Source organism: Umezawaea sp. NPDC059074, assembly GCF_042738955.1.
Taxonomy (GTDB): Bacteria; Actinomycetota; Actinomycetes; order Mycobacteriales; family Pseudonocardiaceae; genus Umezawaea.
Window position 1 is genome coordinate 1 of record NZ_JBHYHC010000063.1, and the last position, 50,917, is coordinate 50,917.

At 69.4% G+C, this 50,917-nt stretch carries 46 protein-coding genes, 2 tRNA genes and 1 pseudogene; 18 read left to right on the top strand and 31 right to left on the bottom strand.

Going from position 1 to position 50,917, the window contains the following annotated elements; translation table 11 throughout:
• Positions 1-99: 99 nt before the first annotated feature.
• On the bottom strand, positions 100-744 hold the full coding sequence (locus ACFWW9_RS26290; RefSeq protein ID WP_390383289.1) for an aminodeoxychorismate/anthranilate synthase component II: 645 nt from the start codon (positions 742-744) through the stop codon (positions 100-102).
• Between the two features lie 65 nt (positions 745-809).
• Between ACFWW9_RS26290 and ACFWW9_RS26295 the strand changes: the two genes are divergently transcribed.
• Complete coding sequence (locus ACFWW9_RS26295) at positions 810-2,153, top strand: FAD-dependent oxidoreductase (protein WP_390383292.1); 1,344 nt, start codon at positions 810-812, stop codon at positions 2,151-2,153.
• A gap of 48 nt (positions 2,154-2,201) precedes the next feature.
• Here ACFWW9_RS26295 and ACFWW9_RS26300 read toward each other — a convergent pair whose 3' ends face one another.
• A complete protein-coding gene (locus ACFWW9_RS26300) occupies positions 2,202-2,360 on the bottom strand; it encodes a hypothetical protein (protein WP_390383295.1) in 159 nt (52 codons plus the stop codon).
• Positions 2,360-3,289 carry a class E sortase gene (locus ACFWW9_RS26305; protein WP_390383298.1) on the bottom strand — a complete coding sequence of 310 codons (930 nt, stop codon included), beginning with the start codon at positions 3,287-3,289 and terminating at the stop codon, positions 2,360-2,362. The genes ACFWW9_RS26300 and ACFWW9_RS26305 overlap by 1 nt, the downstream gene beginning before the upstream one ends.
• 347 nt (positions 3,290-3,636) lie before the next feature.
• Here ACFWW9_RS26305 and crgA point away from each other — a divergent pair, with 347 nt between their 5' ends.
• The gene (crgA, locus tag ACFWW9_RS26310) at positions 3,637-3,903 is read left to right on the top strand and encodes a cell division protein CrgA (RefSeq protein ID WP_390383301.1); all 267 of its coding nucleotides are present in this window, start codon (positions 3,637-3,639) and stop codon (positions 3,901-3,903) included.
• A 240-nt stretch (positions 3,904-4,143) separates the two neighbouring features.
• A complete protein-coding gene (locus tag ACFWW9_RS26315) occupies positions 4,144-4,578 on the top strand; it encodes a PH domain-containing protein (protein ID WP_390383304.1) in 435 nt (144 codons plus the stop codon).
• Here the strand turns inward: ACFWW9_RS26315 and ACFWW9_RS26320 are convergent.
• Entirely contained in the window at positions 4,575-5,357 is a 783-nt protein-coding gene (locus tag ACFWW9_RS26320; protein ID WP_390383307.1) for a rhomboid family intramembrane serine protease, read from the bottom strand. The two genes, ACFWW9_RS26315 and ACFWW9_RS26320, sit on opposite strands and share 4 nt — an antisense overlap.
• Positions 5,358-5,472: 115 nt before the next feature.
• Entirely contained in the window at positions 5,473-6,021 is a 549-nt protein-coding gene (locus ACFWW9_RS26325; RefSeq protein WP_390383310.1) for a peptidylprolyl isomerase, read from the bottom strand.
• A gap of 111 nt (positions 6,022-6,132) precedes the next feature.
• On the opposite strand from ACFWW9_RS26325, the gene ACFWW9_RS26330 reads away from it, so the two are divergent.
• Positions 6,133-6,804, top strand: coding sequence for a hypothetical protein (locus ACFWW9_RS26330; RefSeq protein WP_390383312.1), 672 nt, complete (start codon positions 6,133-6,135; stop codon positions 6,802-6,804).
• A gap of 1,167 nt (positions 6,805-7,971) precedes the next feature.
• Here ACFWW9_RS26330 and ACFWW9_RS26335 read toward each other — a convergent pair.
• Positions 7,972-8,526 carry a DUF2020 domain-containing protein gene (locus ACFWW9_RS26335; protein WP_390383315.1) on the bottom strand — a complete coding sequence of 185 codons (555 nt, stop codon included), beginning with the start codon at positions 8,524-8,526 and terminating at the stop codon, positions 7,972-7,974.
• A gap of 118 nt (positions 8,527-8,644) precedes the next feature.
• Here ACFWW9_RS26335 and ACFWW9_RS26340 point away from each other — a divergent pair, with 118 nt between their 5' ends.
• Positions 8,645-9,064, top strand: a complete 420-nt coding sequence (locus tag ACFWW9_RS26340) for a DoxX family protein (RefSeq protein ID WP_390383318.1) — start codon at positions 8,645-8,647, stop codon at positions 9,062-9,064.
• Between the two features lie 74 nt (positions 9,065-9,138).
• On the opposite strand, the gene ACFWW9_RS26345 is transcribed toward ACFWW9_RS26340, so the two are convergent.
• From ACFWW9_RS26345 to dnaA, 11 genes and pseudogenes are all read right to left on the bottom strand, one after another.
• A tRNA-Ala gene (locus ACFWW9_RS26345) sits at positions 9,139-9,211 on the bottom strand.
• 39 nt (positions 9,212-9,250) lie between these two features.
• Positions 9,251-9,367 (bottom strand): annotated as a pseudogene (locus ACFWW9_RS26350) (DLW-39 family protein); the annotation flags it as partial.
• Between the two features lie 146 nt (positions 9,368-9,513).
• Positions 9,514-9,587: transfer RNA gene (locus ACFWW9_RS26355), tRNA-Ile, on the bottom strand.
• Positions 9,588-9,653: 66 nt separating this feature from the next.
• On the bottom strand, positions 9,654-10,499 hold the full coding sequence (locus ACFWW9_RS26360; protein WP_390383407.1) for a DUF3566 domain-containing protein: 846 nt from the start codon (positions 10,497-10,499) through the stop codon (positions 9,654-9,656).
• 259 nt (positions 10,500-10,758) lie between these two features.
• Positions 10,759-13,269 carry a DNA gyrase subunit A gene (gyrA, locus tag ACFWW9_RS26365; RefSeq protein WP_390383321.1) on the bottom strand — a complete coding sequence of 837 codons (2,511 nt, stop codon included), beginning with the start codon at positions 13,267-13,269 and terminating at the stop codon, positions 10,759-10,761.
• A 142-nt stretch (positions 13,270-13,411) separates the two neighbouring features.
• Entirely contained in the window at positions 13,412-15,379 is a 1,968-nt protein-coding gene (gene gyrB, locus ACFWW9_RS26370) for a DNA topoisomerase (ATP-hydrolyzing) subunit B (protein WP_390383324.1), read from the bottom strand.
• A 238-nt stretch (positions 15,380-15,617) separates the two neighbouring features.
• Complete coding sequence (locus tag ACFWW9_RS26375) at positions 15,618-16,100, bottom strand: DciA family protein (RefSeq protein WP_390383327.1); 483 nt, start codon at positions 16,098-16,100, stop codon at positions 15,618-15,620.
• A gap of 157 nt (positions 16,101-16,257) precedes the next feature.
• Positions 16,258-17,409, bottom strand: a complete 1,152-nt coding sequence (recF, locus tag ACFWW9_RS26380) for a DNA replication/repair protein RecF (protein WP_390383330.1) — start codon at positions 17,407-17,409, stop codon at positions 16,258-16,260.
• Positions 17,410-17,417: 8 nt separating this feature from the next.
• Positions 17,418-18,332 carry a phosphogluconate dehydrogenase (NAD(+)-dependent, decarboxylating) gene (gnd, locus tag ACFWW9_RS26385; protein WP_390383333.1) on the bottom strand — a complete coding sequence of 305 codons (915 nt, stop codon included), beginning with the start codon at positions 18,330-18,332 and terminating at the stop codon, positions 17,418-17,420.
• A gap of 30 nt (positions 18,333-18,362) precedes the next feature.
• Positions 18,363-19,502 (bottom strand): DNA polymerase III subunit beta, encoded by a 1,140-nt coding sequence (gene dnaN / locus ACFWW9_RS26390; protein WP_390383336.1) that lies wholly within the window; start codon positions 19,500-19,502, stop codon positions 18,363-18,365.
• Positions 19,503-20,362: 860 nt separating this feature from the next.
• Complete coding sequence (gene dnaA / locus ACFWW9_RS26395) at positions 20,363-22,030, bottom strand: chromosomal replication initiator protein DnaA (protein WP_390383339.1); 1,668 nt, start codon at positions 22,028-22,030, stop codon at positions 20,363-20,365.
• Positions 22,031-22,505: 475 nt separating this feature from the next.
• Here dnaA and rpmH point away from each other — a divergent pair, with 475 nt between their 5' ends.
• The 8 genes from rpmH to ACFWW9_RS26435 all read left to right on the top strand — a co-directional run bounded on the left by rpmH (position 22,506) and on the right by ACFWW9_RS26435 (position 28,932).
• Positions 22,506-22,649, top strand: a complete 144-nt coding sequence (rpmH, locus tag ACFWW9_RS26400; RefSeq protein ID WP_106184999.1) for a 50S ribosomal protein L34 — start codon at positions 22,506-22,508, stop codon at positions 22,647-22,649.
• A 13-nt stretch (positions 22,650-22,662) separates the two neighbouring features.
• The gene (rnpA, locus tag ACFWW9_RS26405; RefSeq protein WP_390383343.1) at positions 22,663-23,037 is read left to right on the top strand and encodes a ribonuclease P protein component; all 375 of its coding nucleotides are present in this window, start codon (positions 22,663-22,665) and stop codon (positions 23,035-23,037) included.
• Entirely contained in the window at positions 23,034-23,315 is a 282-nt protein-coding gene (gene yidD / locus ACFWW9_RS26410; protein ID WP_390383346.1) for a membrane protein insertion efficiency factor YidD, read from the top strand. Before rnpA ends, yidD begins: the two co-directional genes overlap by 4 nt.
• A 4-nt stretch (positions 23,316-23,319) precedes the next feature.
• A complete protein-coding gene (gene yidC / locus ACFWW9_RS26415; RefSeq protein WP_390383349.1) occupies positions 23,320-24,375 on the top strand; it encodes a membrane protein insertase YidC in 1,056 nt (351 codons plus the stop codon).
• 29 nt (positions 24,376-24,404) lie between these two features.
• Positions 24,405-24,953 (top strand): protein jag, encoded by a 549-nt coding sequence (locus tag ACFWW9_RS26420; RefSeq protein WP_390383352.1) that lies wholly within the window; start codon positions 24,405-24,407, stop codon positions 24,951-24,953.
• Positions 24,954-26,270: 1,317 nt separating this feature from the next.
• Positions 26,271-26,939, top strand: a complete 669-nt coding sequence (gene rsmG, locus ACFWW9_RS26425; RefSeq protein ID WP_390383355.1) for a 16S rRNA (guanine(527)-N(7))-methyltransferase RsmG — start codon at positions 26,271-26,273, stop codon at positions 26,937-26,939.
• A 143-nt stretch (positions 26,940-27,082) separates the two neighbouring features.
• Positions 27,083-27,955 carry a ParA family protein gene (locus ACFWW9_RS26430; RefSeq protein WP_259629058.1) on the top strand — a complete coding sequence of 291 codons (873 nt, stop codon included), beginning with the start codon at positions 27,083-27,085 and terminating at the stop codon, positions 27,953-27,955.
• On the top strand, positions 27,952-28,932 hold the full coding sequence (locus ACFWW9_RS26435) for a ParB/RepB/Spo0J family partition protein (protein WP_390383358.1): 981 nt from the start codon (positions 27,952-27,954) through the stop codon (positions 28,930-28,932). The genes ACFWW9_RS26430 and ACFWW9_RS26435 overlap by 4 nt, the downstream gene beginning before the upstream one ends.
• A 76-nt stretch (positions 28,933-29,008) precedes the next feature.
• On the opposite strand, the gene ACFWW9_RS26440 is transcribed toward ACFWW9_RS26435, so the two are convergent.
• Positions 29,009-29,956: a D-alanine--D-alanine ligase gene (locus ACFWW9_RS26440; RefSeq protein ID WP_390383361.1), complete on the bottom strand. Its 948-nt coding sequence runs from the start codon at positions 29,954-29,956 to the stop codon at positions 29,009-29,011.
• An 85-nt stretch (positions 29,957-30,041) separates the two neighbouring features.
• Positions 30,042-31,358, bottom strand: a complete 1,317-nt coding sequence (locus tag ACFWW9_RS26445; protein WP_390383364.1) for a PLP-dependent aminotransferase family protein — start codon at positions 31,356-31,358, stop codon at positions 30,042-30,044.
• A gap of 165 nt (positions 31,359-31,523) precedes the next feature.
• On the opposite strand from ACFWW9_RS26445, the gene ACFWW9_RS26450 reads away from it, so the two are divergent.
• Positions 31,524-32,168, top strand: a complete 645-nt coding sequence (locus ACFWW9_RS26450) for a GNAT family N-acetyltransferase (protein WP_390383367.1) — start codon at positions 31,524-31,526, stop codon at positions 32,166-32,168.
• On the opposite strand, the gene ACFWW9_RS26455 is transcribed toward ACFWW9_RS26450, so the two are convergent.
• The 10 genes from ACFWW9_RS26455 to ACFWW9_RS26500 form a co-directional block, all read right to left on the bottom strand.
• Positions 32,165-32,548 carry a hypothetical protein gene (locus ACFWW9_RS26455; RefSeq protein ID WP_390383370.1) on the bottom strand — a complete coding sequence of 128 codons (384 nt, stop codon included), beginning with the start codon at positions 32,546-32,548 and terminating at the stop codon, positions 32,165-32,167. The genes ACFWW9_RS26450 and ACFWW9_RS26455 overlap by 4 nt on opposite strands.
• A 121-nt stretch (positions 32,549-32,669) precedes the next feature.
• Positions 32,670-33,803, bottom strand: a complete 1,134-nt coding sequence (locus ACFWW9_RS26460) for an N-acetylmuramoyl-L-alanine amidase (RefSeq protein ID WP_390383373.1) — start codon at positions 33,801-33,803, stop codon at positions 32,670-32,672.
• 203 nt (positions 33,804-34,006) lie between these two features.
• Positions 34,007-34,336 carry a thioredoxin gene (gene trxA / locus ACFWW9_RS26465; RefSeq protein ID WP_390383376.1) on the bottom strand — a complete coding sequence of 110 codons (330 nt, stop codon included), beginning with the start codon at positions 34,334-34,336 and terminating at the stop codon, positions 34,007-34,009.
• Between the two features lie 45 nt (positions 34,337-34,381).
• On the bottom strand, positions 34,382-35,377 hold the full coding sequence (gene trxB, locus ACFWW9_RS26470) for a thioredoxin-disulfide reductase (RefSeq protein WP_390383379.1): 996 nt from the start codon (positions 35,375-35,377) through the stop codon (positions 34,382-34,384).
• 129 nt (positions 35,378-35,506) lie between these two features.
• Positions 35,507-36,292 carry a hypothetical protein gene (locus tag ACFWW9_RS26475; RefSeq protein WP_390383382.1) on the bottom strand — a complete coding sequence of 262 codons (786 nt, stop codon included), beginning with the start codon at positions 36,290-36,292 and terminating at the stop codon, positions 35,507-35,509.
• Positions 36,289-36,906, bottom strand: coding sequence for an RNA polymerase sigma factor SigM (gene sigM, locus ACFWW9_RS26480; RefSeq protein WP_390383385.1), 618 nt, complete (start codon positions 36,904-36,906; stop codon positions 36,289-36,291). The genes ACFWW9_RS26475 and sigM overlap by 4 nt, the downstream gene beginning before the upstream one ends.
• Positions 36,907-37,117: 211 nt before the next feature.
• Positions 37,118-38,665: a protein kinase family protein gene (locus ACFWW9_RS26485; RefSeq protein WP_390383388.1), complete on the bottom strand. Its 1,548-nt coding sequence runs from the start codon at positions 38,663-38,665 to the stop codon at positions 37,118-37,120.
• Positions 38,666-38,748: 83 nt separating this feature from the next.
• Positions 38,749-40,368 (bottom strand): murein biosynthesis integral membrane protein MurJ, encoded by a 1,620-nt coding sequence (murJ, locus tag ACFWW9_RS26490; RefSeq protein WP_390383391.1) that lies wholly within the window; start codon positions 40,366-40,368, stop codon positions 38,749-38,751.
• A gap of 14 nt (positions 40,369-40,382) precedes the next feature.
• Positions 40,383-42,659, bottom strand: coding sequence for a DUF6049 family protein (locus ACFWW9_RS26495; RefSeq protein ID WP_390383393.1), 2,277 nt, complete (start codon positions 42,657-42,659; stop codon positions 40,383-40,385).
• Positions 42,656-43,195, bottom strand: a complete 540-nt coding sequence (locus tag ACFWW9_RS26500) for an NUDIX hydrolase (RefSeq protein ID WP_390383395.1) — start codon at positions 43,193-43,195, stop codon at positions 42,656-42,658. Before ACFWW9_RS26500 ends, ACFWW9_RS26495 begins: the two co-directional genes overlap by 4 nt.
• A 92-nt stretch (positions 43,196-43,287) precedes the next feature.
• On the opposite strand from ACFWW9_RS26500, the gene ACFWW9_RS26505 reads away from it, so the two are divergent.
• Positions 43,288-44,748, top strand: a complete 1,461-nt coding sequence (locus tag ACFWW9_RS26505; protein ID WP_390383397.1) for a CCA tRNA nucleotidyltransferase — start codon at positions 43,288-43,290, stop codon at positions 44,746-44,748.
• Positions 44,749-44,870: 122 nt separating this feature from the next.
• Positions 44,871-45,122 (top strand): LuxR C-terminal-related transcriptional regulator, encoded by a 252-nt coding sequence (locus ACFWW9_RS26510; protein WP_390383399.1) that lies wholly within the window; start codon positions 44,871-44,873, stop codon positions 45,120-45,122.
• Here ACFWW9_RS26510 and ACFWW9_RS26515 read toward each other — a convergent pair.
• Positions 45,105-46,352, bottom strand: a complete 1,248-nt coding sequence (locus ACFWW9_RS26515; RefSeq protein ID WP_390383409.1) for an MFS transporter — start codon at positions 46,350-46,352, stop codon at positions 45,105-45,107. The genes ACFWW9_RS26510 and ACFWW9_RS26515 overlap by 18 nt on opposite strands.
• A gap of 458 nt (positions 46,353-46,810) precedes the next feature.
• Here ACFWW9_RS26515 and ACFWW9_RS26520 point away from each other — a divergent pair, with 458 nt between their 5' ends.
• Positions 46,811-47,383, top strand: coding sequence for a YqgE/AlgH family protein (locus ACFWW9_RS26520; protein ID WP_390383401.1), 573 nt, complete (start codon positions 46,811-46,813; stop codon positions 47,381-47,383).
• Positions 47,384-47,399: 16 nt separating this feature from the next.
• Here ACFWW9_RS26520 and ACFWW9_RS26525 read toward each other — a convergent pair whose 3' ends face one another.
• Entirely contained in the window at positions 47,400-47,804 is a 405-nt protein-coding gene (locus ACFWW9_RS26525; protein ID WP_390383403.1) for an SdpI family protein, read from the bottom strand.
• 258 nt (positions 47,805-48,062) lie between these two features.
• On the opposite strand from ACFWW9_RS26525, the gene leuS reads away from it, so the two are divergent.
• A complete protein-coding gene (leuS, locus tag ACFWW9_RS26530; RefSeq protein ID WP_390383405.1) occupies positions 48,063-50,852 on the top strand; it encodes a leucine--tRNA ligase in 2,790 nt (929 codons plus the stop codon).
• Positions 50,853-50,917: the final 65 nt, after the last annotated feature.

Sequence of the window (50,917 nt, forward strand, 5' to 3'; positions counted from 1 at the left end):
TCGGCTAATTAAAGATCACGTCTGCTAACTAGATTCGTTATCCCGCAAGCTTGGGCCCCCCTCGACACTCGTCGAGGGGGCCTCTCGCTTCGTCGGTGGCTAGGACTGGCGGGCGGCGGAGGCCAGCGCGCGCATCCCGTTCTCCAGGGTGGCGACGGTGGACTCGGGGACGACGTGGCCGCACACGGCGAGCCAGTTCGCCAGCATCCGGTGGCCGCCCTCGGTGAGCACGGACTCCGGGTGGAACTGGACGCCCTCGACCGGGAGCTCGCGGTGCCGGATGCCCATGACGATCCCGGTGTCGGTCTTCGCCGTCACCTCGAACTCGGCGGGGATCGTGTCGGGGAGCACGGTCAACGAGTGGTAGCGGGTGGCCGTGAACGGGTTCGGCACGCCCTTGAGCACGCCTTTGTCCGTGTGGTGCACCACACTGGTCTTCCCGTGGAGCAGTTCCGGGGCGAGGTCGACGGTGCCGCCCCACACCGCCCCGATGGCCTGGTGGCCCAGGCAGACGCCGAGCACCGGGACGCCGTTCGCGGCGCAGTGCCGGATCACGTCCATGCTCGCACCGGCCTTGTCGGGGGTGCTGGGACCGGGGCTGACCAGGACTCCGCCGACGTCCGCGATCTCCGCGAGGTCGACCTCGTCGTTGCGCCGGACGACGCACTCCACGCCGAGTTGGGCCAGGTACTGGACCAGGTTGTAGACGAAGCTGTCGTAGTTGTCGACCACGAGCACGCGCATTCCCACAGCGTAGCCGTGACAATGCTCTCGTCAGAAGTGAGGTAAGGCTCACCTAAACTAGGCTCATGAGCCGTTCTCTGCGTGTTGCGATCGTCGGCGCCGGCCCGGCGGGGATCTACGCCGCCGACATCCTGACCAAGTCCGACACCGACGTGAGCATCGACCTGTTCGAGCGGCTCCCCGCGCCCTTCGGGCTCATCCGCTACGGCGTCGCCCCCGACCACCCGCGCATCAAGGGCATCGTCAGCGCCCTGCACCGCGTGCTCGACCGGCCCCAGATCCGACTGTTCGGCAACGTCGAGTACGGCGTCGACCTCAAGCTCGGCGACCTGCGCGAGTTCTACGACGCGGTGATCTTCTCGACCGGCGCCGAGAAGGACCGCGACCTGGACATCCCCGGCATCGACCAGCAGGGCAGCTTCGGCGCGGCCGACTTCGTCTCCTGGTACGACGGGCACCCCGAGGTGTCGCGCACCTGGCCGTTGACCGCTTCCAGCGTGGCCGTCCTCGGCGTCGGCAACGTGGCCATCGACGTCGCCCGCATCCTCGCGAAGACCGCCGACGAGCTGCTCACCACCGACATCCCGGACAACGTCTACCAGGGCCTCAAGTCCAGTCCGGTCACCGACGTCCACGTGTTCGGCCGCCGCGGGCCGGCCCAGGCGAAGTTCACGCCGCTGGAGCTGCGGGAACTCGACCACTCGCCGAACGTCGAGGTCGTCGTGCACCCCGAGGGCATCGAGTTCTGCGCCGCCAGCATGGCGCTGATCCGGTCGAACAAGCAGGTCGAGATGGTCGTGAAGACGCTCCAGGAGTGGGCGATCCGCGACCAGGGCTCCCGGCCGCGCCGCCTGCACCTGCACTTCCTCCAGTCGCCGGTGGAGGTCCTCGGCGACGGGGAGGTCACCGGCCTGCGGACCGAGGCGATGGAGCTGACCGGCGACGGCGGCGTGCGCGGGACCGGCGAGTTCACCGACTGGCCCGTGCAGGCGGTGTACCGGGCGGTCGGCTACCTCAGCACCCACCTCGCCGAGCTGCCGTTCGACCACACGTCCGGCACGGTGCCGCACCAGGCCGGGCGCGTGCTGGAGCAGGACGAGCAGGCGATGCCCGGCGTCTACGTGACCGGGTGGATCAAGCGCGGACCCGTCGGCCTGATCGGCCACACCAAGGGCGACGCGCTGGAGACCGTGACGTCGCTGCTGGCGGACGCGCCGCTGCTGGCCGAGGCCGCCCAGCCCGACCCGGCGGCCGTGACGCGGTTCCTGGAGCAGCGGGGCATCCGGTACACGACGTTCGACGGGTGGAAGCAGCTCGACGAGCACGAGCGCGGCCTGGGCGAGGCCGAGGGGCGGGAACGGGTCAAGGTCGTGGACCGGCACACGATGGTCGCGGTCTCCCGCTCCTGACAGACCCCCTCCGGTTCCCCGGCGCCCCGGGGCGCCGGGGAACCGCGACTACGAGGGCGTCGTGACGTTGTTGAACGGCAGCAGCGGCTCCGCCCACGGGAACACGACGAACATCAGCAGCGCCACGATGGCCGCCACCAGCACGAACGCCTCCGCCAGGCGCACCGGCGTCGGGCCCGGCAGGTGCCGCCAGATCCAGCCGTACATCACTGCTCCTTGAGTTCTGGCGGCACGAAACCAGCGGCCTTCGGGTAGCTCATGGTCAGCACGGCGTGCACGATCAGCCGCTGCTTGTCGGAGAACCGCGGGTGGCACGTGGTCAGCGTCATCAGCGCCGCCTGCTGCGCGGCGGGCAGGTCACCGGTGAAGTGCGGCACCGGGCTGATCACCTCGCCCTGCTGCGGCGTCACGATCTCCTGGCCCACGGTCTTCGCGTACGGGCTGCCGCCGGGGTTCGCCTTGTCCTTGAGGGGCGCCACCTTCGCGCACTTCGGGTTCTTCGCCTTGCCCTCGGCCCAGCCGGCTTCCTCCGCGGTGGTCGGCAGCATCCGGTAGACCACCCACGTCGTCTGGGTCTCCACCACGATCGCGTCGCACGACGAGAGCAGGTCGAGGTCGTTGAACGGGGCGCCCTTGCCGACCCGGTGGCCCGCCACGGCGAAGTTGCCGGGGTTGCCGGGCAGCGCGGTGCCGATGTAGTGGCCGGGCCCGACCTCGAGGTTCTTGTCGGTCGTGCCCTCGACGATCGAGAAGTGGTAGTCCGGGCCGAAGACCGGGATGTACATCTTCGCGAACGCCTTGCCGTCGGCCAGGTCGTACTGGGCCTGCCGCTGCGGGTCGACGGGCTCGACGGTGTTCGAGTCCTTGTTCCACTCGTCGTCAAGCGCCGTCGTGGCCTCGTCCTGCTTGCCCGCCGAGATCAGGTCCGTGACGTAGACCTCGTAGACGACGAACAGCAGGATCACCAGCCCGGCCGTGATCATCAGCTCACCGAACGCCCGGACGGCCTTGCGCACGGGTCCGTCGACCGGCTCCGGCGTCGGCCGGAGCACCTTCACGGTCTCCGGTTCCGGGTTGGGCAGCACGTCCTCGAGGCGGGGCGCGAGCCGCGGGATCAGCTCGGTGGCCCCGTCCACCGGCCGCGGCCGGGGCGGCGGAGGCGGTGGGCGGAGCGGGGGCCGGGGACCGTAGCCGCCCGCGACCTGGGGGGCCGGAGGCCGCTGACCAGGGCTGGGCCTGCCACGGAAGGGCTCCTGGGAGGCCGGGTAGGGCCTGGGGCGCGGAGCGTGTGGCGGATGGCCCGGACGGCCGCCGGACGGCGGTGGCGGGTCATAGCTCACCGAGAAACCTCCCGAGCCTGTGTGAATGCGAAAGACGCGGATCCGCAGAGCACTTCGCGGACCTGCCCGGTTACGTTAACGTGTTCCCCCAGCAGTGGACGTAAACTCGCGCCACTGGAGGCAATACACCAGGCGAGGACAGAATGCCGAAGTCCAAGGTCCGAAAGAAGGCCGTCTACACCGCGCCTACCGATCGCCGCACCCCGGTGAAGGTCAAGGCAGCCGGGCCTTCGCACCCCGTGTACATCGCCGTCATGCTGGGCGTGATGATCCTCGGTTTGGCGTGGCTGGTGGTCAACTACATCGCCGGCGACAAGATCCCGGTGATGATGGACCTGGGGTCCTGGAACTTCGGCATCGGCTTCGCGCTGATGATCGTCGGGCTGCTGATGACCATGAAGTGGCGCTAGCCACACCACTCTCCGCGTTCTCGTCAGCCCGGACGTCACCCGTCCGGGCTGACGCGTGTCCGGGGTCGTTCACCGGCAGTCACCACTCGGCGGTGGGGACCCGTCCCCCGAAGTAATCCCCATTGGGGACAACCCCTGTGGACAACTTTGCGCCATTTTGCACAAGCCCCCGGTAGCGGGCTCCAGTTGTCCACAGGTTCCGTACGGGAGATCCACGCCCGGTGCGGGACACTCGACCGCGTGACACCACTTCCGTCGGCCGAGCCGACCACCAGGAGTTGGGCCCCGCTACCCGGCGTCGTCGCGCTGGCCTGGGGATTGGCCGCCGCGGCACTCCTGGCGGCGCTGCTGAGCGACGAGAACTCCGCCCGCCTCCTGATGGGCGTGGCGGCGCTCCTGGGCGTCGTGCTCGGGACCTACGGGACGATCGTGAGGCCCCGGCTGCGTGTGGATGACTCGGGTCTGCACGTGAGGACGTTGACCGGTGTGCACGACTTCGCGTGGCACGAGGTCAAGATCCGGCCCGTCCAGACCCGGCGGTTGGGCCGCGAGTCGCACAGCCTCGAACTGGACTGGGAGCGCGGCGAGGACGAGCACCTGGTCGTGCTGACGTGGCTGGACCTCGGCGCCGACCCGAGGGACGTCGCCGAGGTCCTGCACGCCTTGAGGCCCTAGAGGCCGAACCGGGCCGTGCCCACGAGCACCAGGCCGATCAGCACCACGACCGTGGCGGCGACGAGCGCCCCCTGCCACAGGTCGCGGCGCTCACGCGGCGCGTAGATCAGGCCCGCGGCCAGCCCGGCGCCCACGGCGAGGCCACCGAGGTGGCCGACCAGCGAGATGCCGGGCAACGTGAAGCTGAGCACCACGTTGAGGCCGATGACGGCCAGCGCGGTGCCGGGGTTGAGCTTCAGCTTCAGCACGGCGACGAGCATCGCGCCCATCAGGCCGTACACCGCGGTCGAGGCGCCCGCCGTCAGCGCGTCCGGCGACCCGAAGAGGTAGACCGCGACGTTGCCGCCGAACATGGACACCAGGTAGAGGGCCAGGAACCGCACCCGCCCGAAAGCGGGTTCGAGGTCCCGGCCCAGCACGTACAGCGCGAGCATGTTGAACGCGATGTGCGTCAGCCCGTAGTGCAGGAAGCCCGCGGTGAGCAACCTCCACCACTCGCCGAGCCCGGCCACACCGGTCGGCCAGAGCACGAACTCGGCGAACAACGGCGACTTCTGGTTGTTCGCCACGCTCTGCGCCTGGACGGCGGTGAGCACGAACATCAGCACGTTCAGCGCGATCAGGATCGGCGTCACGAGCGGACGCGCGCCGACCTCCGCGCCCACGAAGGTGCGGGCACGGCGGACCGTGCCCTGCGCCTCGCGGATGCAGTCGACGCACTGGTAGCCGACCGACGCGTCGCGGAGGCACTCCGGACACGCCGGCCGCTCGCACCGCACGCAGCGCAGCCTGGTCTGCCGATCGGGATGCCGCACGCAGACCGGGACTTCCGGTCGCGCGCCGATCGGCTCGCCGGGCTGCGGTGGAACCGGGGAGTCGCTCACCGGAGCCGGATCAGTACCGCTCGATGGCCACGGACTGGATCACCACGTCGGTGACGGGCTTGTCGCCCGCGAGGGTCGGCGCGGCGCCGATCTTGTCCACGACCTGCTGCGACTCGGTGTCGGCCACCTCGCCGAAGATGGTGTGCTTGAAGTTGAGCCACGTCGTCGGGCCCACGGTGATGAAGAACTGGGAGCCGTTGGTGTTCGGCCCGGCGTTCGCCATCGCCAGCAGGTACGGCTTCGTGAACTGGAGCTCCGGGTGGAACTCGTCGCCGAACTGGTAACCGGGGCCACCGCGACCGGTGCCCGTGGGGTCACCGCCCTGGAGCATGAAGCCCGCGATCACGCGGTGGAAGATCGAACCGTCGTAGAAGGGGCCCGAAGCGTCGCCCTTGGCGTTGGGCTTCGAGTACTGCTTCGTCCCTTCGGCCAAACCGACGAAGTTGGCCACCGTCTTGGGGGCGTGGTCGGGGAAGAGGTTGATGCGGATGTCGCCCTGAGAAGTCTTCAGGGTCGCCGTCACCTTGGTCCCGACGAAGGATTCGTTGCTGTCAGCCACCACACCATCGTGCCATCCCGGGCGCGGATGTTCAGGAACGGGCAGGATGGGTATGCCTAGTGCATGACTGACCGACAGCTTCTGGAGCGCGATATGGACGAGGTGCAGGCCATGACCCGAGCCGGTGAGTCGGTCGGCAAGGCCGTTGGAACCGGCTTGCGCGCGGCGCGTCGCGGCGCGGTGCGCGCGGGGCAGGTGGGTGCGGACGCGGCCGTGCAGCTCGCGGGCAAGGCCGAGACCAAGCTCGCCGAGCGCGGCGTGACCGCGGACCAGCTCCGCGGTGTCTTCGTGGAGACCGCCGACGCCCTCGCGGGCAAGGCGGAGGAGGTCGAGAAGTCGACCCGCAAGACCAGGAAGAAGCTGGCCAAGCAACGCAAGCAGCTCGCGAAGCGCGGCGGCCAGGCCCGAGCCGACCTGATGGGCAAGGCGGACGGCCTCCGCAAGGACGTGGCCAAGGCCGCGGTCCGCGCCCGCAAGGACGCGAAGGTCCGGGCCAAGGACGTCCGCAAGGCCGCGAAGCAGGCCCGCAAGGACTTCGCCCGCGACAACTCGAAGAGCCGCCGCCGCTGGCCGTGGGTCCTCGGCATCCTCGCCGCCGGTGCGGTGGCGGGCTACATCGCCCTCACGAAGCGCCCGGAGGAAGTCCACCTCCACGAGGAGCCGGTGACCCCCACCACCACAACCCCCACCCCGGCCCCAACGCCGAAGCCGACGGACATCCCCACCCGAACCGCGGACGCCGAACACGCCCGCAACGGCCAGGTAGCCGACCGCAAGGCCTGACACCAGCCGAGTTCACGCCAACAGCCTCGAGACCGCACCGCGGTGTCGAGGCTTCGGTGTGTCCAGGGACGGGAAGGGGTCAAGCCGCTCTGGGCAACCCCAGCCAGAGGTCCCCCGGACGTGAGAACCCCCCGACGCACACGCTACGGACGGGGTACGACAGTTTCGGGGCCTTGGAAGGCACCTGTGGACAACTCGTTCGAGTGATTCCACCCCAGCACGACTGGACCAGAAGCCAAGCTGGCGACCACGGCGGGACCGACGGCGAGTTGGTGACCACAGCAGGACTAGCGGCTGGTCGGTAGCCCACAACGGGACCGGCGGCCACTTGGTGGCCTAGGTGGGACAGGCAGCAGTGCGGTGACCCACAACGGACTCGATGGCCAGCTGGCAACCACAACGAGACCAGCAGCCAGCTCGCGACCACGACGCGACCGGCAGGTCAGTTGGTGACTGCGACAAGAGTGGCGCCGGGGCTTGGCGGCCACGACGGGACCGGTGGGCAGGTTGGTGACCGCGACAAGAGTGGCGCCGGGGCTTGGTAGCCACGACGAGATCGGCGGGCCAGTTGGTGACCACGGCGGTGCTGACAGCCAGCTGGTGACCACGACGGCACCGGCGCGCGCAGGCCACGGAACGTGGCCGATTTTACTCGGGGGTTTTGCCCCTTAAAATTTGTCGGGCGGCAAGCTTTCCACCTGCCGTTTTGGCCCGACAAAGGGGCAAAACGAGGGGTCCCCGAGTCAAATCGGCCACAGCACGCTGGAACGAGCGCCACTAGGCGACCCACCTGGATCAAGAGCCGCAGGGTGACCCGGCTGGATCAAGAAGCCGCTGGGCGCGGACATCGGATCGGGCGCTAACCAGGGTGACCCACGTCGGATCGAGAGCCGCTGGGCGACCACGCAGAACAAGAGTTCACCGGGGTGATCCCCACCGGCCCCAGAACACCTAGCGACGCCGCCGAAACGCGCTCACCAGGCCCAACCCCAAACACCCCCAGAGGTCCCCCATCGAGCGAGACCCCCCAATACACAAGGTACAAGCCACCACCGACAAAAACCGGACGTCGACCTCAGCCCAAAACCCGGACCTCAGCCCAACCCGAGTTCAGCCGAACCCCGAGTTCAGCCGACACCGAGCCCAACCCCCAACCCCGAACCCCACCTACCCCAACTTCAGATTCGTCACCACGGTCTCGGTGATCCGCCGTGCCTTGATCGTCTGCTGCTGGTTGCTCGTCACCACCACAGCGACACCCCCCTTGGACACCGCGTACACAGCCCCGTCCGCAGAGGACAGCGACCCCCCGGCCCACCCCTCCGGCGAAGACGCCGGGCTGGACGAAGCGATCGGCGCGGCCCGGTCCACCACCGCCTTCGCCACCTTCACATCCCCCTGGTACACCCAAACGCTCAACTGCACATCAGTGGCGTTCGCGTAGAAGAAACACGCCGGATTCGGCTGATCTTCCGACAAACGGACCTTGCGCACGAGCTGTCCGTTTGCCTCTTGGACGACGTCGTTCGAAAGATAGGGGCATTTACCGTCCGTAACCGGCTGGGGTACCCCTGGTGTCACGGGTGGAGCAGCGCTGGTGGGCTGTTGGGCGCTTGGCTGGCTCGCTGTAACTGCTTTTGCGCCGTGTTGCTCCACCGTGCAACCAGCCAATACGCCAATCAGCAGCAGGACCGGTACTGCGTGTGACACACGTCGGTTCACCTTGCTGAATCCAATCAGTTTGCTGTCGATGATCGACAGGTTCGGGAGCTAGTCACCCAACGTCATCGGCGTTAGCTTGTCCTTACCCTGCCGGTCGCCCTGCTAGTGAGGACAAGACATGAGCCTTATCGACCGAGGTCGAGACCACGCACTGGCTTTGTTCAGGATCGTTGTGGGCCTGCTCTTCACGTGCCACGGACTTCAGCACGTGTTCGGTTTGTTCACGACCAAGCCCGCTGTTCCGATCACCACGTGGCCCGGTGGCCCGGCTGGTGTGATCGAGCTCGTGGGTGGCACGTTGATCCTGATCGGCTTGTGGACCAGGATCGCGGCACTCATCACGTCCGGAGCCATGGCCTACGCGTACTTCACCGTGCACCAGCCGAAGGGGCTGCTGCCGATCGAGAACTCCGGTGAGCTCGCCGCCGTGTACTCGTGGGCGTTCCTGCTGCTGGTCTTCACCGGGTCCGGCGCTTGGGCGCTGGACAAGGTGTTGTCCTCGCGGCGCCAAGCGGCTCCGGAGTTGCAGACCGCTTGATCTGCTTGCCCGCAGACGCGAACAAGCCCCTGCTCGCAGCGTGGCGAGAAGGGGCTTGTTCGGAACTTCTTCGGTGGAGACGAGGGGAATCGAACCCCTAACCCCCGCCTTGCAAAGGCGGTGCTCTGCCAATTGAGCTACGTCCCCTCTACGGGGGCCGGCAGGTGCCCGCCCTCGCAAGGTTCAGTCAGTGGGGGCGGTGGCCTCGCGCCAGAGGTCGGCGTCGGCCTTTGCGGCCTTGCTGCGCTTGACGAACAGCAGCACGGCACCTGCGACCGCAACCAGGGCGATGATCTTCTTCATGAAGTACTCCCGTTCGATGTCCGGTGGTCGACCACCGGGGATCCAGGGGCTGAACCCCTGGCGGGGTTTGGGGGATGGACCCCCAATGTTATAACGACCCGGTGAAGGCGGGCGCAGAACGCCCGCGCGGTTCACCTAATCGATCGTGGGCCTAGGAGGACTCGAACCTCCGACCCCTTCGTTATCAGCGAAGTGCTCTAACCGTCTGAGCTATAGGCCCTGATTGGTGCAACGACAGGAAGATTACCGTACGCCCTGTCGTTGCCCCAAATCGGGGGTCCCCAGATCATTCACGCTCGGAAAGCGTGAGCTCCAGGCCACCCGCGAGGTCCGCGGACACGTTGTAGACGAACGCGCTGACCGTGGCCAACGCGGTGAAGAGGACGATGTTCACCGCGCCGATGATGGCCGCGACGCCGAACACGCGGCCCGCGCTGATGAGCGGGTCGCCCGCCTGCTCGCTGCCGGACAGCAGGTCCTGCGCGGTGTTGTTGATCTTGTCCCAGACGCCCATGCCGTTCAGCACGCCGTAGAGCACGCCGATCGCCACCAGCCACACGAAGAACAGCGCCACGCTGAGCACCAGTGCGAGCTTCAGCACCGACCACGGGTCGACGCGCTTGACCTGGAGGCTCGCCCGGCGCGGGCCGCGACCAGGGCGTCGGGCGCTGGGCGCCGCGGCACCCGGACGCGCGCTCGACGTGCCCAGGTTCACCGACGTGCGGCTGCCCGCGTTCTGCGGCGCCGCCGACCCGGTCACGACCGGGCGCGCCACCGCGATGGTGTCCGGGTCCTGCGCCGGGTAGGCGGGCTGCTCGGCGGGCGACTCGACCGGGGCCACGTCGTCGCCGCCGGGGTAGCCAATCGTTTGCGCCTCGCCGTACTGCGCGTCGCTGGTGACCCGCTGCCACGGCGGGGGCGCCGCCGCGACCAGGTCGAGCCCCTCCGCCGGGACCGGCGGCGGGGGTTCGGCCTTCGGCGAGGACGCGGGCGGCGGAGGTGCGACCGGCTTCTGCACCTTCACCGTCGGCTCGGCCGGGGACTGCTCCTTGGCCGCGGGCGCGGCGGGCGCCGCGACCGGTGCCTGCGGAGCGGCGGGAGCCTTCTCCGGAGCGGCCTTCGCGGCGGCCACGGCCGCCTGCGCCTGCGACTTCGAGATCTCGACGGTCGCACCGTCGGGGACCTTCGAAGGCTCGGCCTTGTCCGCCGCCTTCGGGGCGGCCGACTTCCCCGCACCGTTCGACGGCGCGGCCTTGTCGGCGTCCTTCGCCTTCGACCCCTGGTCAGCACCACCCTGCAACACAGGTTTGGTGATCACCGCCGTCTTGTCCGCGTCCCGACCTTCCGGGTTCTCGGATGAAGTCACGAGCAGTCCTCAACCTCTCGTCCGCTTAGTTGGCGGGCTCAACCTCGTCCCCATCAATGGGGACGTCGGAAGGCTCATCGGCGTTGCCTGCTACGGCGATCAAAGTGGTGCCTTCGCCGAGGTTCATCAGGCGAACGCCCTTGGTCTGCCGCCCCGCCTTGCGAACCTCCTTGGCACTGGTCCGAATGACCCCGCCGGTAGAGGTGATCGCGTAGAGCTCGTCGTCGACGTCGACGATGAGCGCCCCCACAAGCCTCCCACGACGGCGGTCGTGCTGGATGGTCAGCACACCCTTTCCGCCGCGCCCCTGGACGGGGTAGTCCTCCAGGGGCGTGCGCTTCGAATACCCACCGTCGGTGGCCACCAAAACGAACTTGCCCTCTTCGACGACGCCCATCGACAGCAGCTCGTCGCCGCCGTTGAAGCGCATGCCGAGCACGCCCGACGTCGCGCGGCCCATGGGGCGCAGCGCCTCGTCGGTCGCGTGGAAGCGGATCGACTGGCCGTCGGTGGACACCAGCAGCAGGTCGTCCTCCGAGGAGCACAGCACAGCGCCGACCAGTTCGTCGTCGTCGCGGAGGTTGATGCCGATGAGACCACCCGATCGGTTGGAGTCGAAGTCCGACAACTTGGACTTCTTGACCAGACCGGTCTTGGTGGCGAGCACCAGGTAGGGCGCGACCTCGTAGTTCTTGATCTGGATGACCTGGGCGATCTCCTCCTCCGGCTGGAACGCCAGGAGGTTCGCCACGTGCTGGCCGCGCGCGTTGCGGTTGGCCTCGGGCAGCTCGTACGCCTTCGCCCGGTACACCCGGCCCTTGTTCGTGAAGAACAGGATCCAGTCGTGCGTCGAGCACACGAAGAAGTGCGCCACGATGTCGTCCTGCTTGAGCTGCGCGCCCTGGACGCCCTTGCCGCCGCGCTTCTGCGCCCGGTACAGGTCGGTCTTGGTGCGCTTCGCGTAGCCGGTGCGGGTGATCGTGACGACCACGTCCTCGACCGCGATCAGGTCTTCCATCGACACGTCGCCGTCGAACGGGATGATCTGGGTGCGCCGGTCGTCGCCGTACTTGTCGACGATCGCCATCAGCTCGTCGCGGACGATCGCGCGCTGGCGCTCCGGCTTGGCCAGGATGTCCTCGAGGTCGGCGATCTCCAGCTCGATCTCGGCCAACTGGTCGATGATCTTCTGGCGCTCGAGGGCGGCCAGGCGGCGGAGCTGCATCTCCAGGATCGCGTTCGCCTGGATCTCGTCCACGGCGAGCAGCTCGATCAGGCCGGTGCGCGCGATGTCCGGGGTCGACGACCGGCGGATCAGGGCGATGACCTCGTCGAGCATGTCCAGCGCCTTGACCAGGCCGCGCAGGACGTGCGCGCGCTCCTGTGCCTTGCGCAGGCGGAACCGGGTCCGCCGGACGATGACCTCGATCTGGTGCTTCACGTAGTGGCGGATCATCTGGTCGATCCGCAGCGTGCGGGGCACCTGGTCGACCAGCGACAGCATGTTCACGCCGAACGAGTACTGGAGCTGGGTGTGCTTGTAGAGGTTGTTCAGCACGACCTTCGCCACGGCGTCGCGCTTGATCGTGATCACGATGCGCATGCCGCGGCGGCTGTTCGACTCGTCCGCGATGTTCGCGATGCCGGTCAGCTTCTGGTCGCGCACCAGCGCGGCGATGTTCTCGACCAGGTTGTCCGGGTTCACCTGGTACGGCAGCTCGGTGACGACCAGGATCGTGCGGCCCTTGGCGTCCTCGTCGACCTCGATGACGGCGCGCATCTTCACCGAGCCGCGCCCCGTGCGGTACGCGTCCTCGATGCCCGCAGTGCCGAGGATCAGGCCGTACGTCGGGAAGTCCGGCCCCTTGATCCGCGCGATCATCGCTTCGAGGGTCTCCTCGTCGGAGGCCTCCCAGTTGTCCAGCGCCCACACCACGCCCGACGCGACCTCGCGCAGGTTGTGCGGCGGGATGTTGGTCGCCATGCCGACCGCGATGCCCGAGCTGCCGTTGATCAGCAGGTTCGGGATGCGGGCGGGCAGGACCGTCGGCTCCTCGATGCGGCCGTCGTAGTTCGGCCGGAAGTCGACCGTGTCCTCTTCGATGTCGGCCAGCATCTGCATGGCCAGCGGCGTGAGCCTGCACTCGGTGTACCGCATGGCGGCCGCGGGGTCGTTGCCCAGCGAGCCGAAGTTGCCCTGGGGGTCGATCAGCGGGTAGCGCATCGCCCACGGCTGGGCCAGGCGCACGAGCGCGTCGTAGATCGACGAGTCGCCGTGCGGGTGGTAGTTGCCCATCACGTCGCCGACGACGCGGGCGCACTTGTTGTAGCCGCGGTCCGGCCGGAAACCGGAGTCGAACATCGAGTAAAGCACCCGGATGTGCACGGGCTTCAGCCCGTCGCGGACGTCCGGCAGCGCTCGACCGACGATGACGCTCATCGCGTAGTCGATGTAGGAGCGCTGCATCTCCTGCTGGATGTCGACCATCTCGGTGCGGTCGTGGTCGGGCCCCGGAGGCAGGGTGGTCTCGGTCACGGTTGGTTAGGTCCTTTCCGACGATCGCAAGTCACGCCCACTTCCGGTACCGCCGCAACTGGGGCAGACGAACCGGTGGTCCTTCGGATTCCGCCCATCGCCGTTGCAGACTGGGCATTGCACCAGCGGAAGCGCTGTCGTGTCAGACATCCAGGAACCGGACGTCCTTCGCGTTGCGGGTGATGAAGGAGCGGCGCGCTTCCACGTCCTCGCCCATCAGCACGCTGAACAGCTCGTCCGCCGTCGCGGCGTCGTCCATGGTCACCTGCATGAGCAGGCGGTGAGCCGGGTCCATCGTGGTCTCCCACAACTCGGAGGCGTTCATCTCGCCGAGACCCTTGTACCGCTGGATGTTGTCGTCCTTGCCGAGCTTCTTGCCCGCCTTCAGGCCTTCCTCGATCAGCCCGTCGCGCTCGCGGTCGGAGTAGGCGAACTCCGGCTCGATGCGCTGCCACTTGATCTTGTACAGCGGCGGCTGCGCGAAGTACACGTGGCCGTGCTCGATCAGCGGCCGCATGAAGCGGAACAGCAGGGTGAGGAGCAGCGTCCGGATGTGCTGGCCGTCCACGTCGGCGTCCGCCATCAGGACGACCTTGTGGTAGCGCAGCTTCGACAGGTCGAACTCGTCGTGGATGCCGGTGCCGAGCGCGGTGATGAGGCTCTGCACCTCGTTGTTCTTGAGGACCCGGTCGATGCGGGCCTTCTCCACGTTGATGATCTTGCCGCGGATCGGCAGGATCGCCTGGAACATGGAGTCCCGGCCCTCCTTCGCCGAGCCGCCCGCGGAGTCGCCCTCCACGATGTAGAGCTCGCACTCCTCCGGGTTGGTGGAGCGGCAGTCCTTCAGCTTGCCGGGCAGGCCGCCGATGTCCAGCGCGCCCTTGCGGCGGACCAGTTCGCGCGCCTTGCGGGCCGCCATCCGGGCCTGCGCCGACGAGACCGCCTTCGTCACGATCGTGCGCGCCTCGTTGGGGTGCCGCTCGAACCAGTCGGCCAGGTGCTCGTTGGTCGACTTCTGCACGAACGACTTCGCCTCGCTGTTGCCCAGCTTGGTCTTCGTCTGGCCCTCGAACTGGGGCTCCTTCAACTTCACCGAGATGATCGCGGCGAGACCCTCGCGGATGTCGTCGCCGGTGAGGTTGGTGTCCTTCTCCTTGAGCAGCTTCTTGTCGCGCGCGTACTCGTTGACGACACGGGTCAGCGCCGCGCGGAAGCCCTCCTCGTGCGTGCCGCCCTCGTGCGTGTTGATCGTGTTGGCGAAGGTGTACACCGAGGCCGTGTAGCCGGTGTTCCACTGCATCGCGACCTCGACCTCGATGCCGTCACCCTTGGCATCGAAGGCGATGACCTTCTTGTGGACCTCTTCGCGCGTGTGGTTGATGTGCTTGACGAAGTCCTCGAGGCCGTTCGGGTAGTGGAACGTCCGCTCCTTGACCCGCGCCACGTGACCCTCGGCGTCGGCCTCGGCGTCCACCTCGGCGACGCGCTCGTCGCGCAGGACGATCGTCAGGCCCTTGTTGAGGAACGCCATCTCCTGGAGGCGGCGCGAGATCGTCTCCAGGTTGTAGGTGGTCGTCTCGAAGATCGTCGGGTCGGCCCAGTAGGTGATGGTGGTGCCGGTGTCCGCGACGGCCGCGCCCTTGGTCAGCGGGTGCGCGGGCTTGGTGCCCTCGTAGCGCTGGTTCCACGTGAAACCTTGGCGCTTCACCTCGACCTCGACCACGGACGACAGCGCGTTGACGACCGAGATGCCGACGCCGTGCAGACCGCCGGACACCGCGTACGAGTCGCTGTCGAACTTGCCGCCCGCGTGCAGCTTGGTCATGACGACCTCGAGGGTCGGGACCTTCTCCACGGGGTGCATGTCGACCGGGATGCCGCGGCCGTCGTCGATCACCCGGATGCCGCCGTTGGCCAGCAGCGTCACGTCGACCGTGGTCGCGAACCCGGCCATCGCCTCGTCGACCGAGTTGTCGACGACTTCCCAGATGAGGTGGTGCAGACCCCGCTCGCCGGTCGACCCGATGTACATGCCGGGGCGCTTGCGGACCGCCTCCAGGCCCTCGAGGACGCTGATTGAGGACGCGCCGTACTCATTCTTGTCTGCCACGGGCCTGGTGTCTCCTCGACATGAAGCGACAGGACGTCGCCGAGCGGCGACGCTGATGGTCATGCTTGCCCTTTATTCTACCGGTCGGGTGCGACCAGAGTGCACCAAGGACACCCCTGATTTGCCCGCAGAGGCTCTCAACTTGACCCGGACGGGTTGGATCGGCTGACCCAGGTGGTCAAATCGGCTGGTGAGCGCTCAGTGCGCCACAGGATCGCCGCTGAACGATTAACGCGCCTCAGCCGTAGGTATCACGTGGGCCGCGCCCTGGAGCGTGCCTGGGGCCGAATCGCCAGTTGGGAGCCTGGGGGCCCTGGATCTTCATCTTCTTCACCACGCCGTCACCGACCCCGGCCGCGATGCGCTTGATGAGCTCGCGCTGCAACAGCCTGAGCTGCGTCGCCCACGCCGTGGAGTCCGCCTGGACCGTCAGCTCGCCGTCACTGAGCGCGATCGGTTTCGCGTGCTCGGCCACGTCCTCGCCGACCAGCTTGGCCCACTTGCCGAACACGTTGCCGCCCGCGAGCCGCTCGGCCCACCCGTGGTCGGTCGCGACCCGCGAGGCCAGCCTGCCCAGCGGCTGGGGGTCCCGGTCGTCCGGGCCCGCACCCGACCAGCGGCGGCGCTTCGAGCGGTTCGCTCCCCCGGTCGCGCGGCGTCCGGGCTGCTTGGCACGGCTCTTCGCGGAGGCCCGCGCGGCCTCCAGCGCGGCCCGCGCCAAGTCGGGTCCGCGGAGGATTTCACCGTCAGCTGGGGACAGAACACCCTGTGGAGTGACGTCCCCTGTGGATATGTCCGCAATTTGTGGCGAGTTATCCACACCATCCACAGGGTTGTCCCCAGTTGTGCGACTTGTCACACCCATTCGAGGGACGTCGTCAGACACTGTGCACCTCCCCGTGGCGGACCTCGAACCGAGCGCCCGCGAGCTCCTCGGGCACGTCCTCGGCGACGGCCGCGGTGATCAGCACCTGCTCCGCGGCGGCCGCGACCTTGGCCAGCTGCCGCCGCCTGCCGCGGTCGAGTTCGGCGAACACATCGTCCAGCACGAGCACGGGTTCGGCGCCGTCGACACGCAGCAGCTCGTACCCGCCGAGCCGCAGCGCCAAGGCGAAAGACCATGACTCTCCGTGACTGGCGTAACCCTTCGCAGGCAGCTCGCCGAGCGCCAGCTCCAGCTCGTCGCGGTGCGGACCGACCAGGCAGACGCCCCGGTCGATCTCCTGCGAGCGGACCCGGTACAGCTCGACCAGCATCGCGTCCTCCAGCACGCTCCGGTCGGCGCGCGGACCGCCCGGTGTCCCGAAGCCCTCCGGCTGCGACTCCCCCAGGCTCGACCGGTACGTGATCCTCGCGGGCCGTGACTCCGGCGCCACCTCCGCGTACGACGCGGCCACGTGCGGCGCGATGTCCGCCACGAGGTCCAGCCGCGCGGCGAGCAGTTCGGCGCCGTGCTTCGCCAGGTGCCCGTCCCACACGTCGAGGGTGCTGATGTCGGCCGACCGCCCGGCCCGCTTCGCGGCGCCCGCCGACTTCAGCAGGGCGCCGCGCTGCTTGAGCACCCGCTCGTAGTCGCTGCGCACCCCGGCGTACCGGGGCGCGCGCGCCACGAGCATCTCGTCCAGGAACCTCCGGCGCTCACCGGGATCGCCGCGCACCAGCGCCAGGTCCTCCGGCGCGAACAGCACGGTGCGCAGGATGCCCAGCACGTCCCGCGGCCGGGGAACCGGGCCGCGGTTGATCCGCGCCCGGTTCGCCTTGCCCGGCGTGATCTCCAGTTCGACCAGCAGTTCACGGCCGTCGTTGACGACCGCGGCCCGCACGACCGCGCGAGGGGATCCGTGCCGGATCAGCGGCACGTCGGTGGCCACCCGGTGCGACCCGAGCGTGGCCACGTAGCCGAGCGCCTCGACCAGGTTCGTCTTGCCCTGGCCGTTCGGCCCGACCAGCACGCTGACCCCCGGCTCGAACGCCAGGTCAGCGCGTTCCCACGAGCGGAAGTCGCTGACCTGGAGGTGCCTGACGTACAACGGCGGGGTCAGCCCTGCGTGCTGCCGCTGCCGGACGACGGTCCGGCGGCGGTGACGGCGTGGCCACCGAACTGGTTGCGCAGGGCGGCCACCGCGCGCATGGCGGGCGAGTCGTCCTGGCGGGACGCGAACCGGGCGAACAGCGCGGCGGAGATCACCGGCGCGGGCACCGCGAGGTTGATCGCCTCCTCGACGGTCCACCGGCCCTCGCCGGAGTCCTCGACGTGGCCGCGCAGGTCGTCCAGCTCGGGGTCGGAGTCCAGCGCGCGGACCAGGAGGTCGAGCAGCCAGGACCGGACGACGGTGCCGCGCTGCCACGCCTTGATGGTCGCGGGCACGTTCTCCACCAGCTTGGACGCCTCGAGCAGCTCGAAGCCCTCGGCGTACGCCTGCATCAGGCCGTACTCGATGCCGTTGTGGATCATCTTCGCGAAGTGGCCCGCGCCGACGGTGCCCGCGTGCGCGAACCCCTCCTCGCGGGGACCCTCGGGGCGCAGCGCGTCGAAGATCGGCATCGCCAGCTCGACGTGCTTCGCGTCGCCGCCGACCATCAGGCCGTAGCCGTTGTCGAGCCCCCACACGCCACCGGAGACACCGGCGTCGAGGTAGCCGATCTCCTTCTCCGCCAACGCTTCCGCGTTCACCTTGTCGTCGGTGTAGCGGGAGTTGCCGCCGTCGATCACCAGGTCGCCGGGCGACAGCAGCCCGCCCAGCTCGGCGATCGTGTTCCGGGTGATGTCACCGGACGGCACCATCACCCACACCACGCGCGGGGCTTCCAGCTTGGCGACCAGGTCGGCGAGCGAACTCGCGTCGGTGACCTCGGGGTTGCGGTCGTAACCGACAACCTCGTGGCCCGCGCGGCGAATCCGCTCGCGCATGTTGAAGCCCATCTTGCCGAGGCCCACAAGTCCGAGCTGCACGGTTCTGGCTCCCCTGTTTCGAGTTGACGTTTAGCCGGGCAGGCGTACGGGCATCAGCAGGTACAGGTAGCCCGGCGCCACGCCGCCATCATCATCGACCGGCTTCAACAACGCAGGCCTGCTGGGGGTCGTGAAGGACAGGTGAGCCTTGGCCGTGCGCACGGCGTGCACGCCCTCGAGGAGGTACGTGGGGTTGAACGCGATCGTCACCGGCTCGCCGGTGTACTCGACCGGGAGCTCCTCCTCGGCGCTGCCCTCGTCGTCGCCACCGGCCGACAGGCGCAGGCCGCCGTCGACGAACTCGAGCCGGACCTGGGTGCCGCGCTCGGCGACGAGCGACACGCGCTTGATCGCCTGGACGAGCGAGTCGACCTCGATGATCGCGGCGGCCGAGTGCTCGCTCGGGAGGAGCTGGCGGTACTTCGGGAAGTCCGCGTCGAGGAGGCGGGTCGTGGTGCGCCTGCCGTTGCCGGAGAGGCCGAGCAGCCCGTCGTTCGCGGCGAGCGACAGCTCGACCTTGTTGCCCGATCCGCCGAGGGTCTTGGCCGCGTCCGCGAGCGTCTTCGCCGGGACCAGCACGGCGGTGTCGCTCAGCGTCTCGTTGGGCTCCCAGGCGAACTCGCGCATCGCCAGCCGGAAGCGGTCGGTCGCGACGAGCGTGAACTTGCCCTCGCCGATCTCCAGCCGGACGCCGGTCAGCATCGGCAGCGTGTCGTCCTTGCCCGCCGCGACGGCGACCTGGGCGACGGCCTCGCTGAAGACCTCGCCTGCCAGCTCGCCCGCCAGCTGCGGCATGTTCGGCAGCGCGGGGTAGTCCTCGACCGGCATCGTCGGGAGGCTGAACTTGGCGCTGCCGCAGGTGATCGTCATCCGGGAGCCGTCGACGGAGATCTCGACCGGGTGGTTCGGCAGCGCCTTGGTGATGTCGGCGAGCAGGCGACCGGAGACGAGCGTCTTCCCGCCGTCCGCGATCGTGGCCGGGACGCCGACCGTCGCCGAGACCTCGTAGTCGAAGCCCGAGACGGTGAGCGAGTCGCCCGGAGCGCCGTCCGACGAGCCGGCGTCGAGCATGACTCCACCGAGCACCGGAACGGGCGGCCTGGACGGCAGGCTGCGCGCGACCCAGGCGACGGCGTCGGCCAGGCCGTCGCGCTCGACGCGGATCTTCATGAGCGTCCTTCCTCAAGTCGGCATGACCGACCGAGGGGACGGTCGGTCCAACGTGGCGGAGCGTTGGGAGCTGTGGGGGTGAGAACCGCTGGGAAGCGGACCGCGTTCGCCTCAGGTGGGTCGGTGTGGGCTGCGACCTCCTGGCGTGGTGGCTCCACCGTAGAGCGTCCGGAGCCTCCACGTCATCTCGGGGCGGGGACTGCGGGAGGGCCGTCCGAGCGCTTGTCCCCGGGTTTCGCCACCCCCTGTTTTTCTTTTGTTCTTCTCTTCAAGAGAGAACAACAGCAGTAACAGTAAGGGCTGTGGATTGTGTGGACAACGACTGTCCTCGCAGGTCAGCGCCCCTTCAAACCTGTGGGCAACTGGGGGGTGCCACCCGGGGACAACTCGGCGCCCCCGGGGACAACTCCGACGTTGCTCCGTTTGGTCCACAGGAAGGCCGACTTGTCCCCGGGTGCGTCCCCGGGTGTGGGTGCGGTTGTCCCCGGGTGCTGCACAGGGTTCGGAGCCCGAAACTCCCCCGTTCGGACAACTTTTCTGAGGTTGTACACAGGCTATGACCGGCGGTCCAGGAGAAAAGTCGCGGCGTCGCGCCGGCGGTCCGACCCCTGGGCGGTGCTCGACCGGCCCGCCGAAGGGGGTCCTGGGTCGCGCCGAGGTGGGTCTGGGAAAAGTCCGGCGGGCGTCCGCGGCGGCCGTTCGAGGGGGCCGGGGGTTTCTGGTCGGGCGCTCGCCGCGAGTCGGGGGCGTCGCCGAAAAGGACGCCGCGTCCGACCGGAGGGGCGGCGCAAGGGTCCCACGGAACGACGAGGGCGGGACCACCTCCGTGAGGTGATCCCGCCCTCGTCGAGCGCTCAGTACTAGATGGTGTGCCGGGACCGCTGCTTGATCCGGGAGGTGAGCTCCTGGACCTGGTCGTAGATCCGGCGGCGCTCGGCCATCTCCTTGCGGATCTTCTTGTCCGCGTGCATGACCGTCGTGTGGTCGCGGCCGCCGAACGTCTGGCCGATCTTCGGCAGCGACAGGTCGGTCAGCTCGCGGCACAGGTACATGGAGATCTGCCGGGCGTTCGCGAGCGCCTTCGTCTTGCCCTTGCCGCACAGGTCGTCGATCGTCACGCCGAAGTACTCCGCCGTGACGGCCATGATCGTCGGCGCGGTCACCTCGGGCGCGTGCGAGTCCGGGATCAGGTCCCGCAGGACGATCTCGGCGAGCTGCACGTCGACCGGCTGCCGGTTGAGCGACGCGAACGCCGTCACCCGGATCAGCGCGCCCTCGAGCTCGCGGATGTTCCGCTCGATCCGGGCCGCGATGAACTCCAGCACCTCGGCGGGCGCCGCCAACCGGTCCTGCGCCGCCTTCTTGCGGAGGATCGCGATCCGGGTCTCCAGCTCGGGCGGCTGGATGTCGGTGATCAGACCCCACTCGAACCGCGTCCGCAGCCGGTCCTCCAGCGTCTCCAGCCGCTTGGGCGGCCGGTCGGAGGACACGACGATCTGCTTGTTCGAGTTGTGCAGCGTGTTGAAGGTGTGGAAGAACTCCTCCTGCGTGCCTTCCTTGCCCTCCAGGAACTGGATGTCGTCGACGAGGAGCACGTCGATGTCCCGGTAGCGGCGCTGGAACGCGACCTTGCGGTCGTCGCGCAGGGAGTTGATGAAGTCGTTGGTGAACTCCTCGGTCGACACGTACCGCACGCGCATGCCGGGGAACAGGCGCTGCGCGTAGTGGCCGACCGCGTGGAGCAGGTGCGTCTTGCCGAGCCCGGACTCGCCCCAGATGAACAGCGGGTTGTACGCGCGGGCCGGCGCTTCGGCCACCGCGACCGCCGCCGCGTGGGCGAACCGGTTCGAGGCGCCGATGACGAACGTGTCGAAGTTGTACTTCTCGTTCAGCCGGGTCTGCGACGTCGGCGGGTTCGCGGGCCGGGTGAACGGCGTGCCGCTGACCGCGGGCGCGGTGCCGCTGAACGTCGGCCAGATCTCGTGGACGGTCGCGAGCGCCTCGCGGGCCTCGCGCTCCTCGTCGACCTCGTCGCTGTCCGACTCGCCGTCGCCGTCCTCGCCGTTCGACATGCCCGGCATCGCCAGCTGCTGCTGGCCGCCGGGCATGGGCGGCGGCAACGGCTGGCCCGGCATGGGGCTGGGCATCTGCGGCGGCATCTGGCCGGGCATCGACTGGTTGAGCAGACCGATCGGCTGGCTGATCCCGTTGCCGCCGGGCACGCCGTGCGCGACCGGGATCGGCGCCGTCGGGGTGTTCACCGGTTCGGGTGAGTCGACCTTCACGGCCAGCGACACGGCCCGGCCGAGGCGGCGGGACAGGGCGGCGGTGATGGGTTCGCGCAACGCGCGCTCGATCGCTTCCTTCGCGAAGTCGCTCGGCGCGGCCAGCAGCGCGGTTCCGTCGAGCAGACCGATCGGCCTGGTCACCCGCATCCAAGCTCGCTGCTGCGGGGACAGGGTGCTGGCGGCCAGTTCCGCGACCACCTGCTCCCACACGAGACCGAGATCGGTCTGGTGGTTGGACACCTGCGCGCTCCCCTCCCCTCGACGTGCTCCCCCCGTGGAGCTACCCGCTTCACGGTGTGGACTCGGAGAATAGAGGCATCCACAGAGTTATCCACAACTGTGCACGAAGGTGCGTCGGGACGCGGCGGATCCCGGCGGTGACATCGACGCACCGTGCGGGCCGTTTCGGCGACATCCAGGTGCGCCTCGAAATCCGCGGAGCGTGCACGTTAACAAGCCTCGCGCTCTCCCACAAGGCGGTGTGACGGGCAAGCACCGGGCGTCCACGGCACGTCGCCCGGCGTGTCCGGGGCCACCCCGATTTGAGAACAGCACCCCGGCCTGCGTACCCTCGGAGAAGTCTCCCGCGAGCGACGGGTGCCATTGGCGCGCTCTTGCCGCGACCGTCCAGCCCAGGTGCCGGACGGCGCCGGATTGTAGATCGGCTGGGGACACCCACAGACCTGCTTGGTAGTCAGCACCGGGAGATCCAGCCGTGAGCAAGGGTAAGCGCACCTTCCAGCCCAACAACCGCCGCCGCGCCAAGACGCACGGCTTCCGGCTGCGCATGCGCACCCGCGCCGGCCGGGCCATCCTCGCAGCGCGGCGCACCAAGGGCCGCGACCGCCTGTCCGCCTGATAACAGCAGCGCCGTGCTCCCCGCGGCCGCCCGGCTGACCCGCAGCCAGGACTTCGGCCTGGTGGTTCGCCGAGGCCGCCGTGCAGGACGGCCCCGGCTGGTCGTGCACGCCCTGGTGCCGTCGTCAGGGCTGCAGACGTCTACTGAATCCTCGGCGCGGCCCACCTTGGACATGTCCAAGGTGGGCTTCGTCGTGAGCAAAGCCGTGGGCAACTCGGTGGTCCGCCACCGGGTCAGCCGCAAGCTGCGCCACGTCGTCCGCGACCGGTTGGCGCGGCTGCCCGACGGCACCTCGCTCGTCGTGCGCGCGCTGCCCGCCTCGGCCGAGGCGACCAGCGCGGAGCTCGCGGCCGACTTCGACGCCGCGCTGCGCAGGCTGTTGCGATGACCACCACGCAGTCGAGTCCACTGGCGCGGGTGCTCATCCTGCCGGTGCGGTTCTACCAGCGGTTCATCTCGCCGTACCTGCCACCGAGCTGTCGCTTCTACCCGAGTTGCAGTGCCTACGCGGTAGAGGCGTTGACCGTCCACGGTGCGCTGCGCGGCTCCTGGCTGACCCTTCGCCGGCTGGCCCGCTGCGGACCCTGGCACCCTGGAGGCCTGGACCCCGTTCCACCGAGGAGACCTCGCCAGGAACAGGTCCCCGACACATCCGCCGAGGAGTAGCTCAGTGCTCAACTTCATCTACTACCCGGTGTCCTTCATCCTCTGGTGTTGGCACTGGGTTTTCGGCCACGTCTTCGGCGAGTCCAGCGGCATCGCGTGGGCGCTGTCGGTGATCTTCCTGGTCTTCACCCTCCGGGCACTGCTCTTCAAGCCGTTCGTCGGCCAGGTGCGCTCCATGCGGAAGATGCAGGAGTTCGCGCCGGAACTGCAGAAGATCAAGAAGAAGTACGCGAACGACCGCCAGCGCCAGGCGGCCGAGATGCAGAAGCTGCAGTCCGAGCACGGGGTCAACCCGCTCGGCGGCTGCCTGCCGATGCTCGTGCAGATCCCGGTGTTCATCGGTCTGTTCCACGTGCTGCGCTCGTTCAAGCCCGGCTGGGGCGAGGTGTACTTCTTCGACGCCAAGGGCGTCGAGTCCTTCGTCCAGGCCAAGCTGTTCGGCGCGAACCTGTCGACGTTCATCACGATGCCCGCCGAGCAGCTCGCGCAGTTCAGCACGCAGCGCTCGTCGGTCATCATCGTGGCGATCCCGTTGATGATCATCGCCAGCATCGCGACGCACTTCACCGCGCGCCACTCGGTGGCCCGGCAGACGCAGGCGGCCACGGACAACCCGCAGACCGCGATCATGAACAAGCTGACCCTCTACATCTTCCCGCTGGGTGTGCTCGTCGGTGGTCTGTTCTTCCCGATCGCGATCCTCATGTACTGGCTGAGCAACAACGGCTGGACGCTCGCGCAGCAGCACTTCGTGTACCGGCGCATCGACCGCGACGAAGAGGCGAAGAAGACCGAGGCCATCGCCCAGCGCAAGGACCTCGCCCCCAAGCCCGGCCAGAAGCCGACCGCCCCGCGTGTCGGCCAGAAGCCCGCACCCGGCGTCCGCGTCGGCAACGCCAAGGCCATGGGCACCGCGAAGGCCAAGCCCGCCTCGCCCGTCCAGGACACGCCGCCCAGCGCCGAGACCAACGGCAACGGCGCGTCGGCCAACACCGAGATCCCCGGCCTGATCACAGGCCGATCCCCTGGCAAGAAGCAGGGCAACAAGAAGCGTCGTTGACCGGGCGCTTGCCCTGGAGAGGAGACATCGTGTCGGAGACGTTGCAGGCCGCCGAAGTGGACGCGCCCGAGGAGGACGCTGCCGAAGCGGAGCCGAAGACGCGCGGCAGTTCGGAAGACCTGCTCGTCCAAGAAGGCGACATCGCGGGCGACTACCTGGAGCGCCTGCTCGACCTGCTCGACTACGACGGCGACATCGACCTGGACGTCGAAGCCGGCCGTGCCATCGTCAGCATCGACGGTGGGGAGGACCTGGAGAAGCTCGTCGGCACCCGCGGCACCGTGCTCGAGTCGCTCCAGGAATTGACGAGGCTCGCGGTCCAGCAGGAGACCGGCGTCCGCAGCAGGCTCATGCTCGACGTGGCGGGCTGGCGAGCGGGCCGCCGTGCGGAACTGGCCGACCTCGGCCGCACCACCGCGGAGAAGGTCCTCGCATCGGGCGAACGCATCCGCCTCCACCCGATGACCCCGTTCGAGCGCAAGGTCGTCCACGACGCGGTAGCCGCCGTCGCGGGCGTCCACAGCGAAAGCGAAGGCGAGGAGCCCCAGCGCCGAGTGGTGATCCTGCCCCAGGCCTGACCCTCACCCCAGAACGGCCCGCTCCCCTCGTGGGGGCGGGCCGTTTCTGTTTCACGTGGAACATCGCTCTGCTCGGGACCACCGCACTGACACCACCTCCGCCAGCCTCCCCAGCGCACCGCTCTCCCGACACCGCCGCGCCTCGCACGCGCTGCCTCATTCGCTGGACCCAGACACCTGCTGACACCCGCAGCCCCGACACGAACTCCCGCCGCCCCCAGCCCCTCCCCCGGCTCGGCTGCGACGCGCACACCGACTGTCCCGCCTTCCGGTAGTCGCTGAGCCAGGGACACGGCACCCGCCAGCGCTCCGGTCCCGGACCGCGGTCCTCCGCTGCCGCATCCACAGCTAGCCCTGACACCGGATGCACGCCACTCCACACCGACCCTCTCGCCCACATCACGATCACGGCCGCCTACCCGCCTCCCCGACGCCGGCTCCCGGCCACTTGCTTCCGGTACCGCCCCACTCGCCCACTGCCGCCCCGGCTTGCTCGCCGCCGCTGCCTCTCGCCCACCACCCGCCCACCACCAGATGCCACTCGCCCGCGGCCGCGCTCGCCTGCCGCCGCTCCGCCGCGGCCCACTCGCCTGCCGCCGCCAGCTGTCACTCGCCCGCCGCTGCCTCTCTTCCACTCGCTGCCACTTGCTCGCTGTCACCTGCCGCCGCCCGTCGAAGCCGCCCGCCGCCAGTCATCACCCATCCGACGCGGCTGCCACTCGCCCGCAACCGCCACCTGCTCGCCGCGCTGTTCTCCGCGCTGTTCGCTGCCGCCGCCACCCGCTTGCTTGCCGTCCGCCCGCTGTGGTCGCCGCTTGCTGTCGCCGCCGCTCGCTCATCGTGCGTCTGCCCGCGAGTTGTCGGTGGCTTCCGGAGTCGGCCCGGATCAGGGTTCCTCGGTAGGCCGCTCCGGCTGCTTGCGTTTCACGTGAAACGTGGGTGACTCGGCGGAGCGGTGTTTCACGTGAAACGGATCCAGTCCCGCTGTTCGTCTGTCTCCGGCACCTCGACCCCGCGTACGTCGGAGATCAGTCGCCAGGCTTCGCCGGGTGGGTGGGCCATCGTGCTGAGGCGGCCGGGGAAGGGGTGGGTGAGGGGGAACGTGGATGGGTTCTGCATGATTTGTCCCTCGTTTCACGTGAAACGGGACCGATCTTGTCACCCGGCTTGGCGTGTCGGTGGGTCTATCCGTCATCATGGACGGCGGCAGTTTTCGCGGATTCTGCGGACGCCCCTTTACCTACCCATCCACCCGGTCGCCTTCGTGTGCCGCGTGGTTTCACGTGAAACGTCACGGATGGAGACATGGTCGGAGACATGGAAGACCGCGCGAAGCGAGTCTTCGGCGACCACCTGGACCGCGCGATCGCGTTCGCTCAACTGCTGGCCGACCACGGGGTCGAGCGCGGGTTGATCGGACCTCGTGAGGTCGAGCGCCTGTGGGAACGTCATCTGCTCAACTCCGCGGTGATCGCGGAGATTCTTCCTCAGAATTGTCGGGTGGTGGACGTAGGCTCTGGCGCAGGCCTGCCGGGCATCCCGCTGGCGATCGCCCGACCTGATCTGAACCTGACCCTGCTGGAGCCGATGGCCCGTCGGGTGGCTTGGCTGGATGAGGTCGTGGAGACGCTGGGGTTGTCGTCTGTGACGGTGGTCCGCGGTCGAGCAGAGGAGGCGTCCGTGCGCGAGAAGCTGTCCGACGTCGATGTCGTGACGGCGCGCGCGGTGGCTCCGCTGGAGCGGTTGGCGCGGTGGTGCCTGCCCCTCCTGAAGCCCGGCGGCCAACTGGTGGCTCTCAAGGGCGAGAGCGCGTTGGAGGAGATGGAGCGCGACGCCGAGGCGGTGCGCCGTGCCGGGGGTTCCCGGCAGCGCGTCGTGTCGTGCGGTGCGGATGTACTCGAAGTGCCGACCACGGTTGTGCTCGTGGAACGTTCCGAGCCGAGTGGTCGTCGTGACGGAGCACGTCGACGAAGGAAGGATCGGTGAGCGTGTATCCGGATCCGGTACCCCGACCCGGCAACCCGGCTCTCCAGCCGTTGTTCCAGACGGCTGATGTTCCACGTGAAACAGAGCGCCCGAGCGAACGTCCCCCGAACAACTCGCACACTGCAACGGCAGGAGACAGCGCCGTGTGGACACCGATCGCCGAAGAGGCCGCCCGCGCAACCCGCGTGCTGCACCCCGACAACCTCAAACTCCCCCGCCCCACACGTCGCCGCATCCTGACCGTCGCCAACCAGAAGGGCGGCGTCGGCAAGACGACGAGCACGGTCAACCTCGCCGCCGGTCTGGCGATCGCGGGGCTCAAGGTGCTCGTGATCGACCTCGACCCGCAGGGCAACGCGAGCACCGCGCTGGCCATCGAGCACCGGTCCGGCACCCCCTCCGTGTACGAGGTGCTGATCGGGGAGATCTCGGTCGCCGAGGCCGCTCAGGTCAGCAACCAGTCCCCCAACCTCTACTGCGTGCCCGCCACGATCGACCTCGCGGGCGCCGAGATCGAGCTCGTCTCGATGGTGGCGCGCGAGTCGCGGCTCAAGGAGGCGCTCAGCTCCGAGGCGCTCGCCGAGATCGACCCGGACTACGTCTTCATCGACTGCCCGCCGTCGCTCGGTCTGCTGACCGTCAACGCGATGGTCGCCGCGCAGGAGGTGCTGATCCCGATCCAGTGCGAGTACTACGCGCTGGAGGGGCTCGGGCAGTTGCTGCGGAACATCGAGCTGGTGCAGGCGCACCTGAACCCGACGCTCAACGTCTCCACGATCCTGCTCACGATGTACGACGGCCGGACCAAGCTGGCCGACCAGGTGACCAGCGAGGTGCGCGGCCACTTCGGCGACACGGTTCTCCGCACGGTGATCCCGCGCAGCGTGAAGGTGTCCGAGGCACCAGGATTCGCACAAACGGTGCTGACCTACGATCCGGGCTCACGGGGCGCGATGAGCTACCTGGACGCAGCACGCGAGATCGCCGAGTTCGGCGCGAGGATGGGGTTGGCATGACGGAGCAGCGCAGGGGTGGACTTGGCCGAGGGCTGGCCGCCTTGATCCCGAGCGGCCCGCCTCCGGGTTCGACCCCGGTTCGCCCGCCGACCGCGAACGGGAACGGGTCCGCCCCTGCGCGCTCCGACTCGGTGGAGATCGGCGGTGAGGTCGCGGGCGCGGTGTACCGGGAGCTCCCGGTCAACTCGATCCGCACGAACCCGAAGCAGCCGCGGCACGTCTTCGACGAGGAAGCGCTCAACGAGCTCGAGCACTCGATCCGCGAGTTCGGGCTCATGCAGCCGATCGTCGTGCGCGAGTTGGGGAACGACAACTACGAACTGGTCATGGGTGAGCGCCGCTGGCGGGCCACCCAGCAGGCCGGGTTGAAGACGATCCCGGCGATCGTGCGGCACACGCACGACGACGTGATGCTCCGCGACGCCCTGTTGGAGAACATCCACCGGGTGCAGTTGAACCCGCTGGAGGAGGCGGCGGCGTACCAGCAGCTGCTCCAGGAGTTCGGTGTCACGCACGAGGAGCTGGCCGACAAGATCGGTCGCAGCCGCCCGGTCGTGACGAACACGATCCGGTTGTTGAAGCTCCCCCTCCCCGTGCAGCGGCGGGTCGCGGCGGGGATCCTCTCGGCGGGTCACGCGCGCGCGTTGCTCAGCTTGGACGACGCGGACGCCCAGGAGGACCTGGCGAAGAAGATCGTCGCGGAGGGCATGTCGGTCCGCGCGACGGAAGAAGCGGTGACGCTCGCGAAGAGCGCCGAGCCCGCCAAGGCGAAGGTGGTCCGCAAGAAGGCGATCCACGCGCCGGGTCTCCAGGACTTGGCCGAGCGCCTCTCGGACAACTTCGACACCCGCGTGAAGGTCGAGCTCGGTCAGCGAAAAGGCCGAATCGTCGTCGAATTCGGGTCCGTTGACGATCTTGAACGGATCATCCAGCTGATGGCGCCGGAAGCGACAAATCGGACATCGTTGGAGGCCTAGGGAACCCCACCAGGCCGCTTTGTCACGGTGACGATTGCCCTCCGCATCCGAATGGACACGGAGGGCAATCGAATGTTTAACGTGAAACAGCGCGTTCGATGAGCCCCGCGTAGATCTCCCCGAGCGACTCCCCGGCCGCTTCGAGCGCCATCGGCAGCAGCGAGGTCTCGGTCAGGCCGGGCGACACGTTCACTTCGAGGAACTGGACCGTCCCGTCGGGCGCCACGATCGCGTCCGTCCGCGACACGTCGCGGAGACCGAGCAGCCGGTGCGCGGCGACGGCCAACTCCCCCACCGACTTGGCCGCGGCGGCGTCGAGCCGGGCGGGCGCGTGGAAGTCGGTGAGCCCGGCGGTGTACCGCGACGTGTAGTCGTAGATGCCGCCGCCCTCCGGCTCGATCTCCACGGCGGGCAGCGCGTACGGGCCGTCGGGTCCGTCGATCACCGCGACGGCGACCTCGATCCCCTCGACGAACCGCTCGGCCAACACGGTCTCCCCGTACGCCAGGCATCCGACCATCGCGGTCGGCAGCTCCGACGCGTCCCGGACGACCTGAGCGCCCAGCGCGGACCCGCCCTGGTCCGGCTTGAGCATCAGCGGCAGCCCGAGGCTCTCGACCATCGCGTCGAGCACCGGCTGCGCGCCGAGTTCGCGGAACGTCGCGTGCGGCAGCACGACCCACTCCGGCGTCGACAGACCGGCCCGCGCCAGCTCCGCCTTCGCGAGCGGCTTGTCCCACGCCCGTCGGCACGCCCGCGAGTCCGTGCCGACGTACGGCACGCCGGACATCTCCAGGATCGTCTGCACCGACCCGTTCTCGCCCTCGCCGCCGTGCAGCGCGACGACGACGGCGTCCGGCCGGTGGTCCTTCAACCGCGCCAGGAGGCCGCGGTCGGTGTCCCACTCCTCCACGGTCACGCCGACCGAGCGCAGCGCGGCCGACAGGCGGCGGCCGGACCGCAGCGACACCTCGCGCTCGTGCGACAGCCCACCGGCGAGTACCGCTACCCAGCGTTCCGACACGACTTCTCTCCCCAACATCGACGGTGAAAACGGAGAAGCCACCCACCCACGGGTGTGGGTGGGTGGCCCCCAAGGTGGAAAAGGATCAGGCGGTGTCGGGCGACGGGTTCTGCGGCCCGGACAGCTCGCGGCTGGTGGTCGGCCCGAACGTGGCGTGCAGCTGGGCCTCGTCCTCCAGGACGTTCGCCAGCCGCCGCACGCCCTCGCGGATGCGCTCCGGCGTCGGGTAGCAGTAGGAGATCCGGAGCTGCCTGCTGCCGAGCTTGTCCGCGTAGAACCCGGTGCCCGACGCGTACGCCACCCGCTGGGTGATCGCCCGCGGCAGCATCGCCTTGGTGTCGATGCCCTCCGGCACGGTCAGCCACACGTAGAACCCGCCGTCCGGCCGGTTCCACGAGCACCCGGCGGGCATGTGCTGCTCCAGCGCCGAGATCGCCGCGTCGCGCCGTTCCCGGTACGCCTCGCGGTAGATCTTGATCTGGCCCTTCCAGTCGTGCGTCGACAGGTAGCGCGACACGATCATCTGGTTGAGCGTCGGCGGGCACAGCGTGGCCGACTCGGCGGCCAGGACCAGCTTCTCGCGCACGGCGTGCGGCGCGAGCACCCAGCCGACCCGGAGGCCAGGGGCGAACGTCTTGGAGAACGACCCGAGGTACACGACGTTGTCCGGGTCGGTCGACCGCAGCGCCGGGTACGTCTGGCCGTCGAACCCGAGCAGGCCGTACGGGTTGTCCTCGACCACGAGGACGCCCGCCTGGCGGCAGATCTCCAGGACCTCGGCGCGGCGGGCGATGGACAGCGTCACGCCGGCGGGGTTGTGGAAGTTCGGGATCGTGTACAGGAACTTGACCCGGCGGCCGGACCGCTCGACGGCCGCGAGGGCCTCGCGGAGCGCCTGCGGGACGAGCCCGTCCGCGTCCATGGCCACGTGCACGACCTGCGCCTGGTAGGCGGCGAACGAGCCGAGCGCGCCCACGTACGACGGCCCCTCGGCCAGCACGACGTCACCGGGGTCGACGAAGATCCGGGTGACCATGTCCAGGCCCATCTGGGAGCCGACCGTCACCACGACGTCGTCCGGGTGCCCGTGGATGCCCTCGAGGGCCATCACGTCGCAGATCTGCTCGCGCAGCTCGGGCGTGCCGTTCGCGGACGCGTACTGGAGCGCCGCCAGGCCGTCGGTGGCGATCAGCTCGCCGACCTCGCGCGCCAGGCCCTCCAGCGGCAGTGCCGCGAGGTGCGGCATCCCACCCGCGAGGGACACCACCTCCGGCCGGCTCGCCACCGCGAACAGCGCCCGGATCTCCGATGCCGTCATCCCCGCTGTGCGCGCCGCGTAGCGCCGCAGATGGGGGTCGAGGCTTCGGTTGCCCTGCTTGGCGGGCTGTCCGGGAGTGGTCACGGTGGACTCCTGCGGTCGCGCTGGGAGTGATTATTACCGGCGGGTTGGTACCGGCCGAGTGTAACCGTCGTCCCGTTAGTGGCATCCGCCTTCCGACAGCCGTCACATCCGCCTATCCTCGGGGAGGTTCTTCTTCTTGATCCGGGCTTTTTTTGGAGGTACAGGGTGTCGCGACGCGTTGTGGGCGTCACTCTGGACAACCTGGAGCACCTCTCCAAGCACAGCCGGACGTGCGTGTTCTGGGAGTTGGCCCCCCACCTGAAGTCCCAGGCCGAGGAGTACGGCGACACCGAGTTCGAGAAGGAGGCCTGGGTTTCCAGCGTCCTGCTCGAGTGGGGGTCGTGCGGCCGGATCATCTACTGCGACGGCATCCCGGCCGGGTCGGCGTTCTACGCCCCGCCCGCCGCCGTGCCGCGGTCGCTCGCCTTCCCGACGTCACCGGTCAGCGCGGACGCCGTGCTGATGACCTCGCTGGAGGTGCTGCCGGAGTTCCGCGGCGGCGGCCTCGGCCGTGTCCTCGTGCAGTCGGTGGCCAAGGACCTGACCAAGCGCGGCGTGAAGGCCATCGAGGCCTTCGGCGACGCCCAGCCGGACGAGGACCAGCCCGGCTGCGTCATCCCGGCGAACTTCCTCCTCGGCGTCGGCTTCAAGACCGTCCGCCCCCACCACCGCTGGCCCCGCCTCAGGCTCGAGCTGCGGACCGCGTTGGGCTGGAAGGAAGACGTCGAGGCGGCGCTGGAGCGCCTGCTGAACACCGTCACGGTGTCGACGGCCGAACCGAGCTTCCGCCCCGCGTCCGCGAAGATCTAGGCCTTCCCGCCGGTGTGGCGGCGGACGTAGGCGTCCACTAGCGCCTGCTTCTGCTCGGTCGTGGCGCGTTCGAGTTCGATGGTGTCGCCGTCGATGGTCACGGAGATCTTGTGCCGCGCCGACTGGCGGCCCAGCCAGCCGCGCAGAGTGTCGATGAGCGCGGTGAACACGCCCCCGGACGCGCTCAGCGCCACGACCACCGCGCCCAGGGTCACGACGTCGGCGCCCTTCGCCCCGTCGGGCGCGGTGCCGCCCTCGTCCAGCCTGGCCGACTCGACGTCCAGCTCGGCGATCTCGGTTCGCAGCCTGCGGGTCAGCCGGTCCGCGTCCTCCGGATGCACGTCGGCGTCGAACTCCACGACCAGTCGCAGATCCAGCACGCCCGCTCCCCCGTCCACGCCGATGGGTCCCTGCTTGGGAGTCGCGGACGGCCGCTCGGCGTTACGGGAAAAGCAGTGATCCCCGTGGTGAGAACGCCACGGGGATCACGTGCTGTGGAAGTCAGAACTTGGAGAGTTCGCGCTTCATCAGGTCGTCCATGGTGAACGTCCCGGTGGGCTGGTCGTCCTTGCCCAGCAGGTACAGGCGTTTCACCGCGACCAGGATGCCCTCCGCCACGACGTCGCGGAACGCGGGATCGGCCAGCCTGCGGCGGTCCTGCTCGTTGGTCAGGTAGCCGACCTCGACGCGGACGGCCGTGCACCGGGTCATCCGCAGCACGTCCCACGACTTGGGGTGGGTGCCGCAGTCCGGCATGCCCGTCCTGGCCGTGATCTCGCGCTGGATGAAGCCCGCGAGGGCCTCGCCGACCGTGGAACTGGTGCCGTTGCCGGTGCCGTAGTGGAAGCTCGCCACACCCGAGGCCCTCGGTGAGGAGTTGCCGTCGGTGTGCAGGGACAGGATGAGGTCCGCGCCCGCCTCGTTGGCGAACTTGGCCCTGGCGGCCTCGTCCGGGCAGTTGTCGGGGCCGCGCGTGAGCAGCGCCTCCATGCCGGTCGCGGCCATCTTGCCCTCGAGCCTGCGGGCCAGGTCCAGCATCAGCCTGGCCTCGTTCAGGTGCTCGACCACCACACCCAGGTCATCGCCACCGTGACCCGGATCGATGATGATGCGCTTGCCGGACAGCCTCGGACCGGCCTTGCGGACCCGCTCCTGCTCGCGCAGGAACACCGGACGGCCACCGCGGACCTTCGGCTGCAACTGGCGGAGCGCGCGGACCGTGTTCGGGCCGCACATACCGTCGATGGTCAAGCCGTAGTCGCGTTGGAAGCTGCGCAGCGCCTGCTCGGTCTGCTGCCCGAACTCGCCGTTGGCGCGGCCCGCGTCGTAGCCCATCTCCAGCAACCGCTCCTGGAGGGCGAAGACGTCGTCACCGGTCACCGGCTGGGCGATCAGGTACGCCAACGGCCGGTCGCCGAGGCGGAAGGTGGCGTCGCGCAGCGCCCGGTAGGTGGCCGGGCCGACGATGCCGTCTGTGATGAGGCCCCGCTGCTGCTGGAAGGCACGCACGGCGTGCTCGACGGAGAGGTCGAACACCGGTGATGCCTGCGGATCCGACAGCAGACCGATCTTGGTCAGTGTGGACCTGATGTCGGCAACGTCCGGCCCGACATCCCCGCGGCGGAGTAGCAGCATGCACCCCTCGCTCGACTAGGGCGCCGACCGAGGTCGACGCTGACGTGAAGCCCCTATTGTGCCCTGCCGCGCCAGTAGCTCCACGCAGGGCTACTGAGTGTGGCCGCGCGACCACCAAGCCGTGAAGGGGTTCCTCCGAACGGACGTGGCTCGTCCGTATTATCGAATGACGGACGAGCCACGTTAGGCGTTGCAACGATATTTCAGGAAAGAACCTCGGAGAGGTCGTTCAGCAGCGCCGCCTTGGGCTTCGCGCCGACGATCTGCTTCACCGGCTTGCCGCCCTGGAACAGGATCAGCGTGGGCACCGACATGATCTGGTAGTCACGGGCGATGCCGGGGTTCGCGTCGATGTCCAGCTTCGCGACGGTGATCTTCTCGGCGTGCTCGGCCGCGATCTCCTCGAGCACCGGGGCGACCATCTTGCACGGGCCGCACCAGGTCGCCCAGAAGTCGACCAGGACCGGCTTCTCGCTGGTCAGGACGTCGTCGGCGAAGCTCTTGTCGGTCACGACCACAGTGTTGCCGGCCATCTGGCTACTCCCTAACTCAGGTCGAACGTCGTACGTGGATGTGGATCAGCTGGTGGTGACGGCCTGCGCGGCGTACCCGCCGCCGACCTGCTCCGCCGCCGAGGCGGCGTGCGCCTCGCCCTGCTCGGCGAGCCAGCGCTCGGCGTCGATCGCGGCCGCGCACCCGGAGCCGGAAGCCGTGATGGCCTGGCGGTAGGTGTGGTCGACGAGGTCGCCCGCGGCGAACACGCCGTCGAGCTTCGTGTAGGTGGACGGAGCCTTGACCCGCACGTACCCGGCGTCGTCCACGTCGACCTGGCCGCGGACCAGCGCGCTGCGCGGGTCGTGGCCGATCGCCATGAAGACACCCGTGAACGGCAGCTCCGAGGTTTCGCCCGTGATCGTGGAGGCGACCTTGACGCCGCTGACGGTGCCCTCGCCCAGCACTTCGAGGACCTCGGTGTTCAGCAGCCACTTGATCTTCTCGTTGGCGCGGGCGCGCTCCAGCATGATCCGCGAGGCGCGGAACTCCTCACGCCGGTGGATGATCGTCACGGACTTGGCGAACTTCGTCAGGAACGTCGCCTCCTCCATGGCCGAGTCGCCACCGCCGACGACCGCGATGTCGTGGTCGCGGAAGAAGAACCCGTCGCACGTCGCGCACGCCGACACCCCGCGCCCGAGCATCTCCTGCTCGCCCGGCACGTTGAGGTAGCGGGCGGCCGCGCCCATCGCCAGCACGACGGCCTTCGCCGCGTACCGGACGCCGTTCGCGGTCACGTACTTCACGTCACCGGTCAGCTCGACGGCGTCGACGTCCTCGGAGCGCAGCTCCGCGCCGAAGCGCTTCGCCTGCTCCCGCATCTGCTCCATGAGCTCGGGGCCCATGATGCCGTCGCGGAAACCGGGGTAGTTCTCGACCTCGGTCGTGGTCATCAGGGCGCCGCCGTACTGGCTGCCCTCGAACACGAGCGGTTCGAGCTGAGCCCGTGCCGCGTACACCGCGGCGGTGTACCCGGCGGGCCCGGATCCCACGATGATCAGGTTCCGAACGTCCGACACCCTCGACCTCCGATACGTCGCGACGGGCCGGGAATGAGTCCCGGCCGCGCACTCAGCTGTAACGCGATCGTAGGCGTCCGGAATTCCGGGCCCACGCAGTGAGGTTCGCTACGTGGGCGGCGGTCGGTTCTACGGCGACGCCACGGTGTCGGCCAGTACGCCGTTCGGGTTGTCCGGGCCGCACGTGTCCGGGTCGAGCACCACGATCCGGAACCCGCCCACCCGGCCTGACGGCAGGATCGCCATCACGGCGGACTGGTCGTCGAGCTGGATCGGGCTCACGCCGAGCGGCTTCGACGCCTGGATGTTGCCGCCCTTGAGGCACCCGTCGAGCGTCTCCTGGTTGTCCAGCGGCCCGTAGTTCTGCATCTTCAGCACGTCGCCGATGATCGGGCCGAAGTTCTGGCCCTTCACCGTCAGTCCGGGCTTCTCGTCCGACGGCGCCTGGGTGGCGGCCGGCGCTTGAGTGCTCCGGGACTGGGTGGGCTGCGGGAACGCCGACTGCGCGCCCTCGGTGTGGTTGCTCATGTTCGGGATCACCACCGCGAACACGCCCACGGCCGCCGCGGCGGCCACGAGCACGCTCGCACCCCACCCGACGCGCTGGTACTTCCGCCGCCGGGCGCTGTTCAGGCTGACGACCGGTGCGGGCACCCCCTGCGCCTCGGCGGCCAGCGCCGCGTCGATCCGCAGCGCCACGTCCCGCGGCATCGGGATCGGCGGCAGCGCCGACAGGTCGGCGAGGGTGGCGTCCAGCGCCTCCAGGACCGCACGCGCGTCCGGGTCCGCTTCCACGCGCGGGCGGAGCAGTGCGTCCGTCTCGGCGTCGAGCACACCGGCGTGCAGGTCGGCCAGCAGATCCACGGACCACGGCGGATCGATAGGCGTCCCCTGACGCCCCTCACTGCCGCTCATCGTGCCTCCCGCTGACGTTGCTGTTGCACATTCACACCGTCAACTGGGACGTTCGCATCTGCACTTCGGTTCCGGAGGTGTCCGAGGCTTTTCGCCAGCTTGGCCCGACCGCGGGCGCACCTGCTCTTCACCGTGCCTTCGGCGATGCCCAGCATCTGGGCCGTTTCCGCCACCGAGTACCCCTCGACGTCGACCAGCACGATGGGCGCGCGCTGCTCCTCGGGCAACTCCGCGAGGGCCGCGGCGACCACGAGCCTGGTCTCCCGCTCGGCCATGTGGTCGCGCGGGGCCACGGGCTCGCCGGGGCCCGCCTCTGGTAACGGCACGGTGGGTTTGGTCTGCCGTCGTCTCATCCGGTCGAGGCAGGCGTTGACGACGATGCGGTGGAGCCACGTCGTCACCTGCGACTCGGCCCGGAACGACCCCGCCGCCCGGAAGGCCGAGATGAACGCCTCCTGGAGGGCGTCGGCGGCTTCCTCCGGGTCCCGCAGCGTCCGCAACGCGACCGCCCACAGGCGATCCCGGTGCCGTCTGACGATCTCCGGGAAGGCGTGCGGGTCACCTGCGGCGTGCGCCGAGATGAGCTCTGCGTCCGAACTGGCTGCGGCCGTCACCCGGGTAGGGTATCCAGCCCCCCACCACTGATCACCAGGGTGTTCCTACTCAGCTTCCCGGCCGCCAACCGCGCGAGGCCGCGTCGGTGGGTCGAGTCACCATTTTTTCGAGTTGGGCGGTGACGAAGTCTCTGCTCAACTCGAAAAAATCGAGGCTCGACGTGCCGACTCCCAGGCGGCCGAGCCGCCGTCTGCGGAGCAGCGGCCAATGTCACTGCGCGCGTGTGTAGACGAGTTCGCCTATCTCCGTCTGGTTGTCCTTGCCGCTGCCGGCCAGCTTGGTGATCCAGAGCAGGACGTGGGCGCTCGCCTCGTAGTCCGGGAGCTGGATCTGGGTCTGGCCTGCCGAAAGGGTCGCCGTGGCGATGACCTTGGTCTCCTCGATCGGCGCGTCGTCCGAGGCGGCGACGCGGATCTCGACGATCGTGCCCGCGCTCTTGGACGTGACCGTGAGCGAGGCGAGCTTCACCGGCTCGGCGAACGACGCCATCAGGCCGATGCCCGGCTTGAGCGTCGGGAACGGCTGGAAGTAGTTGTCGGTGTTCCAGGCGGTGTCGGGGTTGCTGTCGACGGCCCGGTTGGCGCGGTTGGCGTTGTCCGGGTTGTTGGTGACGTCGTAGACGCCGACCGAGCCCGGCTGGATCGGACCGGCGGGCACGGGGGCCGTCGGGGTCTCGCTCGCGCCGGGGGACGCGGACTGGCCGATCACCACGGTCGGGCCGCCGCCCTTGGACGGGTCGTCGCTGAAGAAGCTGACGATCTGGATGCCGAGCCACGCGATGACCGAGAGCGTCGCGATGGCCAGCACGGCGACGGCGATCAGCAGCTTGCGCCGGTGACCACGGCCGCTGGCGGGCTTCTGGGTCGTCCACACCGCGCCGCCGTCGTCGTCCTCGTCGCCGGTGACCGGCTCGATGAGCGCGGTCGCGGCCTCCTCGTCGGCGATCTGGTCCAGCACCTGGAGGATCGCCGCGGACGTGCGGATGCCGCCGACGCTGGTGTCCTCCAGGCTGCGGACCGCGACCGACGACAGCTCGTGCGGCACGTAGGGCTGCAACGCCTTGGGCGCGACGACCGCGCCGTCCGGCCCGGTCGGGGCCACGGGCACGCCCGCGGGACCGCCCGGCAGCGCCCACCGGCCGGTGAGCAGCAGGTACAGGATCGCGCCGAGGCCCTTGACGTCGTCGCGGGCGATGGCCTCCGGGCGGGCGCCGGGGAACGCGAGCCGCAACCGGCCGTCCGGGGTGACCCGGATGCGCTGGGGGTGGTCCGCACCGAGCACGAGGCCCGCGTGGTGCGCGCCCTCGATGGCCGCGCCCAGCGGTTCGAGCAGCTTGGTCGCCGCGCCCGCGGGCAGCGGGCCCTCGGTGATCAGGTCCAGCAGGTCGGTGCCCTGGGTCCACTCGGCCACGACGACGCCGAGCACGCCCTCCTCCATGCGCAGCCCGCTGCCGGGCGTGAGCACGTCGATCACCCTGGACACGCCGGGGTGGGTGAAGCTCGACGCGTGCATCGCGCGTTCGGTGGTGCGCCTGGCCCGACCGGCGGCCTGCATGTCGCTGAGGTCGCCGACCAGGATCGTCAGCGCCACGTCGCGGTTGAGCTGCCCGTCCCTGGCGCGCCAGAGCTGCGCGGCGCCCCGGTCGTCGGATCCGGACTGGGCGAGCAGCCGGTAGCGGCCGTCACCTATCACCCCGCCGGGTACCAGCGAGGCGTTGTTGGCACCGGGGTTGTTCCCCAGCTTCGGCCCGCTACTCAAGCGACCTTCCCCTGTCCGATCCCCCCAAGGCGATTCCCTCAAGTCTGCGACCGAGGGTACGGGACCGAGCTAGTCCTCCGTGGTCATCGACGCCGCACCAGACGGATGATCTTGTCGACCGCCGGCTTCATCTCGGGTACCCGGAACAGCGCGAGCAAACCAAAACTGAGCGGCAGTCCGATCACGGTCTGGCAGATGAGCTCCACCCACGAGTTGACCCGCACCGACTCGAACCCGAAGAGCTTCACCAGCAGCATCGACAGGCCGAACGCGACCGCGCAGCCGATCGCCGACGCCACCACGGTCAGGCACACCGTCCACAGGGTGTAGCCGGTCCGGAGCCTGCCGAGGCGGATCCGCAGCCACACCTGGCCGACGATCGCGCCGACGACGAAGCTCAGCGACATCGCGATGGACACGCCCACCGCGAGCTTGTCCGGCGGGGAGATCGCCAGGAACGCGTAGAGCAGGCCGATCCGGAACACGACGATGATCGCCTGGATCACCGTGGGCGTCCTGGCGTCCTTCATCGCGTAGAAGACCCGCAGTTGCAGGAGCGTGATCGCGTACGGCACGAGCCCGAACGCGGACAGCGCCAGCGCCATGCCGATCCTGGTGCCGCCCTCGATGCCCGACGCGCCGAACGAGAACACGCCGAGCCCGATCGCGAGGCCCGCGACGGTGAGCATCGCGCTGAACGGCATCAGCAGGATCGTGGACATCCGGTTGCCGAACGACAGGTCGCCGACGAGGCCGTCGATGTCCTTCGCCGCCGCGGCCCGGCTCATCTTCGGCATCAGCGCGGTCAGCAGCGAGACGCCCAGCACGCCGTACGGCATCTGGGAGACGAGCCACTGGTAGTTGTAGGCGACCAGCGCGCCCTCGCCGTTGAGCGCGACCCGCGTGAGGATGAAGATGCTGAACAGGCCGAGGCCGACGTAGAGCAGCACCCAGAAGCCGAGCGTGCCGAAGTCGGCGAGCCGCTTGTCCCACCCCCAGCGCCACTTGAACACGAAGCCCGACCGCTTCATCGCGGGCACCATGACCAGGGCTTGCAGCACCACGCCGAGCATCGTGCCCAGGCCGAGGACCAGCAGCTTCGGGCTGCCCATCTCGACCGGGTCCAGCGAGATCTCGCCCGGCAGGATCCAGTAGATCGCCAGCGTGACGATGACGACGACGTTGTTGAGCACCGGGGCCCACGTCGGCAGGCCGAAGACGCCCTTGGTGTTCAGGATCGCGCCGATCAGCGCGGACATGCCGTAGAAGATGATGCCCGGCAGCACGAGGTAGGCGAACGCGGTCACGAGCGCCGGGTTGGCGTCCTTGGAACCGCTGGTGAGCGCCGACGTGAGCAGCGGGGCGCAGAGGACCGCGACGACCGTGCCCACGCCCAGCAGGACGGCCGACATCGTCACCAGCCACTGCCCGTACGACGCGCCGCCGTCCGGGTCCTCCTTCTCGGCCCGGACCAGCAGCGGGATCGCCACGCTGGTCAGCACGCCGCCCAGCAGCAGCTCGTTGATCATCGTCGGCAGCGTCGTGGCCGCCTGGTACGAGTCGTTGAGCACGCCCGAACCGATGATCACGATCAGCATCAGCTTGGACAGCAGGCCCGACGCCCGGCTCACGATGGTGGCGATCGCCATCGACCCGCTGGCCTTCGCGACCGACGGGGTGTTCGACACCGGTTCGATGACCACGGTGGCAGTGTCGCTCAACTCGTACTCGACTTCTCTGGTGTGACGCTGCTGGCGTCTTCGGGTACCTCGACCTTGGCGCGCGACGCCCTGATCCGCCGGTAGATCCTCCGGGCGGACAGGAGCACCAGCGCGGCCGCGGCCGTGGCGGTGATGACAATGGTGATGGTTCCGTAGGCGGAAGACGAGACCTCGAGCCTCACGGTATCGCCCAGCGCGACGCCCGTGGGCGTGGTGAGCTGGACGTTCACGCTGAACCGGCCGGACCTCAGCACCTCGACGGGCACCCGCACCAGGCGGTCGCCGCGCGCGGGCAGGACGAGGTCGGCCAGCTGGTTCGCCTTGATGCCCGGCTTGTCGTCCACGACGATCCGGACGTTGATCCGCACGTCGAGGCGGTTCTTGATGGTGACCGGGATCGGGCTGTCGCCGGAGCCGAGCAGGATCGGGCTGTTCGGCTCGATCACCGTCACCTGGCTCTGCAACGCGGTGATGCCGTCCTCGCCGATCGCGATCGACCCGCGGGCGGCGGCCTCGTTGCCGCGCCACGCGCTGGAGACGCCGCGCAGCAGTTCCAGCCGCAGCGGGTCGACCAGGTCGGCGGGCTTGGAGGACGTGCTGTCCTCCTGGCTCATCGACTCGAACATCGCCTGGAGCGTCGCCCACGAGGAGCCGACGGCGGCCGTCACGGGCGGCGGGACTTCCCGGCCACCCGCTTCGACGGGGTACGCGAGGCCGCCGACGGTCTCCGGCACGGTCGTCCCGGACACCAGGGTGTCCAGCCCGACCGGCGCCAGGAACCCGCCGCCGACCAGCGTCTTCACCGTCTCCAGGAACACCTGCATCTCGCCCACGGGCGCGTTCCACCGGCGCGGCGGGGCGACGACCACGTTCTGCCCGTTGCCCTGGAAGCCCGCTCGGAACGCCAGCGCGGCCAGCGCGTTCTGCACCGACACGGGCTTGGTCTCGGTCGGCGTGCTCACGCCGGTGAGGCCGCCGGAGCCGTCCGACCCGCCGTGCAGCGCGTCGGACACCATCGAGTCGATCCGCACCGCCGTGATCGGGGCCGCGTCGCCGGACTCCAGCCGCACGGGCTGCGTGCCCGGAGCGTTGGCGACACCGGACTGGTCGAGCACGACCGACCGCACGCCCTGAGCCGTGAGGTCCGCGAGCGTCTGCTGGTCGAGCATCCCGTCCTCTGGCCACACCACGCCGGGCAGCGCCTGGACGGACGGCAGCACGTCCTGCACGACCTCCGCGCCCTTGACGGCGAGCGCCTCCAGGTCGACGAGCTTGGCGCGGGCCAGCGCGACCAGGTCGGCGTCGGCGTACGGCACCGCGAGCACGCAGCGGCCCGCCGTCAGCCTGCGGATCTGGTCGAGCCAGAGCTTGGCCTCGTTCTTGCCGCGCCCCTCGCCCTTGTCCCGGACCTGGTAGCCCTCGCTCATCGCGTCCACGGTCCGCAGCAGGTCGGGGTCGACCGCCACGCACACCGAGGACGCGAGACCGCTGGTCACGGCGTAGTCGTAGGCCTTGAGGAGGCTGTGCAGCCTGCCGCCGAGGGACAGCGACTCCGCGAGGTCGTCGTCGGTGAGCACCGACTGGCCCTCGGGACCGGTGCTGACCAGCCGGGGGCGGTCCACCAGCGGCCACAGCACGGTGATCTTCGCCGGGTTGCCGGGAGCGCCGACGCCGTCGCCGCCGGGCACGGCCATGACCGGCAGCAGCGTGCTCAGCGCGGCCAACCGCGCCCGGCCGCCGTAGTCCGGCGTGCCGTTCACGTTGGCCAGGATCGGGTAGATGCCGGGCTGGGTGATCTGCAACGACGTGCGGTCGTCGCCGCTCAGCGGCACCGTCAGGTCGAACGACTGGGTCTGGCCGGGGTCGAGCGACTCGCTGATCGGTGTGAACTGCGGCTGGACCAGTTCGGACGGCACGGGCTCGCGCAACGCGCCCCGCACCTCGTCCTCGGTGGTCAACGGCTTGCCGCGTTCGAGCCGGAGGTCGATGTCGGTGATCTTGCGATCGGTGCTGACGTTCGTGATCTTGCCGGTCACCCGCACGGAGTTCGGCATCCCGGCCGTGATCGCGCGCGGTATGAGCTGGTCGACCTCCATGCGCAGCCACACCGGCGACGTGGAGCCGGGCTGCGACAGCTGTCGCGTCGCCCACACCTGGGTCGCCGGAGCGGGTTTGACGGGCAGTCGGCCGCCGTCGGTCGGGGCGGCCATGGCGGGAGACCCCGACAGGACCATCATCCCGGCCGCCGCGAGTGCGGACAGCAGCCTTTTCACGCCGACTCCACTCCGTCCGGGTTCAACAAACCCGGCGAAGGGGTTGGCTCGGCGAGCAGTTCGGCGGCTCGGCGGACCAGTCGGCGCTCGTCCGCGTAGGCGAGCTTGCCGTCCAATTCGCCAAGGGGCACCCACGCCACCTCGGTGACCTCCACGTCCTCATCGGAAAGCTCCCCGCCCAACGCTTCGAGAAGGAAGTGGTGAACGGTCTTGTGAACTCGGCGGTCCTCGGCGACGAACCAGTAATCGATCGCTCCGAGCGGCCGCAACACCCTGCTATGAATACCGGTCTCCTCGGCCACTTCCCGCACCGCGGTCTGCTCGGCCGTCTCACCAGCCTCGATGTGCCCCTTGGGCAGCGACCAGAGCAGACGACCACGCCGATCCAGACGACCGATCACCGCAGCATTCCGGTGGTCGGCGTCCAGCACCAGACCACCAGCCGAGGTTTCGTCGACAGTTTTGAGCCTGCGGCCCCGGCGTCTGTTCCGGCGCCCCGGCTTGGTACCGCCGGAACGACCGGACGACGGGGGCATGGTGCCGATGGTAGTGGCGGGGCCGCATTACCGGACGTTGCCCGGCAAATGCGGTGCGTGATCAACTCGGCGTGCCTATACCCTGGCTCCCCGTGCCCCGACCGCAGGTGAACGCCAACGCGCCCGACGTCCAGGACAATGCCGTGGTGGAACTCCTGCAAGTGCCCCCGGTCGTCGACGAGCTCGCGGCCCGGTTCGCCGCCGAAGGCCACCGCCTGTACCTCGTCGGCGGCAGCGTCCGCGACGCCGTGCTCGGCAGGCCGACCAACGACCTCGACTTCACCACCGACGCCAGGCCGCCCCAGGTTCAGGCGTTGCTCAAGGGGTGGGCGGACGCGATCTGGGACACCGGCATCGCCTTCGGCACCCTCGGCGCGACCAAGCGCGGCGAGACCGTGGAGATCACCACGTTCCGGGCGGACGCGTACGACGGCGTGACCCGGAACCCGTCGGTGACGTTCGGCGACAGCATCGACGGCGACCTCGTCCGGCGCGACTTCACGGTCAACGCGATGGCGTTCGAGGTGACCACCCGGACGTTCGTCGACCCGACCGGCGGGCTCGCGGCGCTGCGCGCGAAGGTGCTGGACACCCCCGCTCCGCCCGAGGAGTCGTTCGGCGACGACCCGCTGCGGATGCTGCGCGCCGCCCGGTTCGTGTCGCAGCTCGGGTTCACGCCCGCGCCGCGCGTGGTCGAGGCGATGACCGCGATGGCGGGTCAGCTCGCCCGGATCACCCCGGAACGCGTGCAGGTGGAGCTGTCCAAGCTGCTCTGCGGCGCGTTCCCGCGCCTCGGCCTGGAGCTGATGGTGCGGACCGGCCTGGCGGACCTCGTGGTGCCCGAGCTGACCGCGATGAAGCTGGAGATCGACGAGCACCACCAGCACAAGGACGTGTACGAGCACTCGCTGGTCGTGCTGGAGCAGGCGATCGACCTGGAGGACCCGGAGCTGTCGCCGGACCTCGTGCTGCGCTTGGCCGCGCTGCTGCACGACATCGGCAAGCCGGACACCCGGCGGTTCGAGGAGGGCGGCGGCGTCTCGTTCCACCACCACGAGGTGGTCGGCGCGAAGATGGTGCGCAAGCGGTTGCGGGCGTTGCGGTACTCGAAGGAGATCACCGAGGACGTCGCCCAGCTCGTGTACCTGCACCTGCGGTTCCACGGCTACGGCAAGGGCGAGTGGACCGACTCGGCGGTGCGCCGGTACGTGACGGACGCCGAGCACCTGCTGACCCGGCTGCACAAGCTCGTCCGCGCCGACTGCACCACGCGCAACAAGCGCAAGGCGGGCACGTTGCAGCGGACCTACGACGAGCTGGAGGCCCGGATCGCCCGCATCGCGGCCGACGAGGACCTCAAGCGCGTCCGGCCCGACCTGGACGGCAACGAGATCATGCGGCTGCTGGGCCTGCCGCCGGGTCCGCTGGTCGGCAAGGCGTGGAAGTTCCTGAAGGAGCTGAGGCTCGACCGCGGCCCGCTGGACCACGACGAGGCCATCGCCGAGCTGTACGCGTGGGCCCGGTCCGAGGGCGTCGAACCACCCACAAGCTGACGTTTTGTCACCCTTCGTGTTGACGTGGAATCGCCGCGTTAGCCAAGTGACAGCGAGTTGCGACACCATGACGGAGTGCGGCGGGGGCAGGGTGCCCATCGCGGCCGCTGGGGGTGGTGTCGATGAACACGTGGGGACTGAGCGGTGCGCCGACCGATGAGGCGGCGTCCCTCAACGATCACCAGCGGGCGGTGCTGCGCTGCCTGGCGCGCGGGCTGGCCGACCACGAGATCGCCCGCGTGCTGGCGGTGACCCAGGAGCAGGTCGCGGCCGAGGTCGCGGCCATCCTGGGGGTGCTGAACCTGCGCGACCGGATGGCCGCGGTGGTGTTCGCCCACGAACGGGGCATGATCCGGCTACCCCTGCCGAGGTGACCGCTTCAGCAGGAGCAGGTAGCCGCCGAGGCCGACCAGGTAGAGCGCGGTCGCGCCGACGATCAACGCGGGCGAGCGGCCGTCGAGCGGCACCACGGCCGCCGCCACGGACACCGCGACGACCTGGGTGACGTTGAACAGCGTGTCGTAGAGCGCGAACACCCGACCGCGCACCTCGTCGCCGATCTCGCCCTGCACCGCCGCGTCCACGCACAGCTTCACGACCTGGCCCGCGAACGTGAGCAGGAACGACGCCACCAGGATCGTCGACATCAGCATCGGCAGCCCGAGGCCGAGTTGGCTCGCGGCGGCCAGCACCAGCGCGGCGGACACGGTCGTCTTGCGGCCGAGCAGGTCCACGACCCGGTCGGTGATGAGCCCGGCGACCAGGATCCCGGCCCCACCGGTGACGGCGATCTTCCCCAACCCGGCCAGCCCCGTGCCCAGGCTGTGCCGCATCAGCAGCAACGTGAGCAGCAACGAGATCCCGAACGCGGCCCGGTGCGCCAGCAGCGCCACCAGCACGGCCGTCACGCTCGGCTTCCGCCACGCGGCCCGCGCGCCGTCCAACAGGCCCATCGCGACGGCGGTGACCGTGCGACTCGGCTCGACCACCTCGTCCGGCCCCAGCACGCCCGGCTTGAACCGGCTGGCCACGAACGCGGCGAGCAGCGATCCGACGATGGCGAAGCAGGTGGTCCTCGCGGACCCGCCGTCACCCTCACCGAGCAACGTCCGCAGCCCGACGGCCGACCCCGCGCCCAGGACGGCGGTCAACGCGCCGAGCGTGGTCGCGAAGGCGTTCGCCTCGACCAGGTGGTCCTCGGGCACGACGTGCGGCAGCGAAGCGGACAGCCCGGACCCGACGAACCGGCTGATGCCCGTGACCATGAGGGCGGCGGCGTAGAGGGGGACGTCCGACAGGCCCGCGCCGACGGCGGCGACCGTGAGCAGGATGAACACGCCACGGGTCAGGTTGGCGATCACCAGGACCCGACGACGGTCCCACCGGTCCAGCAGAGCACCGGCGAACGGGCTGACGATCGAGTACGGCAGCAGGAGCACGGCGAACCCCGCGGCAACGGCGGCTGGGTCCGCGTGGCGCTCGGGGTTGAACAGCACGGCCCCGGCCAACCCGGCCTGGAACAGCCCGTCGCCCCACTGCGAGGCGAGACGGCTGATCAGCAGTCTGCGGAACCCGCCGGTCGCCAACAGTCGGCGCACACCCAGGTGGTGCTTTGCCGCTGTGTTCCCAACCGTGGTCACGCGGCCACCCTACGTCCAGTCGCCGACAGCCTCCGCGCTCCGTCCGGTCCAGTGCGAGGCCGCGTCGGTGGGTCGGGTCGCCATTTTTTCGAGGAGGGTGGTGACGAAGTCTCTGCCCTCCTCGAAAAAATCGAGGCCCGACGTGCCGACTCCCAGGCGGCCGAGCCGGAGTCTGCGGAGCAGCGACCATCAAATACGACAAAGGCCGGACCCGTAGGGCCCGGCCAGTCGGTCAGATGCCAAGGTCGCCTCTCGGCGTGGTGCACAACCCGGCTCCGGCCGAACCGGTATTCCGGGAAGGCAGTTGAGTGGGCCCGGGGGACTCGAAGGCATCCAACGAGCCCTACAACGAGCGAGTGGGCTCAGATGTTCCGCGAAAGGTGTGACACACGTCGCGGGGGTTCGGGTGAAATCATGTGCTGGTGCGCCCAGATGCAGAAGTCGAACCGGGTTCCCTGCTCGTGGCGGCGCCCACGCTGACGGACTCCAACTTCCAGCGGACCGTCGTCTACCTGATCGACCACCGGAACGAGGGCACGTTGGGCGTGGTGTTGAACCGGCCGAGCGAGGTCGCGGTGCACGACGTGCTGCCCGCGTGGGGGCCGCACGTGACGCGGCCGCAGGCGGTCTACATCGGAGGGCCGGTCGAGCAGAAGACCGCGTTGTGCCTGGCGGCGTTGAGGACCGGGGAGGACCTGACCACGGTGGAGGGTGTGGTCGGCGTGCGCGGGCCGGTGGCGCTGGTCGACCTGGACGCCGACCCGGACGTCCTGGTGGCGAAGGTGCGCGGCCTGCGGGTGTTCGCCGGGTACGCGGGCTGGGGGTCGCGGCAGCTCGCGGGCGAGATCGACCGCGGCGACTGGATCGTCGTGCCCGGACTGCCGGACGACGTGCTCACGCCGTCCGGCGTGGACCTGTGGGGTCGGGTGCTGCGCCGCCAGGGCATGCCGACGGCACTGCTGGCCACCTACCCGATGGACGTCCACCGGAACTGATGTTTCACATGAAACATCAGGCCTTGGAGAACGGGCTGCACCCGGCCCCGGCGCACGCGCACCCGCCGCAGCCCTTCGGCGCTTCCGCCACGGGCATCGCCTCGGCGGCCCGGTGGCCCGCCGCGGTGGCCGCGACGGTGATGCCGACCGCGCCCACGATGCCGACCAGGCCGACCGTGAGGGCCGCGTCCGGGTTGACCACGGCGGCGGTCCCCGCGCCGACGGCGACGAGGGCGGCCACCAGGTTCGGCAGACCCGCGACCCGGTTGGCGAGCTGGAACGCCTCGTCGTCGCGCATCGCCGGAGCGGTGCGGACGCCGACGTAGCGGTTGCGCGGCAGCTTGCCGGTCAACCCGAGGTAGCCGACCAGCGCGAGGAAGACGCCGACCAAGCCGAGCACCACTGGCAGCACGATGTTCACGCCTTCGAGGGTAGGTGTCCGCCCGTCCGGTGTCGCACGAGCCCCGCCCTGGAGTCGCGTGGATCACCTCGGAGGCGGATACCCTTTTCGCTCCCCGTCGTCAACCGGGTACCGTTGGAGCATGAGCAAGGCCTGCCTGCTCCTTAGCTAGCCGCGCTGACCGACATGACTGGTCGGCGCGGCAACCCCTCATGCCCCCTTCTGGGCTGAGGGGTTTCGTCGTGTCAGGGGCGGGAAATCGATGGAGAGGGACGTTCGATGAGCACGGACGCGGCCGCGGAGACCCCGGCCTTCCGCTACACGGCCGAGCTGGCGGGCCGGATCGAGAAGCGCTGGCAGCAGTACTGGGAGGACCACGGCACGTTCCACGCGCCGAACCCGGTCGGCCCGCTGTCGACCGGGGAGCCGGTGCCCGCGGACAAGCTGTTCGTGCAGGACATGTTCCCGTACCCGTCGGGCGCGGGGCTGCACGTCGGGCACCCGCTGGGGTTCATCGGCACGGACGTGTTCGCCCGGTACCACCGGATGAACGGCCGCAACGTGCTGCACACGATGGGCTTCGACGCGTTCGGGCTGCCCGCCGAGCAGTACGCGGTGCAGACCGGCCAGCACCCGCGGAAGACCACCGAGGACAACATGGCCACCTACCTGCGGCAGATCCGCAGGCTGGGGCTGGGCCACGACGAGCGGCGCCGGATCTCCACGATCGACGTCGAGTACTACAAGTGGACGCAGTGGATCTTCCTGCAGATCTTCAACTCCTGGTACGACGGCGACGCGGGCAAGGCGCGGCCGATCGCCGAGCTGGAAGCGCAGTTCGCCGACGGGACCCGGCCGACGCCGGACGGGCGGCCGTGGGTCGAGCTGTCCCCCGCCGAGCGCCGCAAGGTGCTGAACGAGTACCGCCTGGCGTACCTGTCCGAGGCCCCGGTGAACTGGTGCCCCGGCCTGGGAACGGTGCTGGCCAACGAAGAGGTCACCGCGGACGGGCGCAGCGAGCGCGGGAACTTCCCGGTGTTCCGGCGGAACCTGCGCCAGTGGATGATGCGGATCACCGCGTACTCCGACCGGCTGATCGACGACCTGGACCGGCTGGACTGGCCGGAGAAGGTCAAGGCCATGCAGCGCAACTGGATCGGGCGCAGCAACGGCGCCCGCGTGCGCTTCCCGGTCGGCGAGCACGAGGTCGAGGTCTTCACGACCCGTCCCGACACGCTGTTCGGCGCGACGTACATGGTGCTGGCGCCGGAGCACGCGCTGGTGGACGTGATCGCGACCGCCGAGCAGGCCGCGGACATCGCCGCGTACCGGCGGGCCGCGTCGCTGAAGTCCGAACTGGACCGCCAGGAGAACAAGGACAAGACCGGTGTCTTCACCGGCGCGTACGCCGAGAACCCGGTCAACGGCACCGAGATCCCGGTCTACATCGCCGACTACGTGCTGATGGGCTACGGCACCGGCGCAATCATGGCCGTGCCCGGCCAGGACCAGCGCGACTGGGACTTCGCGACCGCGTACGACCTGCCGATCATCCGGACCGTGCAGCCGTCCGAGGGCTTCGAGGGCGACGCGTTCACCGGCGACGGTCCCGCGATCAACTCGGGGTTCCTGGACGGCATGGGCATCACCGAGGCCAAGTCCACGATGATCGCGTGGCTGGAGGACAACGGCCACGGCCAGGGCACCGTGCAGTACAAGCTGCGCGACTGGCTGTTCTCGCGCCAGCGGTACTGGGGCGAGCCGTTCCCCATCGTCTACGACGAGGACGGCACGCCGATCCCGCTGCCGGACGAGATGCTGCCGGTCGAGCTGCCCGAGGTGGACGACTACTCGCCGCGCACCTTCGACCCGGAGGACGCGAACAGCGAGCCGTCGCCGCCGCTGTCCCGCGCGACCGATTGGACCGAGGTCGAGCTGGACTTGGGCGAGGGCAAGAAGAAGTACCGCCGCGACTTCAACACCATGCCCAACTGGGCCGGGTCGTGCTGGTACCAGCTGCGCTACGTCGACCCGACCGAGTCGGAGCGGTTCGTCAACGCCGAGAACGAGAAGTACTGGCTGGGCCCGCGCACCGCGGACCACGGCGCGAACGACCCCGGCGGCGTCGACCTGTACATCGGCGGCGTCGAGCACGCGGTGCTGCACCTGCTGTACTCCCGCTTCTGGCAGAAGGTGCTGTTCGACCTGGGCCAGGTGTCCGGCGACGAGCCGTACCGCAAGCTGTTCAACCAGGGCTACATCCAGGCGTACGCGTTCCAGGACAAGCGCGAGACGTACGTGCCCGCCGACGAGGTCGTGGAGGAGAACGGCAAGTTCTTCTACAACGGCGAAGAGGTCAAGCGCGAGTACGGCAAGATGGGCAAGAGCCTGAAGAACGTCGTCACGCCGGACGAGATGTGCGAGAACTACGGCGCGGACACGTTCCGGATGTACGAGATGTCGATGGGCCCGATGGACGTGTCCCGTCCGTGGGCGACCAAGGACGTCGTCGGCGCGCAGCGGTTCCTGCAACGGCTGTGGCGCAACCTGGTCGACGAGAACACCGGTGAGCTGCGGGTCGTCGAGGACGACGCGCCCGAGGAGTCGCTGCGGGCGCTGCACAAGGCGATCGCGGGCGTGCACGACGACTTCGTGAACCTGCGCTACAACACGGCGGGCGCGAAGCTGATCGAGCTGAACAACCACGTCACCAAGACGTTCAGCGCGACGGGCACGCCGCGGGTGCTGGCGGAGTCGCTGGTGCAGATGCTGGCGCCGCTGAGCCCGCACATCGCCGAGGAGCTGTGGGCGAAGCTGGGCCACGACGGCTCGCTGGCGCACGGGCCGTTCCCGAAGGCGGACGAGAAGTACCTGGTGGAGGACTCGGTCGAGTACCCGATCCAGGTCAACGGCAAGGTCCGCGCGCGGATCACCGTGGCGGCGACCGCGGGCCAGGACGAGGTGAAGGCCGTCGCGCTGGCGGACGAGAAGATCGCCGAGCTGGTCGCGGGCGGCACGCCGCGCAAGGTGATCGTCGTGCCCGGCCGCCTGGTGAACATCGTTCTGTAGCAATGGAAGCGCGGGGGTGGCGCCGGGCCCCCCCCCCGCCCACCACACGCACCGAGGAAAAATAA

Coding starts and splice junctions, on each gene's coding strand:
- ACFWW9_RS26290 (WP_390383289.1), bottom strand. CDS start 744: ATGCGCGTGCTCGTGGTCGACAACTACGACAGCTTCGTCTACAACCTG.
- ACFWW9_RS26295 (WP_390383292.1), top strand. CDS start 810: ATGAGCCGTTCTCTGCGTGTTGCGATCGTCGGCGCCGGCCCGGCGGGG.
- ACFWW9_RS26300 (WP_390383295.1), bottom strand. CDS start 2,360: ATGTACGGCTGGATCTGGCGGCACCTGCCGGGCCCGACGCCGGTGCGC.
- crgA (WP_390383301.1), top strand. CDS start 3,637: ATGCCGAAGTCCAAGGTCCGAAAGAAGGCCGTCTACACCGCGCCTACC.
- ACFWW9_RS26330 (WP_390383312.1), top strand. CDS start 6,133: ATGACCCGAGCCGGTGAGTCGGTCGGCAAGGCCGTTGGAACCGGCTTG.
- ACFWW9_RS26340 (WP_390383318.1), top strand. CDS start 8,645: ATGAGCCTTATCGACCGAGGTCGAGACCACGCACTGGCTTTGTTCAGG.
- dnaN (WP_390383336.1), bottom strand. CDS start 19,502: ATGAAGATCCGCGTCGAGCGCGACGGCCTGGCCGACGCCGTCGCCTGG.
- yidD (WP_390383346.1), top strand. CDS start 23,034: ATGACCACCACGCAGTCGAGTCCACTGGCGCGGGTGCTCATCCTGCCG.
- rsmG (WP_390383355.1), top strand. CDS start 26,271: ATGGAAGACCGCGCGAAGCGAGTCTTCGGCGACCACCTGGACCGCGCG.
- ACFWW9_RS26435 (WP_390383358.1), top strand. CDS start 27,952: ATGACGGAGCAGCGCAGGGGTGGACTTGGCCGAGGGCTGGCCGCCTTG.
- ACFWW9_RS26460 (WP_390383373.1), bottom strand. CDS start 33,803: ATGCTGCTACTCCGCCGCGGGGATGTCGGGCCGGACGTTGCCGACATC.
- trxA (WP_390383376.1), bottom strand. CDS start 34,336: ATGGCCGGCAACACTGTGGTCGTGACCGACAAGAGCTTCGCCGACGAC.
- ACFWW9_RS26475 (WP_390383382.1), bottom strand. CDS start 36,292: ATGAGCGGCAGTGAGGGGCGTCAGGGGACGCCTATCGATCCGCCGTGG.
- ACFWW9_RS26500 (WP_390383395.1), bottom strand. CDS start 43,195: ATGCCCCCGTCGTCCGGTCGTTCCGGCGGTACCAAGCCGGGGCGCCGG.
- ACFWW9_RS26510 (WP_390383399.1), top strand. CDS start 44,871: ATGAACACGTGGGGACTGAGCGGTGCGCCGACCGATGAGGCGGCGTCC.
- leuS (WP_390383405.1), top strand. CDS start 48,063: ATGAGCACGGACGCGGCCGCGGAGACCCCGGCCTTCCGCTACACGGCC.